We start from the raw sequence: 55,813 nt of genomic DNA, 5'->3' as shown, positions 1-55,813 counted from the left end.
CCATGCAGGCCGCCAAAGCCGCCATTGCTCATGATCACTACATGAGTACCTGGGCGAGCCTGGCCCTTGACCCGGTCGATGATCGCGTCAAGGCTGTCGGCCACCACGCTGGGCACCTTGCATTGCGCGGCAGTGCCGGCCAGGTCCCAACCCAGGTTGGCGGGCGCGTACCAGATCACCTGGTCGGCGTCATTGACGCTTTCCGGCAGGCCATCTCGATGGGCGCCCAGCTTCATGGAGTTGGAGCGCGGCTCGATGATGGCGATGACCGGCGCTTCACCCACTCGCTTGCGCAGGCCGTCGAGCGTGGTAGCAATGGCAGTCGGATGGTGGGCGAAATCATCGTAGATGGTCACGCCCTGGACTTCAGCCACCTTTTCCATGCGCCGCTTGACGCTCTTGAACGCACTCAGGCCTTCGATACCCATTGCTGGCACCACGCCAACATGACGGGCGGCGGCCAGCGTGGCGAGGGCGTTGGCGACGTTGTGCTGACCGGTCAGGGCCCAGTCCACCACGCCCTGCACCTCACCCTCGAACAGCACCTCGAAACGCGAACCGTCGGCACTGAGCAGGCGAGCCTGCCACTGGCCACCTTCACCGGTGGTCTGCACCGGGGTCCAGCAGCCCATGCCGATCACACGCTCCAGCGCCAGCTCGGTGGTCGGGTGAATGACCAGGCCTTCGCTCGGGATGGTCCGTACCAAGTGGTGGAACTGCCGCTCGATGGACGCCAGGTCAGGGAAGATGTCCGCGTGATCGAACTCAAGGTTGTTGAGGATCGCGGTGCGCGGGTGGTAATGCACAAACTTCGAACGCTTGTCGAAGAAGGCGCTGTCGTATTCGTCGGCCTCGACCACGAAGAACGGTGTGCCGCCCAGGCGCGCCGACACCGAGAAGTTCTGCGGTACGCCGCCGATCAGGAAGCCCGGGCTCATGCCGGCATGCTCCAGCACCCAGGCCAGCATGCTGCTGGTGGTGGTCTTGCCGTGGGTGCCCGCCACGGCCAGCACCCAGCGGCCCTGCAGCACATGGTCAGCCAGCCACTGCGGGCCGGATACATAAGGCAGGCCCTTGTTCAGCACATATTCCACCGCCGGGTTGCCCCGCGACATGGCGTTGCCGATCACGACCAGATCAGGTGCAGGGTCCAGCTGAACCGGGTCGTAGCCCTGGGTCAGCTCGATGCCCTGGGCTTCGAGCTGGGTGCTCATGGGCGGATAGACGTTGGCGTCGGAGCCGGTGACGCGGTGGCCGAGCTCTTTGGCCAGCACGGCCAGCGAACCCATGAAAGTGCCGCAAATACCGAGAATATGAATATGCATGGTCGACCTCGCAAAACTTCGAGGCAGGGTAGCCCAGAGCGAGAAAAATCGCACACGCTGTTTCGGTTAGTACACGCGGCTAATGCCGTGTTTTCTTAATTTTCGATATAAGGTATTGCGACTGATGCCCAAGTGCTCGGCGACCCGGGTCAGGTGCCAGTGTTTTGCTTCCAGCACTTCCATCAGCGCCTGGCGTTCTGCGCTCTGCAATACATCGCCCCTCACTGAGACCTCAGGCTCGACACCGCCCCTGTGGGAGCGGGCATGCCCGCGAAGAGGCCCGACCTGGGAATGCAAGGCGAGGCCGTTGCCCTCGTTCGCGGGCATGCCCGCTCCCACAGAGGGCGCGTATGTCCTGAAGATGGAGGGAAGGTCCAGGAACCGGATGATGGTGTCTTCGCACAGCGCCACCAAGGTCCGTAGCACGTTACGCATCTGCCGGACGTTCCCCGGCCAGGCGAAGCCAAGCAGTGCCTGACGCGCCTCGGGCGCCAATCGGACCACCTGCCCCTGTGCCTCTTGATGCAGCAGGAAATCCAGCAACCGTTCCTTGTCACTACGCTCGCGCACCGCTGGCAGCGCCACCTCCAGGCCATTGAGCCGGTAGTACAGATCCTCACGGAAACTGCCCTGCTCCACCCGCTCCAGCAAATCCCGGTGGGTGGCACTGACGATGCGCACATCCACCGCCTGCGGCTCACCGCCAATCGGCACCACCTGGCGCTCTTCCAGCACCCGCAACAGGCGGGTCTGCAACGCCAGTGGCATATCGCCAATCTCGTCCAGCAACAAAGTACCGCCGTCGGCCTGCAACAGCTTGCCACGCATGCCCTCCTTGCGCGCCCCGGTGAAGCTGCCACCGCGGTAGCCGAACAGCTCACTTTCGATCAGGCTCTCAGGGATCGACGCACAGTTGACCGCCACGAACGGCTTGCCACGGCGCTGGCTGGCCTGGTGCACGGCTTGGGCAAAGGCTTCTTTACCGCAACCGGTCTCGCCGCGCAGCAGCAGCGGCACATCGCGCTCGAACACACGCACGGCACGTTGAAAATCGTGTTGCAGGGCCGGGTCCAGCAAGCAGATACCCGGCGCTGCGGCAGGCCTGGCCTGGGGCTGGCTGGCCGGCACCGTCCATCGCGGCGCCTGCGCCTGGCCGCGCAGGCTGGCGAACACCTGGCGTCCATCACGGGTGCGCAACGGCCAGACCGTACTGCCGCCTGGCGTAGCGCGGCTGAACAGCTCGTCGTGGCTGCAGGCGAAGAACATCTCCAGCGGTTTGCCCAACACGCCCCCGCGAATGGTGCCGAGCAGGTTCAGCGCACTCTGGTTGGCGGCGCAGATCCGGCCATCGCCATCGAACGCCAACAACCCTTCACTGAACTGGCCGACCGACTCCGCCTGCACGTGGATGCGCAGCAACCACTGCTGCTCGAAATGACGCAGGAAATAGCAGCTCTCGATCATCTTCGCCGAAAGGTTCACCAGCGCCATGGTGTGGAACTGGCTCTGGCGCGACACGTCCGGCCGCGCCGAGGACACATCGAGCACCGCCAGCAGTTCACCATGGGGGTCGAACACCGGGCTCGCCGAGCAGGTCAGCCCGGTATGGCGGCCGCGAAAGTGCTCATTCTGGTGAATGGTCAGGGCCTGGCGCTCGACCAGGCAGGTGCCGATGCCATTGGTACCCTCGCGTGCCTCGCTCCAGTCCGCGCCCAGCCACAGCCCGGCACGCTCGAAGTTGCGCCGCTCGCTGGGTGCGGTGACACAGTTGAGGATCACCCCACGGGCGTCGGTCAGCAGCACCGCATGGCCGGCTCCAGACAGCTGCTGGTGCAGGCTGTTCATTTCGCTGTCGGCGATTTTCAGCACCTGGCGCAGGCGCTCGCGGCTCTCCAGCAGGCGGCCGTGCTCAAGCACCACCGGTGCCTCGATCACTGACGGGTCGAGGTGGTAATCGTCGAGGCAGCGCAGCCAGGAGCGGGCAATGGAAGGATCGCTGCCCGCTTCTCCACGGGCAACGGTATGCACTTGCTGGGCATGTCGGCTGAATGAGTTGCTCTGCATTTGTTGTTGTTCTCCGCAGATAGAGATTCAGGCCAGCATCCTCCACCTGCGCAGGCTTTGCAACGTACCTGCCGGCACCGTGTCGCAAACGGTACAAAGTGTCACCCCGGCCGTGCCAAGCCTGGCACAGCGCACCTTGCTGCGGCGCCAAAGCATGACCCAAGTCATTGATTCCACGAGGGTGCACCACGCTGGCCCAACCTTTGCTCTACGCTTTCCAACTCCTCAACAAACATAACAGCCAGGAGACACACCATGCGTTACGCACATCCCGGTACCGAGGGCGCGAAGGTTTCCTTCAAGAACCGCTACGGCAACTTCATCGGTGGCGAATTCGTGGCCCCCGTCAAAGGCCAGTACTTCGACAACACTTCCCCGGTGAACGGCCAGCTGATCGCCGAATTCCCGCGTTCCACTGCCGAAGACATCGAAAAAGCCCTGGATGCCGCCCATGCCGCCGCCGACGCCTGGGGCCGCACTTCGGTACAGGACCGCTCCAACATCCTGCTGAAGATTGCCGACCGTATCGAGCAGAACCTGGAAATCCTGGCCATTACCGAAACCTGGGACAACGGCAAGCCGATCCGCGAAACCCTCAACGCCGATATCCCGCTGGCCGTCGACCACTTCCGCTACTTTGCCGGCTGCATCCGCGCCCAGGAAGGCGGCGCTGCCGAAATCAACGAAAACACCGTGGCCTACCACATCCACGAGCCACTGGGTGTGGTCGGGCAGATCATCCCGTGGAACTTCCCGATCCTGATGGCCGCCTGGAAGCTTGCCCCAGCCCTGGCCGCCGGCAACTGCGTGGTGCTCAAGCCGGCCGAACAGACGCCGCTGGGCATCACCGTGCTGGTCGAGCTGATTGCCGACCTGCTGCCCAAAGGCGTGCTCAACGTGGTGCAAGGCTATGGCCGCGAGGCCGGTGAAGCACTGGCCACCAGCAAGCGCATCGCCAAGATCGCCTTCACCGGCTCCACCCCGGTCGGCTCGCACATCATGAAATGCGCGGCCGAGAACATCATCCCGTCCACCGTCGAGCTGGGTGGCAAGTCGCCGAACGTGTACTTCGAAGACATCATGCAGGCCGAGCCGAGCTTCATCGACAAGGCCGCCGAAGGCATGGTGCTGGCGTTCTTCAACCAAGGCGAGGTGTGCACCTGCCCATCGCGCGCGCTGGTGCAGGAGTCGATCTACCCGCAGTTCATGGAAGTGGTGATGAAGAAGGTGCTGCAAATCAAGCGCGGCGACCCGCTCGACACCGACACCATGGTCGGCGCCCAGGCCTCGCAGCAGCAGTTCGAGAAGATCCTCTCGTACCTCGACATCGCCCAGCAGGAAGGCGCCGAGCTGCTGACCGGCGGCAAAGTGGAAAAACTCGAAGGCTCGCTGGCCACCGGTTACTACATCCAGCCGACCCTGCTCAAAGGCAACAACCGCATGCGCGTGTTCCAGGAAGAAATCTTCGGCCCAGTGGTCAGCGTCACCACCTTCAAGGACGAAGCCGAAGCCCTGGCGATTGCCAACGACACCGAGTTCGGCCTCGGTGCCGGCGTGTGGACCCGCGACATCAACCGCGCCTACCGCATGGGCCGTGGTATCAAGGCCGGCCGCGTGTGGACCAACTGCTACCACCTGTACCCGGCGCATGCCGCATTCGGTGGCTACAAGAAGTCCGGCGTCGGCCGTGAAACCCACAAGATGATGCTCGACCACTACCAGCAGACCAAAAACCTGCTGGTGAGCTACGACATCAACCCGTTGGGCTTCTTCTAAACCGCGTCGCGCCCTTCGCGGGCACGCCCGCTCCCACAGGAATCGCGCAAGATTCCAGGCCTGTGCAGTACCTGTGGGAGCGGGCTTGCCCGCGAAGAGGCCAGACTTGCTACCACAATCTTCAGAGCCAAAACCGCTCTGGCTCGCTTCCTGCAGTACCTATCACCATCGGCCCGGACCCCTTCCGGCCATCAAGAAAAAGAACAGGTGAATCTATGCCAAGCGATCATTCCGCCGGCGTGCCGGCAGGGTCTTCCGTCGACTTCGAAAAGGTCGGTTCGGACTATTTCCAGCAACGTGAACTGAAGAAAGGCGCCGCCGGCTGGGTACTGCTGGTAGGCCTGGGCGTTGCTTACGTGATTTCCGGCGACTACGCCGGCTGGAACTTCGGCCTCGCCCAAGGTGGCTGGGGCGGCATGTTCCTCGCCACCTTGCTGATGGCCACCATGTACCTGTGCATGTGCTTCTCGCTGGCCGAGCTCTCCTCGATGATCCCCACCGCTGGCGGCGGCTACGGTTTTGCCCGCAGCGCCTTCGGCCCGTGGGGCGGCTTTTTGACCGGCACGGCGATCCTCATCGAGTACGCCATCGCCCCCGCCGCCATCGCCACGTTCATCGGCGCCTACTGCCAGTCATTGTTCGGCATCGGCGGCTGGATGATTTACCTGGCGTTCTATGTAGTGTTTATCGGCATTCACATCTTCGGCGTGGGTGAAGCGCTGAAACTGATGTTCATCATCACCGCGGTCGCAGCCATTGCCCTGGCGGTATTCCTGGTGGCCATGGTGCCCCATTTTGATGCAGCCAACCTGTTCGACATCGCCAAAACGGACGCCGCGGGCGCCAGCAGCTTCCTGCCATTCGGCTATGTCGGCGTGTGGGCCGCGATCCCCTATGCCATCTGGTTCTTCCTCGCCGTGGAGGGCGTGCCACTGGCCGCTGAAGAAACCAAGAACCCCAAGCGCGACCTGCCCCGCGGCCTGATCGGCGCAATGCTGGTACTGCTGGCGTTCGCCCTGCTGATCCTGGTGGTCGGCCCTGGCGGCGCAGGGTCCGAAGCCCTGAAGGCCTCCGGCAACCCGTTGGTCGAGGCGCTGGCCAAGGCTTACGGCGGTTCTACCTGGATGGGCAGTTTCGTCAACCTGGTGGGCCTGGCCGGCCTGATCGCCAGTTTCTTCTCGATCATCTACGCCTATTCGCGGCAGATCTTCGCCCTTTCGCGGGCGGGCTACCTGCCCCGCAAACTGTCGGAAACCAACAAGAGCAAGGCCCCGGTCATGGCGCTGGTGATCCCCGGCCTCATCGGCTTCGCCCTGTCGCTGACTGGCCAGGGTGACCTGCTGATCCTGGTGGCGGTATTCGGTGCCACACTGTCGTATGTGCTGATGATGGCCGCGCACATTACCCTGCGTATCCGTCGGCCGAAAATGGAGCGACCTTACCGCACCCCAGGCGGCATCTTCACCTCGGGCCTGGCCCTGGTGCTGGCGTGTATCGCCGTGGTCGCGGGCTTCCTGGTCGACCCACGGGTGGTGATTGGCGCTGCCGTGATCTATGCGGTATTCATCGCCTATTTTGCGTTGTACAGCCGCCACCACCTGGTTGCGGGCACACCGGAAGAGGAATTCGCCGCGATCCAGAAGGCCGAAGAGGCGCTGCACTGATCAAAGCCACCTGCCGCGGGCCAGCCCGCGGCTCTGGAGATTCTGTATGGCAAGTTTCGTACACACGGTAGGCCACCTGGTCTATCGCTTCGACAGCCTCAAGGACGTGATGGCCAAGGCCAGCCCGGCCCGTTCCGGGGATTTTTTGGCCGGTGTCGCCGCCAGCAACGACGGCGAACGGGTGGCCGCACAGATGGCCCTGGCCAACATCCCGCTGACGCATTTTCTGAATGAAGCGTTGATCCCCTACGAACAGGACGAGATCACCCGGCTGATCGTCGACACCCACGACGCCCAGGCCTTCGCTCCGGTCAGCCACCTGACCGTTGGCGGCCTGCGCGACTGGCTGCTCAGCGAAGAAGCTGACGAGCAGAGCCTGCGCGCCCTCGCTCCTGGGCTGACCCCGGAAATGGCCGCCGCCGTGTCGAAGATCATGCGTGTGCAGGACCTGGTGCTGGTGGCGCAGAAGATCCGCGTGGTGACCCGGTTCCGCGGCACCATGGGCTTGCGCGGGCGCCTGTCGACCCGCCTGCAACCCAACCACCCGACCGACGAGCCGGCCGGTATCGCCGCCAGCATCCTCGACGGCCTGCTCTACGGCAACGGCGACGCCATGATCGGCATCAACCCGGCCACCGACAGCATCGCCTCGATCTGCGCCCTGCTGGAAATGCTCGACGCCATCATCCAGCGCTATGACATTCCCACCCAGGCCTGCGTGCTGACCCACGTCACCACCTCGATCGAAGCGATCAACCGCGGCGTGCCGCTGGACCTGGTGTTCCAGTCGATCGCTGGCACCGAGGCGGCCAACGCCGGCTTCGGCATCAACCTTAACGTGCTGCAGGAAGGCTACGAGGCCGGCCTGTCGCTCAGGCGCGGCACCCTCGGGCAGAACCTGATGTACTTCGAAACCGGCCAGGGCAGCGCGCTGTCGGCCAATGCCCACCACGGCGTCGACCAGCAAACCTGCGAGACCCGCGCCTACGCCGTGGCTCGCCACTTCAAGCCGTTCCTGGTCAACACCGTGGTCGGCTTCATCGGCCCCGAATACCTGTACAACGGCAAGCAGATCATCCGCGCCGGCCTCGAAGACCACTTCTGCGGCAAGCTGCTCGGCGTGCCGATGGGCTGCGACATCTGCTACACCAACCACGCCGAAGCCGACCAGGACGACATGGACACCCTGCTGACCTTGCTGGGCGTGGCCGGGATCAACTTCATCATGGGCATCCCAGGCTCCGACGACATCATGCTCAACTACCAGACCACGTCGTTCCACGATGCGCTGTATGCGCGCCAGACCCTGGGCCTGAAGCCCGGGCCGGAATTCGAAGCCTGGTTGCAACGCACCGGCATCTTCACCCAGGCCGATGGTCGCGTGCGCTTTGGCGACAACCTGCCGCCGGCATTCCGCCAGGCGTTGGCCCAGTTGGCCTAGAGGTGACCATGGCAGACCGATCCCCAATCCCTGAAAATCCTTGGCTGGCCCTGCGCAACCTGACCCCGGCACGCATCGCCCTGGGCCGTTGCGGCACCAGCCTGCCTACCGCTGCGCAACTGGACTTCCAGTTCGCCCACGCCCAGGCCCGTGACGCCGTGCACCTGGCCTTCGACCACGCCACCCTGAGTGAACAGCTCAAGGACCATGGCCGCGACAGCCTGGTGCTGCACAGCGCTGCCAGTGATCGCCACCAGTACCTGCAACGTCCCGACCTGGGACGGCGGCTGAACGACGATTCGGCCGAGCGCTTGCGCCAGCATGCCCAGGCCAACCCCGAAGGCGTCGACCTGGCCATCGTGGTCGCCGACGGCCTCTCGGCCCTGGCCGTGCACCGCCATACCCTGCCATTCCTGGCCCGCTTCGAGGAGCAGGCCGCAGCCGATGGCTGGACCAGCGCCCCGGTGGTGCTGGTCGAGCAAGGCCGGGTTGCCGTGGCGGACGAAGTGGGCCAATTGCTCGGTGCACGCATGACCGTGATGCTGATCGGTGAGCGCCCAGGGCTGAGCTCGCCAGACAGCCTGGGCCTGTATTTCACCTACGCCCCAAAGGTCGGCCTGACCGATGCCTACCGCAACTGCATCTCCAACATCCGCCTGGAGGGTCTGAGTTACGGCATGGCAGCCCACCGCCTGCTATACCTGATGCGCGAAGCCTGCCGGCGGCAGCTTTCCGGTGTGAATCTGAAGGACGAAGCCGAGGTCCATAGCATCGACAGTGAAAACACCCCCAACCAGCGCGGCAATTTCCTGCTCGGTGAAGGTTAAAGAACCTGTAACGGAAGGCGGATTGCACTGACGGCCAGCATTGGGGCAGCATGCCCATGAAAGCTGCAGGCATTCCGCCGTTTCCCCAAATGGACTCTGAGGGCCGCACATGCGCATCATCAAGGCAACCCTGGAACACCTCGACCTGCTCACCCCGCTGTTCGTCAGATACCGCGAGTTCTACGGGCAGCTGCCTTTCCCCGACAGCTCGCGTGCCTTTCTCGAGAAACGCCTCAAACGCGACGAATCGGTGATCTACCTGGCCTTGGCGGATGACGATGACGGTAAATTGCTCGGTTTTTGTCAACTGTACCCGAGCTTTTCATCGCTTTCGCTGAAACGCGTATGGATCCTCAACGACATCTTTGTCGCCGAAGACTCGCGGCGCATGCTGGTGGCCGACCATCTGATGCGCGAGGCCAAGAAAATGGCCAAGCAGACCCAGGCCGTGCGCATGCGGGTATCGACCAGTGCCAACAACGAGGTGGCGCGCAAGACCTATGAGTCGATCGGCTTTCGCAAGGACACCGAGTTCGAGAACTACATCCTGCCGATCAGCCAGGACTGACCTGTACCGTCCTCTTCGCGGGCACGCCCGCTCCCACAGGTACTGCACAGCCCTTGAGCCTTGTGTGGTACCTGTGGGAGCGGGCGTGCCCGCGAAGAGGCCGGCACAGGCGCACACAGTAACCCCCCGCTACAAACTCTACGGGCAGGTTTCCTACTTGGCCGTATAATGCTTCGACCTGTCATGTGTGAAAATTTACCCACTCACAGGTTAGTCATGCCGACGCCGAGGGCATTGTCGGTCATCGCATGCCCGTATAGGCGGGCAAGAACACAGGTGCTGTACATGGAATTCAACCCGCTGGACTTAATCCTGCATCTCGATGCCTACCTCGATCTGCTGGTCACCAACTACGGCCCCTGGATCTATGCGATCCTGTTTGCTGTGATCTTCTGCGAAACCGGCCTGGTGGTGATGCCGTTCCTGCCGGGCGACTCGTTGCTGTTCATCGCTGGCGCCGTGGCCGCCGGTGGCGGGATGGACCCGGTCCTGCTGGCAGGCCTGCTGATGGCCGCCGCCATCCTCGGCGACAGCACCAACTACATCATCGGCCGCACCACAGGCGAAAAACTGTTCAGCAACCCCAATTCGAAGATCTTCCGCCGCGACTACCTGCAGCGGACCCACGACTTCTATGAACGCCATGGCGGCAAGACCGTAACCATGGCACGCTTCCTGCCGATCCTGCGCACCTTCGCGCCGTTCGTGGCCGGTATCGCGCACATGCACTACCCGCGTTTCCTGGGCTTCAGCGTGGCCGGTTCGTTGCTGTGGGTCGGTGGCCTGGTGACCCTGGGCTACTTCTTCGGCAATGTGCCGTTCATCAAGCAGCACCTGTCGCTGATGGTGGTCGCCATCATCCTGCTATCCCTGGTACCGATGATCCTCGGCCTGCTGCACAGCCGCCTGGGCCGCACCGCCAAGGCCCACTGACAGCAGACATGTGGTCCTTCAGCGCCTGGCGGCGCAAGCGCACACTCGCGCACTACCCGATCGACCCACAGCAATGGCAGGTGATCCGTGATCGCCTGCCGATGCTCGATGGCATCACCGATGCCGAAGACCAGTGGCTGCGCGAAGCCTGCATCCTGTTCCTGCTCGACAAGCACCTGACCACCCTCCCCGGGGTCGAGCTGGACGACGAGCAGCGCCTGTTTCTCGCCGCCCAGGCGCAGCTGCCACTGCTGCACCTGGGCGAGTTGAACTGGTACCAGGGCTTCCACGAGATCATTCTCTACCCCGATGACTTCAAGAGCCCGCAGCGCCACCGCGATGCCACTGGCGTGGAGCACGCGTGGGATGCCGAACACAGCGGCGAAGCCTGGCAGCAGGGGCCGATCATCCTGGCCTGGGCCGGGGTGCTGGCCAGTGGCGGCTGGGAGGCATACAACCTGGTGATACACGAGCTGGCACACAAACTCGACATGCTCAATGGCGATGCCAACGGCCTGCCGCCGCTGCACCCGGGCATGCGCGTGGAAGACTGGGCAGCGGCCATGCAGCAGGCCTACGACGACCTCAACCGCCAGCTCGACGCCGACCCCGATGCTGAAACCGCCATCGACCCCTACGCGGCGGAAAACCCGGCGGAATTCTTCGCCGTCACCAGCGAGTATTTCTTCAGCGCTCCCGACCTGCTGCAGCAGGCTTATCCACAGGTGTACCAGCAGCTGTCGCTGTTCTACCGGCAGAACCCGCTCGAGCGCCTGCTGAAGCTGCAGGCCGGGCATCCGGATTACCGCGAAAGCCACGCCTGATGCGGCCGCACATCCGTGCACACGTGGCATGGCCTGGCGGAATGTGCCTATAATCGCCGCCACTTTTTTGATCAAACACGGGGGCACTGCCCAATGAGCTACAGCAAGATTCCGGCTGGCAAAGACCTGCCGAACGACATCTACGTCGCCATCGAGATCCCGGCCAACCACGCGCCGATCAAGTATGAAATCGACAAGGACAGCGACACCCTGTTCGTCGATCGCTTCATGGCCACCCCGATGTTCTACCCGGCCAACTACGGTTTCATCCCGAACACCCTGGCCGACGACGGTGATCCGCTGGACGTGCTGGTCGTGACCCCATACCCGGTTGCTCCTGGCTCGGTTATCCGTGCCCGTCCGGTCGGCGTGCTGAACATGACCGACGACGGCGGCGGCGACGCCAAGGTTATCGCCGTGCCTCATGACAAGCTGAGCCAGCTGTACGTCGACGTGAAGGAATACACCGACCTGCCAGCCCTGCTGATCCAGCAGATCGAGCACTTCTTCGCGAACTACAAGGATCTGGAGAAGGGCAAGTGGGTCAAGATCGAAGGCTGGGAAGGCGCCGACGCCGCCCGCGCCGCGATCACCAAATCGGTCGCTGCCTACAAAGGCTGATACCGTTTTGCATAAAAAACCCCGCCTCAGCGGGGTTTTTTATGGGTTACGCGGAAGGCAGGTAAAAAATCCTACGCAGCCCTACACCTTCGCCCTACATCCAAGCATTTTTCACACCGTTCATATCAACATCACGTTCATTTCGCTACTGGCAACCGGCCGCTACACTCGGCCTCATGAACAGATCCGGTGACCGACTCAAGGCACTCCTCCGGGAATGTGGCCTGACCCCCTCAGACTTCGCTGCCCAGCGCCGCGTGACGTCGCAGCACATCAACAACTGGTTCACCCGCGGCATCCCGATTGCCCGCCTCGACGAAATGGCCGAGTTGTTCTGTGTGCAGCGCCGCTGGCTGCAAACGGGCGAAGGCCCGAAGCACCCGCATTCGCTTCTGCGCATGTATGCGCCACAGGCAATGCCGATAGACGCATTCGGTGCGTCATCGGACCAACTTGTGCCGCTGGTGCAAGTACCCTTCCACGAGCTGCGCAACGGCCAGCTCATCGCGATCGACGGCCATCACCTGGCAATGCCGGCACCTGCGCTGGAGGCTTTGGCCGTACCCGTGGAGCAAGCCATCTGCATGACCATGCCGGCTGCCAATATGGCGCCGTGGATTCCACGCGATGCCATCCTGGCGATCGACCTAAGCTACACCCGGGTGGTTGATGGCGAGATCTATGCCCTGCTGCACAACGGCAGGCTCAGGGTGAACAGCCTGAGCCTCGGCCACCAAGGCACCCTGTGCCTGCACAGCCACAACCGGCGTGAGGTGGTGGAGCGCTACACACCGTTACAGCGCAAGGCGCAGAAGCTGGAAGTACTAGGCTGGGTGTTCCATTGGTCGCATTACCGCCAGCGACGCCCCGGCTGACACACGCTGTGCCATTTTTTGCTGGGCATACCGCGCCAGCCCTTGTATGCTACGCGGCACATTCAGCCCCGGCCGGCGCAAGCCGCGTTCCAGAGGGCTCGGCGACGCTCCACACGACCGTTTGCCATCTCTTTCAGGCCCTTGCTGGCCACACAGTTAAGGCGGTTGCGACTTACCATAAATTAGTCGGAACCGTCCCCGAGAAGCCGGCCACAAGCCGGCTTTTTAATGCTTCAAAGTCCCGCAAATCAACCCTCCGCGCTACCACCCCATTCCCAGCCCATACTCTAGCCCATACCTTTTCGATAGCTGGTGCAGCCAGCTTTTGAGCATCGTTTTGTAGCAAATGGCAATGTGATGCTACGATCTGCGCCAGCACGCTTAACCGGTCATGACTCTCCAGTACTCAGGCAATGCCTAGGGTGCACGATTGAAATGAAGGATTATCCGGATACATAGGACATCGTATGCAGCCCAGCAAAACAACAGTCATTGGCCTCTTTAATTCTGATTTTCAGTATCAAATTCCGATCTTCCAGCGCGGGTATGTGTGGACGCTCGAAAAGCAAGTTGGCCCACTCTGGACTGATATTCATGACCAGGCTGAGGCGGTATTGGCTCGAAAGGCGGCCTCAGCTGCCAACCCGTCAAATAGCGTGAAGGCCGCCCCCAAGCATTTCTTGGGCTCTATCGTGATGACCCCGGTACCGAGCACATTCGGGCGGGTAGGTGCGTTTGAGGTTATCGATGGCCAGCAACGATCCACTACGTTGCAATTGCTGCTGCTAGCACTGCGTCAGGCTTCGTCTAAGTTGGCAGATAGCCCGATCCCTAAGATGCTGGAGTATCTTGTAAGGAATCGAGGCTCATACTCGCGAGACGAAGACTATTACAAAGTATGGCCAACGCAAGCTGGTCAGGATGAAATACGACGGTTATATGACGCAGAACAAACCATCGAAGATCTCTGCGCTCGTTACCCTGCGAAAGACGGACGTAGAAAAATTGACCGCCCGTTAATGGTCCAGACGTTCCTCTACCTTTATCACGCTTGCTTGAGTTTCATGCGTGGGGTTGACTTGGATGATGAGATTGCGGGCGGCAATGGAAGCACGCATGGCAGCGCTCTCATCGGAAGCATTCGGCGTAGTAACGAAGTACCTATGGTACTCGGTACGCTTCCACTAGACCCTGCGAGAGCTGAAGCTCTATACATGGCATTGCAGGATCAGGTTCAGATCATGACTTTGACTCTGGAAGCCGACGACGATCCTCAGGTGATCTTCGAGACGCTGAACGCACGCGGGGAGCCGCTTCTAGCATCAGATTTAATCCGAAACTTCGTGTTCCTCGAAGCCGCCCGGCAAGGACAACCCGTTCAAGAGTTGTATGCGAAATATTGGAGTCCTTTCGACATCGCTGGCGACGGTAAAACGAATGGAGCGAATGCATACTGGAGGGAGAAGGAGCGGTTAGGCCGCCTTGCCTCGCCCCGACTAGATCTATTCTTCTACAACTATACTATTCTCCGGAGCGAGGAGAGTGTTCTCACAAGCCACGTGTTCCAGTCTTTCAAGGGATGGTGGCAAAAAGGGCACTCACGAAGCCTTGCCGATGAACTCGGTCGGATTGTCCGTGCGAGTAAGCACTTCGAAGAGCTCGTCTCGCCATCGGGAACCGGGTATCTGGCAGAGTTCGCTCGTTTAATCAAATCCCTGGATGTAGGTACTGTCGGCCCGGTCTACCTCGCCCTTCGGGAGCGACTCGAGCCAGATAGCCCTCAACTGAAGCAAGCCTTGGGCGACCTAGCGTCATACCTGACCAGGCGCGCGATATGTGGACTTAGCAGCAAAAGCTATGGCCATTTTTTTCTGCGCGTAGTTCAGGCGATAACGGCTGGCACCCTTGAACCCCAAGACGCTCTTCGACAGACTCTTCTCGCAACAACGAATTTGAGTGAAATCTGGCCGGATGATGAGAGATTCAGTGAATCCTGGCGCTCTTGCCAAGCATACCTGACCCTTCGGCCTGCAAAGACTTGCGGCATCTTACGGGCTTTGGAATACGCAGCTCGAGGAACTCAGCAAGCGAGCAATCATGTGCCTGAGCAGGCCGACCTGACAGTTGAGCATGTCATGCCTCAGAGCTGGAGAAACGTATCCAGTTACCAGGTTGAGGACTCGATGCAACACATTCGGGAGGCAGCGCTGCACAGCTTTGGCAATCTGACTCTGTTGACACAGCCACTTAACAGCATCGTCAGTAACGGGCCGTTTGTAGAGGTGGATGGTGGTACTCCAAAGCTACTGGGAAAACGTTCACAGTTAGGGCAGAGTGCCCTCTTAATCAATACATATTTCCAGCAGCCTGCATGTGTAGTATGGGATGAGGCGGCTATAGCTAGGCGTTCTCGAGCTATGCTGAAGGCCGCTGAGCTTGTGTGGTCACGGCCAGTCGAGGTAGAGGCCACACCTGATAAAGTCGCTTCGGCATTGGCAGGGTATTGAGGTGCACCGTTCGCTTGAGCTCCGGGCTCAACTCAGGCAATTGGCCATAAACTATTCGATTTTTAGCCAGCCACTGATCTCTTCATAGAAGGCTTTTGCCTCCTGTGTCAGTGATTGAAGAGAATAGTCAGGACGGTTTTTTTGTCCTCGTTCAGCCTCGAGCCTTGCGGCGGTGACTGTGTACTCCTTTATGCAGTACGCCGCCCACCAGTGAGCGCTCCGTGGATTCTCTATATGCACCGCAAGGTTTGTATAGCGCTGCCTGTAACCCAGCGCCAGCGCCCTCCTTAGAGCCTCAGAGACTTCTGAAATTCTGACATCCGGAATGCAGAAAGCCCCGTGAATGTGAAGGGGATGATTCTCCGTACTCCCTGTATGGTTGAACTCCAGATTGAAAGCTAGCTCTGACTTGATGCCTAGTTTTGCCAGAGCTCGCTTGATAATCTCGGCGAGATAGTTAGCTGGCCCTCGCGGCGCTGCCAGCGCTGCCTCAGCAGCGTCATGATCTAGCCGGATGGTGATCGTTTTCGCGCCGGGCTTCGTACACAGCAGATGAAGACGGAAGTACTGCTTCATTTCTGGACTAACAAACTTGGCCCAACCTGGAAGCTCACCAGCTCCCTGATAGCTTCTCATCAGGTTCTGAATGAAGTCATCTGATTTCCTGACTGCTTCTAGTTGTTGATGATCATGTTCTGGGTTGAGGTCACTAATAGCTACTACGAGCTCTATGTGCCTTAGGTGGAAGTCAGCCACAAGCCCCGCCCTGCCTGGAGTAGATAGCGATTTTCCGGTCTTTTGTGAGTGGCCGACATTTGCATTTACTCCAGCACCGAGGGGATAAGCCTCGATGGTTGGGCTGTGATTATCATTGCTCATGGCAACCTTCAGATGCCCAGGCTAGGGGCTAATTTTCATTTTTGAGGTACCCTGGATGACGTCAGGGTGTTCCATACTTACACTGATTTCTAAGACTTTGACACTTGCCCGGTCATCATCCGGGCAAGATTAGGTCAGGGCCTTCACTGATGACATCGTCATCATGCTGCTGGATGTGCGCCAGGCGTCTGCTGTCAAGCCAGCGCAATGTCTCCAACTCATCCTCAATGCCTTGAAGATCCCCTTCTAGTTCGGCCTCCTCTAGCCGCTGCTGTGCGCGCATCTCAGCGACGTCTGCATCATCCATGATGTGTATTTTCAACTCCGGGAGCTCTTCAATGTCGAGAGCTTGGTTCAGCTTTTCAAGGGGGAGGGCTCGTCGTGTCACGTCCTGCGTCAGCTTGAGTGCAGTGGATGCTGCTGCAAGCGAGCGGAAGACAATCGGGTTGGTTGGGTCGAGCACTTCAAGAGCATTCGCAAGCTTGGTCCGGATTTGCTGGTTCAGCGCCAGCTCATCAGCCACCAGCGAGGCTGCTGTTTGCTGTACCGCGTCCAAGGAGAATGCTGTGGTGAGCAGTTCTTCCCTGGCTTTCTCGATCAGCGCCTGAGTTCCGGCGCCAGCAACGGCATTGTGTTTTTTGAGGAGACGTTGCGTTGTGCTGACACTGATACACAGGCGCTGTGCAATCCCTGAGACGGTCCAACCCGCCTCTCTTAGTATCACCGCTTGGGCTGCTTGATCCGGCGTCGATTGTTTACCAGCCATTTTCATTCCCCTTTTACGGTGACTGAGGGCTTGCTGGCGCAAGCTCTTTTGACAGATGCAATGGATATACCGAATTGAGCAGCCGTTTCCTGAATGGTTGCCGAGTTCGCTGCCCGCCATGCGCTAACAGCCAGATCATCGACTTTTTTAGGTGCGCCCAGCTTCTGCCCCAAAGCCCTGGCTCGCTCGATGCCGGCCATTTGTCGGGCCTTGATGTTGGAGCGCTCTAACTCCGCAACGGCAGCAAGCATGGTCAGCATGGCTTTTCCGATTGGGCTGGAAAGGTCAAATCCCTCTCGCATCGAAACGACGGCCACGCCTTTAGACTTGAGAGCCTCCACCGTTTCGAGCACGTCGATGGTGTCCCGGCCAAGACGGTCGATAGCAGAGACGATAAGGGTGTCGCCTTTTCTCGCGAACTTGAAAAGCTCCGCAAAGCCGGGACGCTGTAGGGCCTTGATAGCGCCGCTGGTAGCTTCATCTGCGAACCAATGCTCGACATTGTGAAGTTGTGAAATCGAGTGACGCTGAGCATCTGTGCTTTGATCTTCGGTACTGACCCGAACGTAAGCGAGAATGGTCATAGTTGCGGCGCCCTTGCTGGCTCATAATCATGGCTCAAAATATAAGGCATGGCTCAGATTAATTCAACATATCTGAGCCATACCGAAGGCCATATTTTTCGTGCCCGAGCGCGGCCGATTCGGCTGGCTCAGAAAGTACACCTTCCGAGCCGGATACAGGGGCCTTTTATCTTGCTCCCCTGACGGTATCTCTCAGTCGAGCGATTGAGTTCAACGTCCTGAAAACCTGCCGGCCGAAAGCCGAAAGATCCCCCCCTTGGACCGACATTACCTGAACGCCCCTTTTTTGGAGCGCTTCAAGAGCCTGAAGAAATGCACGGACAGAGCTGCCTAAGCATTCATTTGCGTACACGATCACGGTGTCGCCCTTTCGGGCGAGCTTGAATAATTCGCTGAACCCAGGCAGCTCAAGGATAGATGTCGATTCGCCGAGTTCTACATCTTTGAACCAGCGCTCAACACGGTGTGCCGCCGCGATTTCGTTACGCTGAGCGTCCCCACTTGGGTGAGTAGCAGTAGCACGGACATAGGCAAAAATCGTCATACGGCGCCCCCAACTGAAACTGAAAGGCGGGTAAGCGTTCCAGCAAGACGATCCGCTACCCACCTTTCGACCTCCAATGAATCCCACCCGACAGCTCTAGAGCCAATCGGCACGGCTTTAGGGAAGAGGCCTCGACTCATCAGGCTGTAAATATGCGCGCGCTTGAACCCAGTTCGCATTTCGACCTCAGGACGACGAAGGATGCGGCGCTGGGCGTGGCTATCAATCAGGTTTCTTTCCATTACTTTGCTCCATGGCGCTTAGTGGCGCTGTGTGGGTGACAGGGAGCAAAGTAATGTGCCGAAGACGGGATGTGCCCTATTAGGGTGAGGCAAAACCCTAACAGGGGATATCAGGGCTGTTTTGCCGAGACAGCGAGCTTGAGGTGCTTGACTATCGTGTCTTCGCCCGGAACCCAAAGCCCCAGCCTTGAAGCGCCCGTCTCGATGATTCCGGCGGCCTTGTATGGCTCGGTTAGGTCGATAGAGTTCATCTGAGCAAGCACAGCGATTAATGCCAGGAGACTTCGCCTTTCTCGAACGTCTAAAGCCTCGTTTCTAGAGGGTCCTGTGATCGTATCCGCCAGCGCCTGTATATCCGTCGTTTTGAAACGAATCTTGCGACGACTATCTGCAACCACAGCGTCCCACACACATCTAGACTCCTCGTAATCATCGGGATCAGTGGAAAAGACCGGCCCCACAAGGCTTAGCTGAACCGCACCTGTTCCGAGCGCCCCCCTCAAATCAGAAGCATTAAGGATCTTTTGATAACCCGCTCCAAACACCTCCTGCGGTTTTTCTTCGAGTGATGCGACTTGGGTATTCCCTCGGATGCCGCCAGCTTGGTAGTAGGCGCTACATTTGCCCTCCTCACACAGACTGAAGAGGTCCTCTTCCGAAATGGGCTCCCCAGTGATGTTGCACAGATTCCCCAGCGCCTGATCTATTGAAAGCCACTGAAGCAACTGATGGTCACGTCTCACTCTTCATTCTCCAACATGCTACGCCTGTCTACCAAATTCACCTTGGATGACATTATCAGAGGGAGAGCTAAGCGCGTATCTCGCCCAGTCGGCCATCAGATCACGCCTCTTCTCAAGAAAATTTGTGCGCGAGTAAGCCCCTTCCGTCTGGTCCCGCTCATCGTGCGCTAGGGCCATCTCGCAAATTTCACGAGGGTAGCTCGTGCGCTCGGCGGCCCAATCCCGGAACGTTGAACGAAACCCATGGCGAGTGATGTCATCATGATTGAGCCCATGCAGAAGATTGCGAACTGCATTGGCATGCATCACCCCACTTTTACCACGGCCTGGGAAGAGGTACGGGCTGTCTTCGACGCGTGGAATCTTGCTCAACAACTCGACCACCGGAGCGGCAAGGGGGATAACGAACTCCTTTCGCATTTTCATGCGCTCAGCTGAAAGCGACCACGTGCGCGCCCCTAAATCGAATTCATCCCATCGAGCGAACCCCACCATTCGGGCACGTGCTCCGGTCAGGATCAAAAGCTGGGCAGCAAACGAGGGCAAGGTGTCAACCATTTGAAGTTCAGCCATCAGAGCCGGTAGAGCCTGCCACTGCATGGCTGCGAAATGTGTGCGCTTCCTTGCCACTTTCTTGGCGTCTCTGGATAGCAGATTGTCCAAGTGCCCACGCCAGCGAGCCGGATTCTCACCTTCGCGCAATCCTCGGGCCTTGGCGGCATCTAAAAGCTGCTCGATCTGCCCTCTGACCTCATCAGCCGTGCGCGGTTTGGAGCTCCAGATGGGTTTGAGCACTCCAAGGACCTGCTCAACGGCAATCTGACTTGCCGGCAAGCTTCCAATGCTGGGGAATGCATAACGCTCCATCTTGGAGAGCCAGCCCTTACGCCACTTCTCCGACCAACCTCCACCATGAGCCTTGATGTAATCAGCAACCAGCTTTTCAAAGGTGACTGACTTGGCTGCGTTGGCGAGCCGAGCGTCCCGCTCAGCCTCTCGCTCCAGTTCCCGCTCATGCAAAGGGTCCATTCCGTGTGCGATCTGCTTCCGCGCATCAGCTGCCTTTACGCGAGCGCTTTGCAAGCTGACGTCAGGGAATGAACCTAAGCCCATGTCCCGGAGTTTGCCGCCTGAGCGATACCGAAAAATCCATCCGCCACCACCCGCAGTAGTGATCCTGAAATACAGACCTTGACCATCGTTGGTCATACCTGGCTTTCGCTCTTTGAGCAGCTTGTTAACACCCACAACCGTCAGCTTCGTCACACCACCTCCGCCCAGCCCATACATTAGCCCATACAATTAGCCGCAGCTCTTGATGGTAACCATTGGCAATCAGTGGACGGATACTAGGCTCAAAACCCTGTAATTACTAGCCAAAAACACAAGTAGCTAGACCTCATCAGAATTTTACAGAACATTAAAAAGCCGGCCACAAGCCGGCTTTTTAATGCCCTTTTTTTGTATGCCGACAGTTGTGCAGCGCCTATCAGATCGAGCGCCGCCCGCGCGGCGCATCGCGGGCAAGCCCGCTCCCACAAGTGCTCACCTCACTCGAATACCGTGGTGTTCCTGTAGGGCTTGCCCCGCGTAGAGGCCGGGACAGGTCAACCTTTCACACACACCACCTGCCGCAGCGTGTGCACCACTTCCACCAACTCGCTCTGTGCCTTCATCACCGCATCGATGTCGTTGTACGCCATCGGAATTTCGTCGATCACGTCCTTGTCCTTGCGGCACTCCACATGGGCCGTGGCCCGCCGCTGGTCTTCCACGGTGAATTGGCTTTTGGCCTTGGTCCGGCTCATCACCCTGCCCGCTCCATGGCTGCAGGAGCAGAACGATTCCTCGTTGCCCAGCCCCCGCACGATGAAGCTCCTGGCGCCCATGGAGCCAGGAATGATGCCCAACTGCCCTTTCTGCGCCGACACCGCGCCCTTGCGCGTGACCAGCACCTCGCGGCCGAAATGCTGCTCGCGCTGCACATAGTTGTGGTGGCAGTTGACCGCCTCCAGGCTTGCCTCGAACGGCTTGCCCAGCACCTTGCGGGTGGCCGCGATCACCGCCAGCATCATCAGTTCACGGTTGCGCCGGGCAAAGTCCTGCGCCCATTCCACCGCCTCGACATAGTCGGCGAAATGGCGGCTGCCCTCCTCGAAGTAGGCCAGGTCCTTGTCCGGCAGGTTGGCCAGGTGCTGGCGCATGTCGGCCTGGGCCAGTTCGATGAACAGGTTGCCGATGGCATTGCCGACACCGCGCGAGCCGCTGTGCAGCATGAACCAGACCCGGTCGGCCTCGTCCAGGCACACCTCGATGAAGTGGTTACCGCCGCCCAGGGTGCCAAGGTGGTGGCGGTTGTTGGTCTTTTCCAGGCGCGGATACTTGTCGGTGATGGCCTTGAAACGCCCGGCGAGCTGGCCCCAGGCTTTGTCTGCCAGGCCCGGCACGTTGTCCCAGGCACCTTGGTCGCGTTTGCCGAAGGTCTTGCCGTGGGGCACCGCCTGCTCGATGGCGCCGCGTAGGCGGTGCAGGTTGTCCGGCAGGTCACGCGCCTGCAGCGAGGTACGCGCCGCGATCATGCCGCAGCCAATGTCGACGCCCACCGCGGCGGGGATGATCGCGCCGACCGTGGGGATCACGCTGCCAATGGTCGAGCCCTTGCCCAGGTGCACATCCGGCATCACCGCCAGGTGCTTGAAGATGAACGGCATCTTCGCTGTATTGAGCAGTTGCCGACGGGCGTCGTCTTCGACCGGCACGCCGTCGGTCCACAGTTTGACCGGCTTGCCACCGGCGACCTGGAGAATGTCCATGGGGCTGTTCCTGTTGAGCCATGCCTGCATGATACCGCCGAAGGTCTTGGAACAGCGGCTTGCCAGCAAGGTGGCACAGTGCTGTATGCTTGGCCGGTCTTCAGGGCGGGGTGAAAGTCCCCACCGGCGGTAAATCGAAAGATGAGCCCGCGAGCGCCCCGGCCATGCCGGGGGTCAGCAGATCTGGTGCGACTCCAGAGCCGACGGTCATAGTCCGGATGAAAGAAGGCGTCAGGCAGGGGCCATTCGGGCGCCCCTGCGCGCGCATTTTGTTCGCCCCGAGACGTTCATCGATCAATCACGAGGAGCGTTTCATGTCCCCTTTGCTGCAAAAACAATTTCCCAATGTCTCCGCCGCCATCGCCGCCTTCCAGGCCGGGCGCCCTGTGCTGCTGCTCGACGATGACGACCGCGAGGACGAAGCCGATATCGTCGCCGCTGCCGAGAACCTGTCGCTGCAGACCATGGCCATGATGATCCGCGATTGCAGCGGCATCGTCTGCCTGTGCCTGGACGAAGCCACTGTCGACGCCCTGCAGCTGGCGCCGATGGTGCAGAACAACCAGGCCCGTCACGGCACCGGCTTCACCGTCACCATCGAGGCAGCCGAAGGCGTGAGCACCGGCGTTTCCGCCCAGGACCGCATCACCACCATCGAAGCGGCGCTGCGTTCGACCGCCGAGCAACGCCATATCGTCAGCCCGGGCCATGTATTCCCGCTGCGCGCGCGCGATGGGGGTGTGCTGACCCGTCGCGGGCATACCGAAGGCTCGGTGGACCTGGCGCGCCTGGCCGGTCTGCGCCCGGCGGCGGTGCTGTGCGAACTGATGAATCCCGATGGCAGCATGGCGCAGGGTGAGCAGGTGGCGGTGTATGCGCGGCAGTACAACCTGCCGGTGCTGACCATCGAGGAACTGGCGCGGTGCCGTGAGGCCATGGTGCAACTCGAGGCCGAGCCAGCCTGATCCCTGTGGGAGCGGCCTTGTGTCGCGAAAGGGCCGCACAGCGGCCCCAGAATTTCAGCGTAAATGCAGAAATTGCGGGGCTGCTTCGCAGCCCTTTCGCGACACAAGGCCGCTCCCACAAATTTGCGCGTTAACTGATCAGCTAGTCGGATGTTTGCTCCCCCCGCCCCGCTCTGCTAACGTCGCGCCGTTCTGACCCGCCACCGAGACTGTCGCCATGGCCCGCAAAAAAGCCTCCATCGATTTCGAACAATCCCTCGCCGACCTGCAAGCCCTGGTCGAGCGCCTGGAGAACGGCGAACTGTCGCTGGAAGACTCGCTGGCCGCGTTCGAGCAAGGCATCGCCCTGACCCGCGACTGCCAGGGCGCCCTGGCCCAGGCCGAACAGAAAGTGCAGATCCTGCTGGAACGTGACGGCGAACTGGCCGCGCAGCCGTTCGATGCGGAGCCAGAGGCATGATCACTGCTTACCAGGCCAGCTGCCAGGCCCGTGTCGACGCCGCCCTCGAACCGCTGTTCGTCGCCCCGACCAGGGAGCTGGAGCGGCTTTACGCCGCCATGCGCTACAGCGTGATGAACGGCGGCAAGCGCGTGCGCCCGCTGCTCGCCTATGCCGCCTGCGAAGCCCTTGGCGCGCCAGCCGAGCAAGCCAACGGGGCGGCCTGTGCGGTGGAACTGATCCACGCCTATTCGCTGGTGCATGACGACCTGCCGGCCATGGACGACGACGACTTGCGCCGTGGCCAGCCGACTACCCACAAGGCCTTCGACGAAGCCTGCGCGATTCTTGCCGGTGACGGTTTGCAGAGCCTGGCGTTCAGCGCCCTGCTCGACCCAACCCTGAGCCCGCAAGCCGACAGCACCCGCCTGGCCATGGTCCAGGCCCTGGCCAAGGCCGCAGGCCCTGCGGGCATGGTCGGCGGCCAGGCCATCGACCTCGGCTCGGTCGGCCTGAAGCTGGACCAGCAGGCCCTGGAATTCATGCACCGGCACAAGACCGGCGCCCTGATCGAAGCCAGTGTGCGCCTCGGCGCCCTGGCCAGTGCCCGCGCCGAGCAGGCACAACTGGATGCCCTGCAGACTTATGCACAGGCCATCGGCCTGGCCTTCCAGGTGCAAGACGATATCCTCGACGTGGAAAGCGACACCGCCACCCTGGGCAAGCGCCAGGGGGCTGACATCGCCCGTGACAAACCGACCTACCCGGCCCTGCTGGGGCTGGAAGCCGCCAAGGCCTACGCAATCGAACTGCGCGACCAGGCGCTGGTCGCACTGCAAGGGTTTGGCGAAAATGCCGAGCCGCTGCGGGCGTTGGCACGCTATATCGTCGAGCGCCGTCACTGATTGAGTGGGGCCGCTTTGCGGCCCTTCGCGGGCAGGCCCGCTCCCACACGGACTTCACTGGCCGTGAATACAGTGGTAATCCTGGGGGAGCGGGCTTGCCCGCGAAGGGCTGCAAAGCAGCCCCAGCAGCACCCGCATGAATGGGCAGCTTTTCCCACAATGGGGTAAACTGCCGCCTCTTCACACACCTATAACGACTCGCCTGATGCCCACGACGTTTCAAGAGATCCCCCGCGAACGCCCGGTCACGCCGTTGCTCGACCGCGCTGACACGCCTGCCGGCCTGCGCCGGCTGGCTGAAGCCGACCTGGAGACCCTGGCCGACGAATTGCGCCAGGAGTTGCTCTACACCGTTGGTCAGACCGGTGGGCATTTCGGCGCCGGCCTGGGCGTCATCGAGCTGACGATCGCCCTGCACTACGTCTTCGACACCCCGGACGACCGGCTGGTGTGGGACGTTGGCCACCAGGCCTACCCGCACAAGATCCTTACCGGGCGCCGCAAGCGCATGCTCAGCCTGCGCCAGAAGGACGGCATCGCCGCCTTCCCGCGCCGCAGCGAGAGCGAGTACGACACCTTCGGCGTCGGCCACTCCAGCACCTCGATCAGTGCCGCGCTGGGCATGGCCATCGCCGCCCGCCTGCAGAACAGCGCACGCAAGTCGATCGCCGTGATCGGCGACGGCGCCCTCACTGCCGGCATGGCCTTCGAAGCGTTGAACCACGCTCAGGAAGTCAACGCCGACATGCTGGTGATCCTCAACGACAACGACATGTCGATTTCGCGCAATGTCGGCGGCCTGTCCAACTACCTGGCCAAGATCCTCTCCAGCCGCACCTACGCGAGCATGCGCGAGGGCAGCAAGAAGGTGCTGTCGCGCCTGCCCGGTGCCTGGGAAATCGCCCGTCGCACCGAGGAATACGCCAAGGGCATGCTGGTGCCGGGCACGCTGTTCGAAGAGCTGGGCTGGAACTACATCGGCCCGATCGACGGCCATGACCTGCCGACCATGATCGCCACCCTGCGCAACATGCGTGACCTCAAAGGCCCGCAGTTCCTCCACGTGGTGACCAAGAAAGGCAAGGGCTTCGCCCCCGCCGAGGTCGATCCGATCGGCTACCACGCCATCACCAAGCTCGAACCCGCCGACAAGCCGGCTGCGCCGAAAAAGGTCAGCGGGCCGAAGTACTCTGCGGTGTTCGGCCAGTGGCTGTGCGACATGGCCGCCGCCGACAACCGCCTGGTGGGCATCACCCCAGCGATGAAGGAAGGCTCCGACCTGGTCGATTTCAGCGAACGCTTCCCCGAGCGCTACTTCGACGTGGCGATCGCCGAACAGCACGCGGTGACCCTGGCCGCAGGCATGGCCTGCGAAGGCAGCAAGCCAGTGGTGGCGATCTACTCCACCTTCCTGCAGCGCGGCTACGACCAACTGATCCACGACGTAGCGGTGCAGAACCTCGATGTGCTGTTCGCCATCGACCGTGCCGGCCTGGTCGGCGAAGACGGCCCGACCCACGCCGGCGCCTACGACCTGTCGTACCTGCGCTGCATCCCTGGCATGCTGGTGATGACCCCGAGCGACGAGAACGAGCTGCGCAAGATGCTCAGCACCGGCCACCTGTACAACGGCCCTGCCGCTGTGCGCTACCCGCGTGGCACCGGCCCGAATGCACCGATCAGTGGTGACCTCGAACCGTTGGAGATCGGCAAGGGCGTGGTTCGCCGGCAAGGTGAAAAGGTTGCCCTGCTGGTCTTCGGCGTGCAGTTGGCCGAAGCCCAGCAGGTTGCCGAGCAGATCAACGCCACCGTGGTCGACATGCGCTTCGTCAAACCGCTGGACGAGGCCCTGGTGCTGGAACTGGCTGCCAGCCATGAGCTGCTGGCAACCATCGAAGAAAACAGCATCATGGGGGGCGCCGGGGCTGCCGTGGGCGAGTTCCTGGCCCGTGAGGGCGTGGTCAAGCCGCTGCTGCATCTGGGGCTGCCGGACATCTATGTCGAGCATGCCAAGCCGGCGCAGATGCTGGCCGAGTGTGGGCTGGATGCTGCTGGCATCGAGGCTTCCGTCAAGGCTCGAATGGCCAAGCTCGGCCTTTAGGACCTATTCGCGGGCACGCCCGCTCCCACAGAGAGCTCACCGCCCTCAAGGCCGGTGATGCCCATGTGGGAGCGGGCATGCCCGCGAATGCTTTGGAACTGCCAATGAAAAATGCCGCCTGTGCTGCGCTACTCTGCGCCCCCACGATCCTGCTGGCCGCCGAGCGCGACGACGCCCTCAAACTCCCCGACACCCTGATCAGCGCCAACCGCCAGGTCGAATCGCGCACCGCCACCAGCGCCGCCAACACCGTCTTCACCCGCGCCGACATCGACCGCCTGCAACCCAGCAGCGTGACCGACCTGCTCACCCGCGTGCCCGGCTTGCAAGTCGCGCCCACCGGAGGCCGCGGCAGCCTGCCTGGCATCTTCATCCGCGGCACCAAGGCCGCCCAGAGCCTGGTGCTGGTCGATGGCGTGCGTATCGCCAATGCCACCTCCGGCGACAGCGGCCTGCAATTTCTCGATGTCGACCAGATCGAACGCGTCGAAGTGCTGCGCGGTTCGCGCTCGGCGGTGTATGGCAGCGATGCCATCGGCGGGGTGATCCAGATCTTCACCCGCCGCAGCAGCGGCCCTGGCCTGCAACCCCGCCTGCGCCTGGCGGCAGGCAGCAACCAGACGTTCCAGCGCAGCCTGGGGCTGTCCGGCGGTGACGATGCTACCCGTTTCAACCTCGGCGCCAGCCTCGATGAAACCGCTGGCATCGACTCGACCGGCCCGTCGTTTGCCAGCGACGGCGACCACGACGCCTACCGCGACAAGTCGCTCACCCTGAGCCTGAGCCATACTTTCGACGAGCGCTTCGAAGCCGGCCTGAACCTGCTCGACAGCCGCGGCCGCAGCGAATACGACAACCCGTTCGGCCGCTTCGACCCGGTCACTTTCGAAAGCTTCGGGCAAAAGCCCTACACCGACTTCAGCGTCAGCAGTCTGGGCAGCTATCTTGACGCTCAGCTCAACGATGCCTGGCATTTGCGCCTGGAGCTCGCCCACAGCGAAAACCGTGACGACAAGCGCGACAAGCTGAGCGACGATCGTTTCGTGTTCAACACTTACCGTGACCAGATCACCTGGCAGAACGACCTGAAGCTGGCCGAGCAACACAACCTGCTGCTGGGCGGTGACTGGTACGAAGACCGCGTGCACGGCAGCACCGACTTCAGCGAAGACAGCCGCTGGAACCGTGCGGCCTTCATCCAGCACCGCTACAGCGGTGAAGACTTCTCCACCGAGCTGGGTGTACGGCACGACGAGAACCAGCAGTTCGGCGGCCAGACCACCTGGAGTGGCAGCCTCACCATACCGCTGAATGCCCGCAATGACGTGCTGCTGTCCTATAGCGAAGGCTTCCGCGCCCCGACGTTCAACGACTTGTACTACCCGCAGTACAGCAACCCGAACCTCAAGCCCGAGCGTTCGAAGAGCTATGAAGTGCAGTGGCGCAGCCAGCTGACCCATGACAGCCGGCTGGAGACCTCGCTGTACCGCACCGACCTGCGCGACGCGATCATCTTCGGCCAGGACTCGATTCCGCAAAACGTCGCCTCGGCGCGTATCAACGGCCTGGAGATGGCACTGGACCAGCAATGGGGCGAATGGCGCAGCCAGCTTGGCCTGGCGCTGATCGACCCACGTGACCGCGACAGTGGCCATACCCTCGCCCGCCGCGCCCGCCGCACCTTGAGCCTGGACCTGGATCGCCAGTTCGAACGTTTAAACGTAGGCGCCAGCTGGCAGGCCGTGAGCGCCAGCTACGACGACGAAGCCAACCGCAATCGACTCGGCGGCTACGGCTTGCTGGGCCTGCGTGCAGGCTGGCTGGCAAGCGAGGAACTGAAGCTGGAAGTGAAGCTGGATAACCTGCTGGACAAGGACTACAGCCGGGCGCTGTACAGCTTCGATGGGGCCAGCTACGGCTACCGCGAAGAAGGCCGCACTGCGCTGTTCAGCATCACCTGGACGCCGGCACTCTAGCCGCCAGCAGCGCGCACAAGCGGGCGGTGGCTTCGATCATCTGCCCGCTGGGCCGCTCCAGGCCTTTGTCCGGCACCACCAGCAAGCCCTCGCCGGCCACCGCGCTCAGCCGCGGCCAGGCCTTCCAGCTCGCCAGCTGCGCCTTGTCACCCGCCAGGATCACCTGCGGGTCACGCATCAGCACCGACTCGACATTCACCTGCGGTGCCGGCTGGCTCAGATCGGCAAAGACATTGCGCGCCCCACACACCGCCAAGGCATCGCTGACCACCTGCCGCCCGCCCAGGGTGTACAGCGGCCGATCCCACACCTGGTAGAACACCCGCAACGGCTGCTCGCGCCGGTATTGCTGGCGCAGCTGCCGCAGGCGCTCGCGCAACGCCTGCACGTAGGGCCTGCCTTGCTCGCCCCGCCCGACACGCACGGCAATTGCCTCGATCTGCTCGATCAGCTGATTCAGGTCGTGGGGTTCGGCGCTGTAGGTGGCAATGCCCAAGCGCTTGAGCTGGTCGCGCTGGGCGGGTGCCACGCTACTGGGCCAGAGCAGCAGCAGGTCAGGCTTGAGACTGAGCAGGGTTTCCATGTCCAGCTGGCCCTGGCGCCCGACCGAAGGCAGCCGTTGCAGCGCCTGCGGTCGCTCGCCGCCGTCAAGCACACCCACCAGCAGGTCATCGGCGTGCAGTTCGAGCATGATTTCGCTCATCGACGGCGCGAGGCTGACCACGCGCAAAGGCTCGCCGGCCCTTGCGCCAAGGGCCAGCAATGCCAGCAGGCAGAGCAGGATGCGCATCAGCCCAGCTGACGCGGAATGCGGTAGAGGTAGAGCAGCACCACGGTGGACAGCGCGAGGAGGATCTGCGGCACCGCCTCCAGCCCGACCAGCACCGACAGCGCAGCGACCCAGGCCGGGAAGCAGGCAAACAGCATGGCCATGCGCCGCACCCGCGCCAGGATGATCCAGGCGGCGGGCTCTTCAGCCGTGCCCAGCACCTTCGAGGTGGCGATCAGTGCCCGCTTGTAGGCGCCGAAACGCGGCAGGCTGAGGAACATGGTCGCGGCACCGGCGATGAACAGCGGCATCGCCAGCACCGGGATCAGTGCTTCGCCGCCGCCAAAGGCCCAGGCCATGACCGGCAGCGGCACCAGGCCAACCGCCAGGTACTGCCACCAGGCCAGCGCCAGGCGCCGCTTGACCTCGCCACGAGTCACGCCTGGGGCGCCTCGCCCTGGTGTTCATTACCCAGCATGTGGCCAAGCTTGCCGGCCTTGGTCGCCAGGTAGTAGCGGTTGTGCGGGTTGTGCCCGGTGTGCAGAGGCACGCGCTCGGCGACCTTGATACCCATGTCGGTCAGCGCTTTGACCTTGCGCGGGTTGTTGGTCATCAGGCGCAGCGATTTCACACCCAGGTGCTCGAGCATCGGCAGGCACATGGCGTAGTCGCGCTGGTCCGCGGCAAAGCCCAGGCGCTCGTTGGCCTCGACGGTGTCGGCACCACCATCCTGCAGCTCATAGGCACGGATCTTGTTCAGAAGGCCGATGCCGCGGCCTTCCTGACGCAGGTACAGCAGCACGCCACGGCCTTCACGGGCGATCGCCTGCAGCGCGGCTTCCAGCTGCGAACCGCAGTCGCAGCGCTGGCTGAACAGGGCATCGCCGGTCAGGCACTCGGAGTGCAGGCGCCCCAGCACCGGCTCGCCGTCGGCGATATCACCCAGGCTGAGCACGACGTGCTCACGGCCAGTGGCTTCGTCGAGGAAGCCATGCATGGTGAAGATCGCAAAGGGAGTCGGGAGTTTCGAGGCGGCAACAAAGACGACGGGCACGTTGTGCTCCTGGATTAAGTAGGAAATTTCTCGTGAGCCGATTGTATCAGCAGGTCGCTGCGTGTGCGCTCGTTGAATACCGTGGCTTAAGATCGAAAAGTTCGATGCTTAGTCGGGGGCTGGCACTCGCCTGGGCCTTACACGACCCCTGTGGGAGCGGGCGTGCCCGCGAACACCGGCAGCGCCGGTGCCATCCACCGCGTCGCCTGCTTCGCGGGCATGCCCGCTCCCACAGGAGGCCGCGCAGGCCATGAAACAGTGGTCTTACTGTGGCTTGCTGTCCGCCGTGAAGGGATACGGCTGCTTCCAGTGCTCGAAGATCGGCTTCAGCTCGCCGCTGTGCACCAGCTCGGCCATGCGTTTGTCGAACAGGTCGCACAGGGCTTTGGCGTGCTCGTTTCTGGAGAACGCCAGGTACAGCGGCAATTCGGCCACATGGGTGCTGCGAAAACGCTCCGGCTGCGAGGCCTGCCCGAGCACATAGTCGACTTCGGTCTGCGCATCGATGTAGAAATCCACCCGCTCATGCTCAAGCATCGGCAGGATGCCTTCGCGGCGCTGGATTTCGCGGAAGTTGTGCGCATTGGGCAGGTAACTGCCGTAGTCATAGCCGCGCACCCAGGCCAGGCGGTACTGGCCGACGGTGGCTAAGGTCGGCACCGGCTTGCTGGCCAGGCCCAGGGCGTAGATGTGGTCCATATCGAAATGCCAGCGCGGATACAGGTTGTCGTCGTTCTCTTCCTTGTACGACCCGACCCAGGCATCGGCCTCGCCACGCTTGACCAGGCCGACCGCGCGGCTGTACGGCGCACTCTGGGCCACCACCTTGACCCCGGCAGGCTCGAACACCTTGCGCAGCACATCCCAGGCCACACCGCTGCCATCGGCATTGGTGTAGTCGATCCACTCTTCGCTGACCAGGTGAATCTGCTTCGGTAACGCATCGGCCGCCACCGCCCAAGGGGCAAGGCTCAGCATCATTGCCAGCAGCACAGTCCTTATGGCCATCGAAACGCTCCCTGCTTCAGCCTACCGCCCACACCAGAATCTGCATGCCCAGCCAGGCAAATACACCGGCCAGGATATCGTCGAGCATGATCCCGACACCCCCGTGCACATGGCGATCGATCCAGCGAATCGGCCATGGCTTGAGGATGTCGAAGAAGCGGAACATCAGGAACCCCGCGAGAAGCCACTGCCACCCTTCCGGCACCAGCCACAGGGTGATCCACATGCCGACCATTTCGTCCCAGACAATGCCTTCATGGTCGTGCACACGCAAGTCGTTGGCGACCTTGCCGCACAGCCAGAAGCCGAACAGCATGGTCACGCCCAGCAACAGCCAGTAGCCCCAGTCAGGCAGCATCTGCCACAGCGGGATGAACGGGATCGCTACCATCGAGCCCCAGGTGCCGGGGGCCTTGGGCAGGGTGCCGGAGCCGAAGCCGAAAGCGATGAAGTGCCACGGGTTGCGCCAGACCGATGGCGGAACGAACTCCGCAGGCACCTGGTTGGGGTGGTCGGTCACGGTGTCTCCCTAAAGTGTTGATAGCCCCGTTGAACCGGGGTGATGTCCTGGCCCTGCGGGTCGCGCAGGGTCACGCCCTGGCCTTCGAGCACGCGGCCGATGACATGCAACTCGGCGAAACCGAGGTCGGTCAGCGGCGCGAGCGCCGCAGGTGGCAGGGTGAAGGCCAGTACGTAGTCGTCGCCGCCGGTCAGCGCTGCCCGCCGGGCCGCATCATGGCCAAGGAAGGCTTCCAATGCAGGAGACACTGGCACCTGCATCAGGTTCACCTCGAGTGCGACCCCGGACGCCTTGGCAATATGCCCGCAGTCGGCGAGCAGGCCATCGGAAATATCCAACGCCGCCGTGGCCCGGCCGCGCAGCAGCTGGCCCAGGTGGAGCTGAGGCATCGGCGACCAGTAGTGCTGGAGCAGCGGCTCGGCCAGCTCCGCCGGTGCCTCGCGCTCACCCAGGACCAGCGGCAACGCCCCTGCCGCCTTGCCCAGCGAACCACCTACACACAGCAGATCGCCCGGCCGCGCGCCGCTGCGGCGCAACGCCTGGCCGGCCGGCACGCGGCCGAACACGGTGACGGTGATGCTCAGCGGGCCGCGGGTGGTATCCCCACCGATCAAGCTCATGCGGCAACGCTGGGCCATGCGGCTGAGGCCGTCGGCATAAGCCGCCAGCCAGTCGGGGCCGACATCAGGCAGGGTCAGGGCAAGGGTAAAGCCGATCGCCGTCGCGCCCATGGCTGCCAGGTCACTGGCCGCCACAGCCAACGAGCGCTGGCCAAGCAGCAGCGGATCGCAGACAGCAGGGAAATGCACCCCGGCGACCAGGGTGTCGGTCGACACCGCCAGTTGTTCACCGGGTGGAAGGTCCAGCAGGGCACAGTCGTCGCCGATACCCAGGGCCACGCCCTCACCGCCCTGCGCACAAGGCGCGGCGGCGAAGTAATGGTTGATCAGCTCGAACTCACCCATGGGCCGGCAGCGCCAGGATCAGCGCTTGTTCGCCTTTACTTCTGCTTCACGCAGGGCCGGGGCGAGCTTGTCCAGCACACCGTTGACGAACTTGTGGCCATCAGTGGCGCCGAAGACCTTGGCCAGTTCCACGCCTTCGTTGATCACCACGCGGTACGGAACGTCGACGCGCTTGATCAGTTCCCAGGTGGACAGGCGCAACACTGCCAACTCGACCGGGTCGAGTTCTTCCAGGGCGATGGCCATGCAAGGCACCAGCGCCTTGTCGATTTCGCCCTTGATCGCCGGGACCCCGTGGAGGATCTCGCGGAAATAGGCACCGTCGACATCGGTAAAATCGTTATCGACCCGGAACTGCGCTTCGATCTCGTTCAGCGAATGCTGGGCCATGTGCCACTGATACAGGGCCTGGGTCGCGAGCTTGCGGGCTTCGCGGCGCTTGGCGCTTTTCGAGGGCTTGCCGGCATCCGCAGGTTTTGGATCGCGCGGGTTGAAACGATCGCTTTCGTCGCTAATCACTTGGCCTCCAACTGCGCCAGCAGGCTGACCATTTCCAGAGCGGACAGGGCAGCTTCACCGCCTTTGTTGCCAGCCTTGGTGCCGGAGCGTTCGATGGCTTGTTCGATGGAGTCGACGGTCAGAACGCCGAAGGCCACCGGTACGCCGAACTCCATGGACACCTGGGCCAGGCCCTTGGTGCATTCGCCCGCCACGTATTCGAAGTGCGGGGTACCGCCACGGATCACGGCGCCCAGGGCGATGATCGCGTCGTATTCGCCTTGCTGGGCGACTTTCTGTGCCACCAGCGGGATTTCGAAGGCGCCCGGGGCACGGATGATGGTGATGTCGCTTTCGCTGACACCGTGGCGTACCAGGGTATCAACGGCGCCGCTTACCAGGCTTTCGACAACGAAGCTGTTGAAGCGGCCAACCACCAAAGCATAGCGACCTTTGGGGGCGATGAAGGTACCTTCGATGGTCTTCAGGGTCATTCCGATATTCTCATCTTCAAGAGCGAGGCCGCTTACAAGCGGCCTCGACAGGGGTCTGGACTCGAGCTTAAGGGCGTCAATGCCGCCTCAAGTCACTCGGAGGGCACGTATTCTACAACTTCCAGATCGAATCCGGATATCGCATTGAACTTCATCGGCGAACTCATCAGGCGCATCTTGCGCACGCCAAGGTCGCGCAGGATCTGCGAACCGGCACCGACGGTGCTGTAGGTGGTCGGCGCCTTGGTCGGTGCTTCACCCGCACTTTCGCGGATGTGCGCCAGCAGCACGTCACCGTCCAGCGGGTGGCCCAGCAGCAGCACCACGCCGCTGCCCGCCTCGGCCACCGCGGCCATGGCCGCGCGCAGGCTCCAGCGGCCAGGCTGCTTGACCAGCAGCAGGTCGCGCAGTGGGTCCATGTTGTGCACGCGCACCAAGGTCGGCTCTTCGGCGCAGATATTGCCCAGGGTCAGGGCCATGTGCACGTCGCCTTCCACCGAGTCACGGTAGGTGACCAGGTTGAACTCGCCCAGCTCGCTCTCGATCGGCTGCTCGGAGACGCGCTGCACGGTGCGTTCGTGGATCATGCGGTAGTGGATCAGGTCGGCGATGGTGCCGATCTTCAGGCCGTGCTCGGCGGCGAACACTTCCAGTTCGGCGCGACGCGACATGGTGCCATCGTCGTTCATCACTTCGCAGATCACGCCGCTCGGCTCGAAGCCGGCCATGCGCGCCAGGTCGCAAGCCGCTTCGGTATGGCCGGCGCGGGCCAGGGTGCCACCTGGCTGGGCCATCAGCGGGAAGATGTGGCCTGGGCTGACGATGTCTTCGGCCTTGGCGTCCTTGGCAGCGGCCGCCTGCACGGTGCGCGCACGGTCAGCGGCGGAGATGCCGGTGGTGACGCCCTCGGCGGCTTCGATCGACACGGTGAACTTGGTGCCGAAGCCCGAACCGTTGCGCGGCGCCATCAGTGGCAGCTTCAGGGTTTCGCAGCGCTCGCGGGTCATCGGCATGCAGATCAGGCCCCGGGCGTGCTTGGCCATGAAGTTGATGTGCTCAGGCAGGCAGCACTCGGCCGCCATGATGATGTCGCCTTCGTTCTCGCGGTCTTCGTCATCCATGAGGATGACCATTTTGCCCTGGCGGATGTCTTCGACCAGTTCTTCGATGCTGTTGAGCGCCACTCGGCACCCCCTTCTCAATCAGGATTTCAAGAAGCCGTTGGCGGCCAGGAAGCTTTCGGTGATGCCACTGCCCTTGCTCGGTTCGGCAGCCTTGTCGCCCAGCAGCAGACGCTCCAGGTAACGGGCCAGCAGGTCGACCTCAAGGTTTACCCGACGCCCTGCGCGGTAGTCGGCCATGATGGTTTCGGACAGGGTGTGCGGGACAATGGTCAGCTCGAATTCGGCGCCATTGACCTCGTTGACCGTCAGGCTGGTGCCGTCGACGGTGATCGAACCCTTGTGGGCGATGTACTTGGCCAGCTCCTTGGGCGCACGCACGCGGAACTGGATGGCGCGGGCGTTATCGCTGCGCGAGATGATTTCGCCGACGCCGTCGACGTGGCCGCTGACCAGGTGGCCGCCCAGGCGGGTGGTCGGGGTCAGGGCTTTTTCCAGGTTGACCTTGCTGCCGCTCTTGAGGTCGATGAACGCGGTGCGCTTGAGGGTCTCGACACTGACGTCGGCCCAGAACCCGTTGCCCGGCAGCTCGACGGCGGTCAGGCACACGCCGTTGACGGCAATGCTGTCGCCGAGCTTGACGTCACCCAGGTCGAGCTTGCCGGTTTCGACGTAGACGCGCACGTCACCGCCCTTGGGGGTCAGGCTGCGGATGGTGCCGATGGATTCGATGATGCCGGTGAACATGGGGACTTCCTCAGAAACGGGTCGCGCGGGGCAAGCCCGGCATTATACGCCGGGCGCCGGCAGAGGGATGGCCGTGACCCGCCAGTCATCGCCCACTGCGCGCATTTCGGTGATTTTCAGCCGTGGTGCCTGGCTCATCTTCTGCAGCGGCCAGTCCAGCAACGGCCGGGCCTGGGAACCGAGGAATGTGCCGGCGACGAACAGCTGGTATTCGTCAATCAGGCCCAGCTGGGCAAAGGCGCCGACCAGGCTGGCACCGGCCTCCAGGAGGACCTCATTGACGCCGCGGGCGGCCAGCGCCTGCAGCAGCGCCGGCAAGTCTACCTGGCCATTGTCGCCCGGCAGGCTGAGCAGTTCATGGCCGGCAGCGGCATAGCGCACGTCATCTGCGACGGCAGTGACCACCAGCGCCGGGCCGGCCTGGAAGAACGGCGCGTCCAGCGGCAAACGCAGGCGACCGTCGACCAAAACGCGCAACGGCGTGCGGCTCAGTGCCAGGGCGGTGGTTTCGGCGTCCAGCCCCAGTTCGTTGCCCCGCACGGTCATCCGCGCGTTATCGGCCAGCACGCTGGCCGCACTGGTCAGCACCACACTGGAACGGGCGCGCAGGCGCTGCACTGCCGAGCGGGCAGCCGGCCCGGTGATCCACTGGCTTTCGCCGCTGGCCATGGCGGTGCGGCCATCCAGGCTCATGGCCAGCTTGGCGCGGACGAATGGCAGGCCGTGTTCCATGCGTTTGAGGAAGCCAGGGTTGAGGGCGCGGGCTTCGGTTTCGAGCACGCCGCTGGCCACGACGATGCCGGCTTCTGCCAGGCGCCGCAGGCCTTGCCCTGCGACTTGCGGATTGGGGTCCTGCATGGCCGCGACCACCCGGGCTACGCCAGCCTTGACCAGCGCCTCTGCGCACGGCGGCGTGCGGCCATGGTGGCTGCACGGCTCCAGGGTCACGTAGGCGCAGGCACCACGGGCCAGTTCGCCGGCCTGACGCAGGGCATGCACTTCGGCATGCGGCTCGCCGGCACGCACGTGCCAGCCTTCACCGACCACCTCGCCATCGCGGACGATCACGCAACCCACTCGCGGGTTGGGGTGGGTGGTGTACACACCCTTGCGCGCCAGCTCCAGCGCGCGGGCCATGTAATGGGCGTCGAGGATCGCGGTCTGGCTGGGCATGCTCACTCTTTGGCCGGCTCGCGGGCCAGGCGGTCGATTTCTTCGCGGAATTCGTCGAGGTCCTGGAAGCGCCGGTACACCGAGGCAAAGCGGATATAAGCCACTTCGTCGAGCTTGCGCAGCTCGGCCATGACCATTTCGCCTACCACCAGGGACTTGACCTCGCGCTCGCCAGTGGCGCGCAGGCGGCTCTTGATATGCGCCAGCGCCGCTTCCAGGCGCTCGATGCTGACCGGGCGCTTCTCCAGCGCTCGCTGCATGCCGGCACGCAGCTTCTCTTCATCGAAAGGCTGGCGCGTGCCGTCTTGCTTGATCAGCCGGGGCAGCACCAGCTCGGCGGTTTCGAAGGTGGTGAAGCGCTCGCCGCAGGCGACGCATTCACGCCGGCGGCGCACCTGTTCGCCCTCGGCGACCAGACGCGAGTCGATGACCTTGGTGTCGTTGGCACCGCAAAAGGGACAGTGCATGGTGGCAGGCAACAAAAAAAGGGAGGGCCATGGTAGCGCATTGCACTGGCAAGACAAGCCAAAGGGGTTAACATCCATACAATTCTGCCCGTGAAGGACCCACCCATGCATCTTCGTGCGCTCGTCGTGCTGTGCTGCGCTTCCCTGCTCGCCGCCTGCGGCAGTGACCGCCCCAAGCCTGAAGCAGCCCCCGCACCAGCAGTGGCCAAGGTGGCGAAAAACGCCGAACCGCTTGGGCCGCTGCCGGCCTATCAGCGTGAATTGAGCGGCACCTTGCTGGAAATCCCCGCCGGCGCCGACGTCGAGCTGGCGCTGCTGGTCATCGACGACCGCGACCGCCCGCAACAGCTTTTGGCCAGCAGCAACCTGACCGGCACCGGCCAGGCCCTGCCGTATCACTTGCGTTTCAACCCCGAGGCCTTCCCGGCCGGCGCCCGCGTCGAGCTGCGCGGCCGCGCCAGCAGCTCCGGCCAGTTGATCATGCATCTGGCCCCCGTGCGGATCCTCCAGGCCCAGACCCAGGCCACCGGCCCGCTGCGCTTCGAGAAGATGCCGTAAGTGGCGCCGCTTGCCCTGCAACAGGCCCTCAGCGGCCTGATCGGTGAAGCGCGGCTGGTCGTCAGCCATCTGCCAGAGTGCGAGCTGAAGCTGTGGCTGATCGATGATCAGAACATGGACCGCGCCTTCAGCAGCGAAGAAACCCGGCGCATCCTCGAAGAACCACCGTACTGGAGCTTCTGCTGGGCCAGCGGCCTGGCCATGGCCCGCTACCTGGCGGCGCACCCCGAGTGGGTCGCCGGCAAGCGCGTGCTGGACTTCGGAGCCGGCTCCGGCATAGCCGGGATCGCGGCAGCCCGGGCCGGGGCGCTGGAAGTGGTCGCCTGTGACCTTGACTTGCTGGCCTTGGAAGCCTGCCGTGCCAACGCCATGCTCAACCATGTCGAGCTGGGCTACAGCAGCGATTTTTTCGCCGAAGCCGACCGCTTCGACCTGATCCTGGTCGCCGACGTGCTCTACGACCGCGCCAACCTGCCGCTGCTCGATGCCTTCCTTGGCCGAGGCCGCCAGGCACTGGTGGCCGACTCACGTGTCCGTGATTTCAGCCACCCGCTGTACCAGCAGCTTGGCGTGCTGGACGCCTTGACCCTGCCAGACCTGGCCGAACCGCACGAATTCCGCCGGGTCAGCCTGTACCATGCCAGCCGCGAGCCTTTATAGTGGTGCCATTCACGGATTTGCGAGAGTCGCGATGAGCCAGGACACCCCATATATCTTCGATGCCACCGATGCCACCTTCCAGCAACTGGTGATCGAGAACTCCTTCCACAAGCCGGTGCTGGTGGACTTCTGGGCCGAGTGGTGCGCGCCGTGCAAGGCGCTGATGCCGCTGCTGGCAAAGATCGCCGAGGGTTACCAGGGCGAACTGCTGCTGGCCAAGATCAACTGCGACGTCGAGCAGCAGGTAGTCGCCCAATTCGGCATCCGCAGCCTGCCGACCGTGGTGCTGTTCAAGGATGGCCAGCCGGTTGACGGCTTTGCCGGTGCGCAGCCGGAGTCGGCGATCCGCGCCATGCTCGAGCCGCATGTGCAGATGCCCGCCGCACCGACTGCTTCGCCGTTGGAGCAGGCCAAGGCGCTGTTTGCCGAAAGCCGTTTTGCCGAGGCCGAGGCTGCGCTGCAAGCACTGTTGGGCGAAGACAACAGCAATGCCGAGGCATTGATCCTGTATGCCCGCTGCCTGGCCGAACGTGGCGAACTGGGCGAGGCCCAAGTGGTGCTGGATGCGGTCAAGACCGACGAGCACAAGGCGGCACTGGCCGGTGCCAAGGCCCAGCTGACCTTCCTGCGCCAGGCCGCCAGCCTGCCGGAAGTTGCCGACCTGAAGAGCCGCCTGGCGCAGAACCCGCAGGATGACGAGGCGGCTTACCAGCTGAGCGTTCAGCAGTTGTCGCGCCAGCAGTACGAGGCGGCGCTGGACGGGTTGCTGAAGCTGTTCCAGCGCAATCGTGGATATGAGAACGGGTTGCCGCAGAAGGCGATGCTGCAGGTGTTCGAACTGCTGGGCAGTGATCATCCGCTGGTGAGCGTATACCGCCGTCGATTGTCTTCGGCGATGTTCTGAATTTGAAATTGCCGGGGCCGCTTTGCGGCCCTTTCGCGACACAAGGCCGCTCCTACAAGGGCACGCGGTCTCGTGTAGGAGCGGCCTTGTGTCGCGAAAGGGCTGCAGAGCAGCCCCAGAAAGAACCTCACCCCACCCAGTGATACACCGGCGCATCCACGCCACTTTCCACCTTCACCTCACTGCTGTGCCGCAAGCGCACCAGCAACCGCTTGCCCGCCGCCGTACTGCCGGCCAGCCCTTCCAGCCGGTCGAGCAACTCCGGCCCGCTCATCTGCCCTGCCAGGCGCAGCACCTCACGAGCGGCATGCCACTGCCCATCATCCTGGCGCGGTGCTGCTGCCACGGCTACCGCCTCAGCCACTGGCACCTCGATCTGCCGCCCCAATTGCGCCCACTCCTGCGGCTCCAGCTCGATGGTCAGGTCCACCGGCCAGTCACCAATCTGTCCACGAATTCTCACGATGCGTTCCTTGAGCTCAAGTCAATGCAGCCATGCTACCGCAACATGAAACCTGCGCCACGCAGGCTGGCGGCGCCAAGAAAAGTTGTTATAACATAACCCAATCTTCCAGCCCGCTCCCGGAGTCGTTCATGCGTCGTCTGCTGCTCGCCCTGCCCTTCGCCCTGCTGCACCTGGCCGTGGCCCACGCCCACGACGAACATGACCACGATCACGCCCACGGTACCCTCGGCGCCCACGAGCATGGTGTGGCCAGGCTCAACGCCGTGCTCGACGGCAACACCCTGGAGCTGGAGCTGGACAGCCCGGCGATGAACCTGGTCGGCTTCGAGCACATGGCCAGCAGCGATGCCGACAAGGCCAAGGTTGCCGCGGTGCGCCAGCAGCTCGAACAACCCCTGAAGCTGTTTGCCCTGGCCTCGTCCGCCGGCTGCAAGGAAGACCAGCAAGAACTGGAAAGCCCGCTGTTCGGCGACGCGGCCAAGGCTGACGACGACGGTGATGAACACGAGAAGGGCCACGTGCACAGCGACATCAATGCCCACTATCAGCTGACCTGCGCCACCCCGGAAAAGCTCACCCAGATCGACCTCGCCCCGCTGTACAAAGCCTTCCCGGCCACGCAGAAGATCAATGTGCAACTGATTGGCCCGAACGGCCAGAAAGGCGTCGAAACTTCGCCCGCAAAGGCTGTGGTTGCATTCTGAAATGAGCCAGGCGTTGATTGAACTGCAAGGTCTGGTGTTCGCCTGGCCCGGCCAGGCGCCGCTGCTGGATATCCCGGCATTCCGCCTGGAGGCCGGCGAAGCGCTGTTTCTCAAGGGCCCCAGCGGCAGTGGCAAGACCACCCTGCTGGGCCTGCTCGGCGGGGTCAACCAGCCGGGACAGGGGCGTATCCAGCTGCTCGGCCAGGACCTCGCCCTGCTCGGCCAGGGGGCACGTGACCGCTTCCGGGTCGACCACACTGGCTACATCTTCCAGCAGTTCAACCTGCTGCCGTTCCTCTCGGTGCGCGAGAATGTCGAGCTACCCTGCCGCTTCTCGCGCAGCCGCGCCGAACGGGCCATCCAGCGCCACGGCAGCGTCGACCAGGCCGCCAGCGAGCTGCTTGCGCACCTGGGCCTGGGGGACCCGACGCTGCTCGCACGGCGTGCCGACAGCCTGTCGATCGGCCAGCAGCAGCGCGTTGCGGCTGCTCGCGCACTGATCGGCCAGCCGGAACTGGTGATCGCCGACGAGCCGACCTCGGCACTGGATGCCGACACCCGTGAGGCCTTCATCCGCCTGCTGTTCGACGAATGCCGCGCGGCCGGTTCCAGCCTGCTGTTCGTCAGCCATGACCAGAGCCTGGCACCGCTGTTCGACCGTCACCTGTCCCTGGCCGAACTCAACCACGCCGCCAAGCCCCGGGAGGCCTGATGTACCTGCTCCGCCTAGCCCTGGCCAGCCTGGCCAACCGCCGTTTCACCGCCTTCCTCACCGCCTTCGCCATCGCCCTGTCGGTATGCCTGCTGCTGGCGGTCGAACGGGTGCGCACCGAAGCGCGCGCCAGCTTCGCCAGCACCATCAGCGGCACCGACCTGATCGTCGGTGCCCGCTCGGGGTCGGTGAACCTGCTGCTGTACTCGGTGTTCCGCATCGGCAACGCCACCAACAACATCCGCTGGGACAGCTACCAGCACTACGCCCAGGACCCACGGGTCAAGTGGGCGATCCCGATTTCGCTGGGCGATTCGCACCGTGGCTACCGGGTCATGGGGACCACCACCGATTACTTCAGCCACTACCAGTACGGCCGCAAGCAGCATCTGCAGCTGAGCCAGGGCCGTGAATTCGCCAGCGACCCGTTCGAAGTGGTACTCGGCGCCGAAGTGGCCGACGCGCTGCACTACAAGCTTGGCGACAAGCTGGTACTGGCGCACGGTGTCGCCGCGATCAGCCTGGTCAAGCATGACGACAAGCCGTTCACCGTGGTCGGCGTGCTCAAGCGCACCGGCACGCCGGTCGACCGCACCCTGCACATCAGCCTCGGCGGCATGGAGGCCATCCACATCGACTGGCACAACGGCGTGCCGGCTCGTGGTGCCGGGCGCATCAGTGCCGAACAGGCGCGGACCATGGACCTGCAGCCAGCGGCCATCACCGCGTTCATGCTCGGCCTGAACAACAAGATCGCCACCTTCAGCCTGCAGCGCGAGATCAACGAGTATCGCAACGAGCCGCTGCTGGCGATCCTGCCTGGGGTGGCCTTGCAGGAGCTGTGGAGCCTGATGGGCACTGCCGAGCAGGCGTTGTTCGTGGTCTCGTTGTTCGTGGTGCTGACCGGCCTGATCGGCATGCTCACGGCGATTCTCACCAGCCTCAACGAACGCCGCCGGGAAATGGCGATCCTGCGTTCAGTCGGCGCGCGGCCATGGCATATCGCCGGGCTGCTGGTGCTGGAAGCGTTAGCCCTGGCCGTCACCGGCATCGCAGCGGGGCTGGGTTTGCTGTACGCGGGCATCGCCCTGGCCCAGGGCTACGTTCAGGCCAACTACGGGCTGTATCTGCCTCTGGCCTTGCCCAGCGCACATGAATGGACATTGCTGGCCATCATCCTTGGCGCTGCGCTGCTGATGGGCAGCGTACCGGCCTGGCGTGCCTATCGGCAGTCGCTGGCCGATGGCCTGTCCATTCACCTCTGAGTCCGTGCAATGATCCAGCACCTCACTGCCATTTTCGCGGGTAAACCCGCTCCCACAAGGTTCTGCGCAGGCCTCAACTCTTGCAGAGGGGCCGCGAACAGGCGAGCACTGCAGATAGGGTTGATCCTGCTGCTGACAGTGTCGATGCCCTTGTGGGCCGCCGAACCCAAAGAGCTGGATTGGCCTGCGCTGATCCCCGAAGGCGCGCCGGTCATCCCGCCACAACTGGCACCGCTGCACGACATGTCGCAGTTGAGCGATGCGCTGTCGGCCGAGTCGGCCCCAGCTGCACGCCAGCAGGCACCTGATGCCCCAGTGGTGAAAAGCCTCGACGGCCAGCAGGTCAAGATCCCGGGCTACATCGTGCCGCTGGAGGTGAGCGAAGAGGGGCGCACCACAGAGTTTTTGCTGGTGCCCTACTACGGCGCCTGCATCCATGTGCCACCGCCGCCGTCGAATCAGATCGTGCATGTTTTCAGCGAAATGGGTGTGCGCGTGGAGGACCTCTATCAGCCCTACTGGATCGAGGGAAAGATGCAGGTTAGAGCCTCCAGCAGCGAATTGGCCGACGCCGGATACCAGATGGAAGCGGAGAAAATATACGCTTATGTTCTCAAGTGAGAACTGTGTCGGATTCATGACGACGCTTCTTTGAGCTGGGTCAAACATTCCGTTTAGCCAGCTCCGTACCATTGGACTACTCGATTACTCACGTCCTTTGGGAGCTTCCATGAACAAGTCCTTGCTCGGCGCCTCGCTTGTGGCCCTTGCGCTCACCGCCCCTGTTGCCCACGCCCACCAGGCGGGTGATGTCATCGTCCGCGCCGGTGCCATCACCACTGCGCCGAACGAAAACAGCGGCGACCTGAAATTCGACGGCAACAAGGTATCGGGCACCAAGGCGACCCTGGACAGCGACACCCAGCTGGGCCTGACCTTCGCCTACATGCTCACCGACCACATCGGCCTGGAGCTGCTGGCCGCGACCCCGTTCAAGCACAGCGTAGGCGTCAAGGGCCTGGGCGGCGGGCTGGACGGCAAGCTGGCCGACATCAAGCAACTGCCACCGACCCTGTCCGTGCAGTACTACCCGATGGAGCCCAACTCCAAGTTCCAGCCCTACGCTGGCGTCGGCATCAACTACACCCTGTTCTTCGATGAAGACCTGACCAGCGAGCGCAAGCAACAGGGCTTCAGCAACCTCAAGCTGCAGGATTCGGTGGGTATCGCCGGCCAGTTGGGCATGGACTACATGATCACCGACAACCTGCTGGTGAACGCCTCGGTCTGGTATGTCGACATCGACACCAAGGCCAGCGTCAACGGCCCGACCGCCTTGGGCTACAGCAAGACCAAGGTCGACGTCGATGTCGACCCATGGGTGTACATGGTCGGCCTTGGCTACAAGTTCTGACCTGCACACGGCAGGGCGGCTTCGGTCGCCCTTTCTCGTTGCCCCCAAGACCAGTACCCCAGTGCCAACCCACTGATCACCATCCCCAGCCCGCATACTGCGGTCCAGCCCCAGCGCGCATACACCCAGCTCGCCAGCACTGCGCCCAGGCCGCTACCAATCGAGTAGCAACACATGTAGGCGCCGATCAAGCGGCTGGCCATCGCCCCACGCCCCGCCAGCAGCAGGCTCTGGTTGGTGACATGCACCGCCTGCACGGCGAAATCCAGCATCAGCACACCCAGCACGAACAAAGTCAGCGATTGGCCGACGAAGGCCGTCGGCAGCCATGACAGCGTCAACAACGCCAGCGCCAGGCCGGTGGTGCGCTCGCCCAACCCTCGATCAGCCAGACGCCCGGCCCGCGACGCCGCCAAGGTGCCGGCGATACCTGCCAGGCCGAACAGGCCGATCTCGGTATGGCTGAGCGCAAGCGCGGGTGCACTCAGGGGCAGCACCATGGCACTCCACAGCACGCTGAACGCAGCGAAGATCAGCAGGCCGAGCAACCCACGCCGGCGCAGCAGACTGTCGTGGCGATACAAGGCGTACAAAGAGCCAATCAGTTGCAGGTAGCCAGGTCGTTGCGCGGGTAACCGACTCGCTGGCAGCCAGCGCCAGAGCACCACGGCCATCAGCATGAGCAGTGCCGCCGCCACGAAGTACACACTGCGCCATCCGGCCAGGTCGGCGAGTGCTCCGGAGACCAGACGCGCCAGCAGGATGCCCAGCACGATCCCGCTGGTGACCGTGCCCACCGCCTGGCCCTGACTGGCTGGGGTGGCGAGGGTGGCGGCGTGGGCGACCATCACCTGCACCATGACCGCCATCAGCCCGACCAGGGCCAAGGCTGCCAGCAGAACCAGCCAGTCCTGCGCCAGGCCAACACCGACCAGGGCCAAAGCGGCAACCAGCAACTGCACCAGCAGCAGGCGCTTGCGCTCGATCAGATCGCCCAGCGGTACGATCAGGATCAGCCCAAGGGCATAACCCGCCTGGGTCGCACCGACTACCCAACCGATCTGTCGCTGCGCCACCCCCAGGTCACTGGCGATCGACTCGAGCAGAGGCTGGGCGAAATAGACCGTGGCTACTGCCATGGCGCAGGTGGCGGCAAGCAACAGGGTTATCCAGCGATTCATCGGGCTGACTCCTACGCACCTGGTTTCAAATTGAAACCACATGATGGATATTTAGCAAATGTGGTTTTAATCTGCAACCAGGTGAATCATGCAGGTGCTGCCAATGCTCGATGAAGTGAATGCTCAATGCCCTGTGGCCCGGGCGCTGGAAGTGCTGGGTGACCGCTGGGCGCTGATGATCCTGCGTGATGCCTTCGATGGCCTGCGCCGTTTCAGCGAGTTCCAGAAGAACCTGGGGCTGGCGAAGAACATCCTGGCGTCACGGCTGAAATGGCTGGTGGAGAGTGGGCTGCTGGCTTTGCAGCCGGCGTCGGATGGCAGCGCCTACAAGGAATATGTGCTGACCGAGAAAGGGCGCTCGGTGTTTCCGATCGTGGTGGGGTTGCGCCAGTGGGGGGAGCGGTTTCTGTTCGAGGCGGGGGAAGTGCGGTCGGAGCTGGTGGACAGTGCCAAGGGGCGGCCAGTCGGGATTCTGCAGGTGCGGGCCGAAGATGGCAGACTGCTCGCGGCGGAGGATTGCCTACGCAAGGTTGTGCGGCATACGTGAGCTGGGGCTGCTTCGCAGCCCTTTCGCGACACAAGGCCGCTCCTACCACAGACCGAGATCCCTTGTAGGAGCGGCCTTGTGTCGCGAAAGGGCCGCAAAGCGGCCCCAGCTATCTCAAGCCTTGCCGAGTAGCTTGGCCAAGGCCTCGACCATCGGGGTCGGCTGCGGGAATGCAAAACGCGCCAGCAAGCGTTGGTTGTCCGCCCGCGAATGGCGAATATCACCGGAGCGCGCCTGGCCGTAACTGATCGCTGGCAGGCTGCCCACCACCTGCTCCAGCGCCTTGAGCATCTGGTTCAGCGAAGTGGCCTGGTTGAGGCCAACGTTCACCGCGCCCTCTTCCACCTGCGGCTGCTCCAGCGCCTGCACCATCACCTGCACCAGGTCGCCGACGTAGAGGAAGTCCCGGGTCTGCTCGCCATCACCGAACACGGTGATGGGCAAGCCTTGGGCCGCCCGCTCGCTGAAGATGCTGATCACCCCCGAATACGGCGAGGAAGGGTCCTGGCGCGGGCCGAAGATGTTGAAGAAGCGGAATATCACCGGCTCCAGGCCATGCTGACGGCGGTAGAAATCCAGGTACTGCTCGCTGGCCAGCTTGTCCACGGCATAGGGCGTCAGCGGCGCCTTGGGCGTGTCCTCGGCAATCGACTCGCCTTCACCATTGTTGCCATAAACCGCTGCGCTCGATGCAAAAAGCACGCGGCGCACGCCATGCACGCGCATGGCCTCGGCCACATTGAGGGTGCCAATGAAGTTGCTCTGGTGGGTCTTCACCGGATCTTCGACCGAGGCCTGCACCGACGCCACCGCGGCCAGGTGGACCACGGCAGCGCAACCGGCGGCGGCACGCTGAACCAGCGCGGCGTCGGCCACATCGCCTTCGATCAGTTCGAGGCGCGGGTTATCCAGTTGCAGGTTATCGCGCTTGCCGGTGGAAAGGTCGTCGAGAATACGTACGGCGTAGCCCTTGGCCAGCAACGCATCGCACAGGTGGGAGCCAATGAAGCCGGCGCCGCCGGTGATCAGGATGGGGGCATCAGCCATGGCGGTAGAATCGATCCAATAGTGGCGGCAAGCCAGCGCGCCAGGCACGCGGCTTGATGCCGAAGGTGTGAAGAATTTTCTTGCAGGCCAGTACCGCGTGCTGCGGCTCCTCGCTGGCATCCGGCCGTGCGGCATGGGCCTGCGCGGTCGGGGCCTGCACGGCCAGCTGACGGTACTGCCCGGCCTCGCTGAGGATTGCCTGGCCCAGTGCCAGCGGCGTGGTCGCCTCGTTACCGGCGTAGTGGTAGGTGCCCCACAGCGGCGCGCTGCAATCGAGCTGCTTGAGCACCGACAGGATCACCCGCGCGGCGTCGTCGACCGGAGTCGGGTTGCCGCGGCGGTCATCGGCCAGCAGCAGTTCCTGGGATTGCTCGGCGCGGGTCAGGAAGCGGCCCAAGGCACCGTCAATGCTTTCGTCCAGCAACCAGCCGAAGCGCAGCAGCACATGCTGCGGGCACGCCGCACGCACGCTCTGCTCGATACGCCACAAGGCCTGGCCCCGCTGGCCCAAGGGGACCGGTTCGTCCTTTTCGCTGTAGGCCGTGGCCCGCGAACCGTCGAACACCCGGTAGCTGGAAGGCTGTACCAGGGTGATCTGGTGGTGCTGGCACAACTCCGCCAGCCGCTCTACCGCCCGCTCCTGCTGGGCCAGGCGCTGGTCGCTGACCGACTCGGCCTGGAACCAGTCGAAGTAATAGGCCAGGTTGACCAGGGCATCGGGGCGATGATCGTCAAGCAGCTGAGTGAGGCTGGCCGGGGCCCAGCCGTTCTCCGGCGGGCGCGGTGCCAGAAATGCGATGTCCTCCTCGGCCCCGAGACGAATCAGCGCTTGCCCGAGGGCATTGCCACCACCCAACAGCATCAGGCGCATACGCATAGAGTCAGCAGATCCGAACAGGTTGATAGAAGGAAAGGAGCCATTTTGCGGTTTCCGGGCGGGGAAGTCCAACCCTAGGGTGCGCCGCTACTAATGCGCCTCGGAGCCACCACCTCGCAGGAATATTCCTACACCTTCGAGTAGCCAAGTCCTGCATCCAACATCAAAAAAAGTTGCCTAAATAGCTCCCGTATCTTTGAAAGTTTCACAGAATCCCTACAGGCAAGGACAAAACAATGGCTGCGGGCTATAGCGAAGAATTACACGATGTTGCTCACTTCAACTTCGAGCCAGATCAAGCTCGTAGACTGGATGAAGCGTGCCTTCGTGTGGCCGCTGAGGGGGGGCCTGATGCTTCAGGCACTGCAGCGTTATCCAGACACTATGCTGAGCGGCTGAAACAGGAGATCACAGCTCGACAGCAGAGACTTCTTGATGCATTCACATCCGGCCAGGTTTGCGCAATTGAGTTCTGCAACATGCTGCCATTGTCCAGTGACCCACTCCCTGATGTAATGCCGCCACATGAGAACCTCAACACTGCGCCCGCTATTATTTATCTGGCGTCCAGACATCAGATTCTGCTGAGTCTCGTCGGATACCAATCCTTCGCATTTGATATCGATAACGAGGGGAGACAAACGCGTCTTGTGGGTAACTTCAAAGGTGGTGGAAAGGTCCCGCTTGTTGAGGAAAAACAAGACCGAACGGCCGAATTGAGCTCCCATGCAGGCGTCAGCCTTGGCCCCCATACAGAACCCCCTTACAACTGTTCGGTCAAGGCTGAAGACGAACACTCACCAGCACCGAGCGCACTTATCCTGACCGCAAGATGGAACCCTCAGCGCGAGCCGACACGGTTAACACCCATGCGCGGAGCCATCAGAAGACTGAACGGTATCGAGGCACTTGCGCTCACATCACGCTCGTTTCGCTTCAGCCGAAGCGAATGCTTCATCAAGGACGACAGCCCGCCTCCTCGTGCAAGTTCCATATTGCAGTTCGACAGAATGGAAGGGTTTGCCTTGCGCTACAGCACTTACCGCTACTCGTTGGACTCAGAGGCTTCAATCCCTGCGCAGCACGCACTTAAGGCATTAGCGGGATTAGTCAGCGAAATAGAAGCCAAAGTATTTGTGCTGGACTCAAGCTCAGCGCTTTTGATCAACAACAGCCAGGCCCTGCATTCTCGGGACACCATTCTTGATAACAGGAGGCTTCTGGTTCGGCTGTTTGCATATGCACCTCACGCGGAGCCTCTGGTACTTCAATCAGACCCACTCGTCGTTCGCGGATAAGACGGAATAACAAATATGGAAATCGAAACTTCAACTTTGTTGATCCTTGCCGCCACTGCATTGCTGGCAGGCTTCTTCGACGCCATCGCAGGCGGCGGTGGTTTACTCACGCTTCCGGCGTTATTCATTGCTGGAGTCGATCCGCTGGCGGCAATGGCTACCAACAAGTTCCAGGCCTCCTCGGCCAGTTCTTCAGCAGTCTGGGCGTTCGCCCGCAAGCGAATGATCCAATGGCGAACAGACTGGCCAATGGCTTTGCTGTCATTCGCAGGTGGTGTTGCAGGCGCCTTGTCGATCAGCTTGCTCGACAGAGCGGTCCTGGAAGCAATTGTGCCGCTCTTGCTGATAGCGGTCGCTGCTTATTTTGCACTCAGCCCCAAGCTTGAGGACCAGGACCGTAAGCGGCGGCTGTCGTATTTGTGCTTCGCGCTCGTGGTAGCGCCAGGCATTGGTTTCTATGACGGTATTTTTGGCCCGGGTACCGGTTCATTCTTCATGGTCGCCTTCACGTTGCTGCTGGGGCAGCACCTCATGCAGGCAATCTGCAGCAGCAAACTGCTCAATGCATCCTGCAACCTTGGAGCGTTGTCAGTATTTGCCTTCGGTGGGGCCATCATTTGGCCTTTGGCGCTGGCCATGGCAGCCTGCGCCATCCTCGGTGCTCAACTCGGCGCTCGTTGCGCCCTCTACTTCGGGCCGCAACTGATCAAACCACTGTTGATCACGGTGTGTTGCCTGATGGCGACGAAGTTGCTGCTGGGTGACGGTCATCCGGTAGGTGAATGGCTGCGCGCTTACACAGCGCTGCACTAAATATTTCACTCAATCTCGAACAAGCTGTTACGCAACGGCCCAACACTCAACCGCTCACGCACATCGTCATCGATCCGTGGATCATCCGGCTGGTACAACCTCACCTGCCGATAGGCATTGATGCGGTTGATCTCCTCCCCCAGGTACTCCCACACCACGCGGGTGCAGGCCGGGTTGCGCCGATCGCCGCTGGAGACCCCGGCCTTCAGGCCGTTCAGGCGCGTGATGCGGCTCTTGAAGCTGGGGATCAGGATGGTCTGGCTCATCTCGTTGAAGGTCAATGATTCGTAGTCGACCAGGAACATCCGGTCCTGCAACTGGAACGCCGCGCCCAGGTAGCGGCAACGCACCTCGGCATGTGGGTCGGTGGCACTGGAGCGCTCCTGGCGTTCCTGGCGCTCGAACAAATAGCGGCCACGCTCCTCCCACAGGTGCACCAACGAAACCAGGATGGTGCCCGGGACGGACATGCAGTTGGAGTATTCCAGGTAGTAGCCGCAATAACGCGACAGATTACCCGCGTGATCGTGCAGCGGGCGGAACAGTTCGCTGATCGGGTCACCGCTCTGCTCGGCCGGTGTCGATGCACGGGCACCGATAAGGCGGCTGAACTGCTCAGGCGGCAAGTTCAGCTCGTAATCTTCAACGCCGAAGAAATCACCGATGCGCTTGAGGTTGTAAGCCGTCGGACGGCTCTGCCCGCTCAGGTACTTGTTGAATTGCGCGCGGTTTATCGACAGCTGGCGGCAAACTTCGGAGATAGAGCGGTAATGGCTGCACGCCAGTTTGAGGTTGGTAGCGAAATGATCGCTCATGCTTAGGGGCTCGGGTGACGCGATTGACGCCAGTGTAGCATCAAGTCGCACCAAATTAGAGCAAGCCGCGAAATTGTAACCACCTTTGTCATGGCCAACCATGCGCGCCAACGAACAGCGATACGCCTGCCGTCCGCTGTTCATTCCATGCGAAGAATAAGAATCGAGGTCATTTTCCAATGCTCGAAGCACTCAACGATTTCCTTTCGGGGAAACTCCTCATCGTGCTGATCGTCGGTCTCGGCGGTTACTTCACCATCCGTTCGCGGTTCGTCCAGTTCCGCCACTTCGGCCACATGTTTGCTGTATTCAAGGAATCGCTGCGTGGCCAGGCAGGCCAGCTGAGCTCCTTCCAGGCCCTGATGCTGAGCCTCGCCGGCCGCGTTGGCGCCGGTAACATCGCCGGTGTCGGTATCGCGGTGACTCTGGGTGGCCCAGGCGCGGTGTTCTGGATGTGGGTCACTGCCTTGGTCGGCATGGCCAGCAGTTTCTTCGAATGCACCCTGGCCCAGGTCTACAAGCGCGCTGACGGCGACGGCCTGTACCGTGGCGGCCCGGCCTACTACATCCAGCACGGCCTGAAGCTCAAGAGCATGGCCATCTTGTTCTCGATCCTGCTGCTGGTCACCTATGGCTTCGCCTTCATCGGCCTGCAGTCGTATACCGTGACCCACTCGCTGCAGAATGCCTTTGCCTTTGACCCCAAGCACACCGGCATCGTCCTTGCCGTGCTGCTGGCCATCACCTTCATCGGTGGCATCAAGCGCATTGCCGCAGTGTCCGACCTGCTGGTACCGGTCAAGACCCTGGCCTACATCGGCGTGACCCTGTACGTGATCGGCACCCAGATCGAACACGTGCCCGCCATGCTGGAAACCATCTTCAAGAGCGCATTCGGCCTTGACCCGGCGTTCGGTGGCCTGCTCGGCAGCGCCATCGTCATGGGCGTCAAGCGTGGCGTGTTCGCCAACGAAGCGGGCCTGGGCAGTGCACCAAACGTGGCTGCCGTGGCCGCTGTGAAACACCCGGGCGCCCAGGGCGTGGTCCAGGCGTTCAGCGTGTTCCTCGACACCTTCGTCATCTGCACCTGCACCGCGCTGCTGATCCTGCTGTCGGGCTTCTACACCCCGGGCTTCGAAGGTGACGGCATCGTCCTGACCCAGAACTCGCTGGCCGCCGTGGTCGGCGACTGGGGCCGCCTGTTCGTCAGCGTGGCACTGTCGCTGTTCGTGTTCACCTGCATCCTCTACAACTACTACCTGGGTGAAAACAGCCTGCAGTTCCTCAGCCGCAACCGCGTAGTGCTGCTGGTATTCCGCGCTCTGGTACTGGCGCTGGTGGTATGGGGTTCGATGCAGGACCTGTCGACCGTGTTCGCCTTCGCCGACATCACCATGACCTGCCTGGCCTTCGTCAACCTGGTGGCCCTGGCGCTGCTGTTCAAAGTCGGCCTGCGGGTAATGCGCGACTACGACGAACAGCGCAAGGCCGGCATCCAGCAGCCGGTGTTCGATTCGTCGAAATTCGCCGACCTGGATTTGGACCGTAACGCCTGGCCTGCCAATCCGCAGGCGGAAACCGCCACTGACGCGGCCGCTGGCCAAGTTCAGACGCAGCGCTGATATCCTCCCCTGCCTGGCCGCCCCGTCCGTGGGCGGCTGCTTCACCTCCGCTCACCGCTACGGATGCTTTCCATGCGTGCTGTCAAGAATCTTCTCGTGCTCTACACCGGTGGCACCATCGGCATGCTCGAAACCGCCGAAGGCCTTGCGCCGGCTGGCGGCTTCGACGCGCGGATGCGCGAACACCTGGCCCAGTTGACCGACGCGCCCCAGGTGCAATGGACACTGCAGGAAATGAACCCGCTGCTCGATAGCGCCAACATGCAGCAGCACAACTGGCTGGCGATGCGCGATGCCATCGTCTCGGCGGTGGACGCCGGCCATGACGGTGTGCTGCTGCTGCACGGTACCGACAGCCTGGCCTATAGCGCCGCAGCGCTGTCGTTCCTGTTGCTGGGCCTGCCGGTGCCGGTACTGCTGACCGGCTCGATGTTGCCGGCTGGCGCGCCGGGCAGCGATGCCTGGGGCAACCTGTGCGGGGCCTTGCGCCTGCTCGAACAGGGCCTGGAGGCTGGCGTGCAGCTGTACTTCCATGGCCAGCTGCTGCATGGCTGCCGGGCTTCGAAGCTGCGCAGCGAGGCCTTCGACGCCTTCGCTGCACTGCCGCGCCACCGTGGAGGCGAGCGTGCCGCCGAATTGCCTGCCGCCCTGAACTATCGCCAGCAGCGTCAGCCAGTCAACCTGGCGGTGATGCCGGTGTACCCGGGCCTGCAAGCCGGGCATCTGAAGGGCTTGCTCGACAGCGGCGTGCAAGGGTTACTGCTGGAATGCTATGGCAGTGGCACCGGCCCGTCGGATGATCAGGCGCTGCTGGAAGTGCTGCGTGCAGCGCGCCAGCGTGGTGTGCTGCTGGCAGCCATCAGCCAGTGCCCCGAAGGTTCGGTCGTGTTCGATACCTATGCGGCAGGCAACCGCCTGCGCGCGGCTGGACTGGTCAGCGCTGGCGGCATGACCCGCGAAGCGGCGCTGGGCAAGATGTTTGCGCTACTGGGTGCGGGGCTGGATGTAGACGCGGTGGAGCAATGGTTCGCGCTGGACCTTTGCGGCGAGCGGGCCTGAAAGCGGAAAATGGCGGAAGGCAGCGGGAGTCGAACCTGCCCGGGAACGGCTGCCGTCCCCAACCGGGTTTGAAGCCCGGCCGCGCCACCGGGCGCGATTGCCTTCCTTGAACTCAGTGCCTGGCCTGCTGCTGGGCCAGGGCACTGTCGGCGCGGATGTAGCGCTGGTCAGCCACCCGACGGGTCAGCCCGATACGGTCGAAGTATTCGAGAATCTGCACACTGCGCTTGCGACCGATGCCCAACATATCGCGAAACGCAGCAACCTGCACTACTGGCGTGTCGTTAGCCTGCCGCAGCAGCAGCTCTGCCATGCGCCTTAGCGTTACCTCAGGATAGAACAGGTCGCGCACCACCTGATGTACCAGGCCCAGCCGGGCCAGCTTGCGCAGCAACAGGCGCACATCCGCCTCCGCGCAATGTTCTTCGGTGGCCAGCGTCCGGACCCAAGGTGGGTCATATTCCCCTGCGAGCAACTTCGGCTGCAGCCGCTCCCATAGCGCGCTGTCGACGGCGCTCAACTGCACCTTGTGATCAGGCAAATGCAGCCACGGACCGCTGCTGGCGATCATTTCGTCATTGAGCAGCTCATCGAGCAAGCTGACAAACGCCGGGCGCTCAAGCGGCAAGGCAGCGAAGCGGCGCAGGCGGTCGCGGTCCGGGCCGAGCTGGTCAGGCTCCTGCTCATGGAAGCGCGCCAGTTGCTCCAGCACCTGCTGCCTCAGCGCTTGCCATTGGCCTTGGGCAAACAGCAGCGGGCCTTGGCGCGTGGCTACCACCAACACATCATTGGGCAACAGCCAGGTATCGCGCTGGCGATTGAACTGGCGCTCCAGGCGCTGCGGGTCGAGCCCCCCAAGCGCACTGGCGAGCAAGGCCGGCAGTGCCTCCTCCAGGCCATCGGCATCACGCAGCACCTGCAGTTGGCGCAGGCGTTGTTCACTGCGGCGCTGCCGACTGGGCGCGAACGGGTCGAGCACCTTGCCGCCGCCCAGGGTGCGCTGGGCACGCTGGTCGCGCAGCACCAGGCGGTCTCCATGTACCGCCTGCAACGGTGCGTTGAGCAGCAGCTGGGCAAACATGCGCTGGCCAGCGGCCAAGGTTTCACCTTCGAGCAAGGCCACCCGTGCCGTCACATCCTGAGTACCAAGGTGCACATGTACCGCACTGAAATGCTCGAACAGGCGGGTTTCACCGGGAAGCAGGCAAAGTTCGATATCGACTCGCAAGCTGGGCGCATGCAGCCATTCCGGCACCAGCCAGTCGCCTCGGTGCACATGCTCTACCGCGAGGCGCTCGGCGCTAATGTTCAACGCCACCCGCTGGCCGGCCTCGGCTACCAACGCCACCTGGTTCTGCGCGTGCAAGCCACGCACCCGTACCGGCTTGCCGGCCTTGCCCAGCAGCAACGTGTCGCCGGCACTGACACGCCCGGCCAGTGCCGTGCCGGTCACCACCACCCCGGCGCCGGTCACGGCGAAGGCGCGATCGACGGCCAGGCGAAAGCCCCCGCGTGCGCTGCGCTGACGCACCCGCACCTCGGCCTCTAGCAAGGCCCGACGCAACACCTCGATACCCTGCCCGGTGATGCTCGACACGGGGAACTGCCGTGCCTTGGCATAAGGCCCCGCTGCCAGCAACTCCCTGATCTGCGCCTGCACCTCTGCCAAACGAGCGGGTTCGACCCGGTCACATTTGCTGATCACCACCAGCGCCTGGGGAATCCCCAGCAGCTCGATGATCGCCAGGTGCTCACGGGTCTGTGGCATCACCCCATCGTCGGCGGCCACCACCAGCAGCACCAGGTCGATGCCATGGGCGCCGGCCAGCATGTTGTGGATGAACCGCTCATGGCCCGGCACATCGATGAAGCCGGTCAAGGCAGCCCCCTCGGCCAGCGCCGCGTAGCGGTAGCCGAGGTCGATGGTCATGCCACGCGCGCGCTCTTCCTGGCGTTGGTCCCCGGCCTGGCCGGTAAGGGCCTGAAGCAGCGCAGTCTTGCCGTGGTCGATGTGGCCGGCGGTGCCGACGATCATTGCACGGGCCCAAGTTGCAGGGCCGGCAACTGCGCCAGCCATTGGGCTTCATCGTCGAGCTGGCGCAGGTCGAGCCACAGGGCGTCGCCAGCGATGCGCCCAAGCACCGGTACCGGCAGGTCGCGCAAGGCACGCTCCAGCACATGCAGGCTGCGCCCGCGCAGCTTCTTCGACACCAGCGGGCGCAGGCACAGCGCCGCACTGGGCAGCCGCGCCACTGGCTGGCTACCGCTGCCGATCATGCCCAGCGCCGGCTCGACGCCGACTTGCCATTGCTCACCAAGGTGCGCCTTGAGCTCGGGAGCCAGGCGTTCGGCCTGGGCCTGGATCTCGGCCTGGCCGCGGGTCAGCAGGCGCAGGCTCGGCAAGCGTTCGGCCAGGCGGTCGGGGTTGCGGTATAGCGCCAGCACCGCCTCGAGTGCGGCGAGGGTGATCTTGTCGACCCGCAGTGCGCGCTTGAGCGGGTTCTTCTTGATCCTGGCGATCAGGGCTTTGCTACCGACGATGATCCCGGCCTGGGGGCCGCCCAGCAGCTTGTCGCCACTGAACGTGACGATATCGGCGCCATCGGCCAAGGCCTGGCGCACCGTCGGTTCGGCGGGCAGGCCCCAGCGCGTGAGGTCAAGCAGGCTGCCGCT

Annotated in this window: 57 protein-coding genes, 1 tRNA gene and 1 riboswitch (2 of these 59 only partly in view); of the genes, 28 read left to right on the top strand and 30 right to left on the bottom strand. The window is 62.8% G+C overall.

The features are described 5' to 3' along the window. Together mpl and CQW31_RS13015 are read right to left on the bottom strand one after the other, a co-directional pair. Nucleotides 1–1,325, bottom strand: partial view of a UDP-N-acetylmuramate:L-alanyl-gamma-D-glutamyl-meso-diaminopimelate ligase gene (mpl, locus tag CQW31_RS13020; protein WP_099814645.1) — the 5' portion only. It extends 25 nt beyond the left edge of the window; only the first 1,325 of its 1,350 coding nucleotides appear in the window; the start codon lies at nt 1,323–1,325; the stop codon falls past the left edge of the window. A gap of 66 nt (nt 1,326–1,391) precedes the next feature. Beyond that, entirely contained in the window at nt 1,392–3,389 is a 1,998-nt protein-coding gene (locus CQW31_RS13015; protein WP_099814644.1) for a sigma-54-dependent Fis family transcriptional regulator, read from the bottom strand. 255 nt (nt 3,390–3,644) lie between these two features. On the opposite strand from CQW31_RS13015, the gene CQW31_RS13010 reads away from it, so the two are divergent. From CQW31_RS13010 to CQW31_RS12965, 10 genes are all read left to right on the top strand, one after another. Continuing rightward, the gene (locus CQW31_RS13010) at nt 3,645–5,165 is read left to right on the top strand and encodes an aldehyde dehydrogenase family protein (protein WP_054886179.1); all 1,521 of its coding nucleotides are present in this window, start codon (nt 3,645–3,647) and stop codon (nt 5,163–5,165) included. A gap of 215 nt (nt 5,166–5,380) precedes the next feature. Then, entirely contained in the window at nt 5,381–6,829 is a 1,449-nt protein-coding gene (eat, locus tag CQW31_RS13005) for an ethanolamine permease (RefSeq protein ID WP_054886180.1), read from the top strand. Between the two features lie 46 nt (nt 6,830–6,875). Further along, nucleotides 6,876–8,270, top strand: coding sequence for an ethanolamine ammonia-lyase subunit EutB (locus tag CQW31_RS13000; RefSeq protein WP_054886181.1), 1,395 nt, complete (start codon nt 6,876–6,878; stop codon nt 8,268–8,270). 8 nt (nt 8,271–8,278) lie between these two features. Further along, nucleotides 8,279–9,097: an ethanolamine ammonia-lyase subunit EutC gene (eutC, locus tag CQW31_RS12995; protein WP_054886182.1), complete on the top strand. Its 819-nt coding sequence runs from the start codon at nt 8,279–8,281 to the stop codon at nt 9,095–9,097. A gap of 109 nt (nt 9,098–9,206) precedes the next feature. Beyond that, a complete protein-coding gene (locus CQW31_RS12990) occupies nt 9,207–9,665 on the top strand; it encodes a GNAT family N-acetyltransferase (protein ID WP_054886183.1) in 459 nt (152 codons plus the stop codon). A 285-nt stretch (nt 9,666–9,950) separates the two neighbouring features. Then, a complete protein-coding gene (locus CQW31_RS12985) occupies nt 9,951–10,598 on the top strand; it encodes a DedA family protein (RefSeq protein ID WP_099814643.1) in 648 nt (215 codons plus the stop codon). Between the two features lie 8 nt (nt 10,599–10,606). Beyond that, the gene (locus CQW31_RS12980; RefSeq protein ID WP_099814642.1) at nt 10,607–11,422 is read left to right on the top strand and encodes a zinc-dependent peptidase; all 816 of its coding nucleotides are present in this window, start codon (nt 10,607–10,609) and stop codon (nt 11,420–11,422) included. A 93-nt stretch (nt 11,423–11,515) separates the two neighbouring features. After that, complete coding sequence (gene ppa, locus CQW31_RS12975) at nt 11,516–12,043, top strand: inorganic diphosphatase (RefSeq protein ID WP_003255365.1); 528 nt, start codon at nt 11,516–11,518, stop codon at nt 12,041–12,043. A gap of 176 nt (nt 12,044–12,219) precedes the next feature. After that, nucleotides 12,220–12,918 carry a helix-turn-helix transcriptional regulator gene (locus tag CQW31_RS12970; RefSeq protein ID WP_099814641.1) on the top strand — a complete coding sequence of 233 codons (699 nt, stop codon included), beginning with the start codon at nt 12,220–12,222 and terminating at the stop codon, nt 12,916–12,918. A 467-nt stretch (nt 12,919–13,385) separates the two neighbouring features. Then, nucleotides 13,386–15,425: a DUF262 domain-containing protein gene (locus CQW31_RS12965; protein ID WP_099814640.1), complete on the top strand. Its 2,040-nt coding sequence runs from the start codon at nt 13,386–13,388 to the stop codon at nt 15,423–15,425. 51 nt (nt 15,426–15,476) lie between these two features. Here CQW31_RS12965 and CQW31_RS12960 read toward each other — a convergent pair whose 3' ends face one another. The 8 genes from CQW31_RS12960 to CQW31_RS12925 form a co-directional block, all read right to left on the bottom strand. Beyond that, nucleotides 15,477–16,304, bottom strand: coding sequence for a hypothetical protein (locus CQW31_RS12960; RefSeq protein WP_143524217.1), 828 nt, complete (start codon nt 16,302–16,304; stop codon nt 15,477–15,479). 115 nt (nt 16,305–16,419) lie between these two features. Further along, nucleotides 16,420–17,070: a helix-turn-helix domain-containing protein gene (locus tag CQW31_RS12955; RefSeq protein WP_099814638.1), complete on the bottom strand. Its 651-nt coding sequence runs from the start codon at nt 17,068–17,070 to the stop codon at nt 16,420–16,422. A gap of 2 nt (nt 17,071–17,072) precedes the next feature. After that, nucleotides 17,073–17,654 (bottom strand): recombinase family protein, encoded by a 582-nt coding sequence (locus CQW31_RS12950; protein WP_099814637.1) that lies wholly within the window; start codon nt 17,652–17,654, stop codon nt 17,073–17,075. Nucleotides 17,655–17,820: 166 nt separating this feature from the next. After that, a complete protein-coding gene (locus CQW31_RS32145) occupies nt 17,821–18,198 on the bottom strand; it encodes a recombinase family protein (RefSeq protein WP_099814636.1) in 378 nt (125 codons plus the stop codon). Beyond that, nucleotides 18,195–18,440 (bottom strand): AlpA family transcriptional regulator, encoded by a 246-nt coding sequence (locus CQW31_RS12940; protein WP_099814635.1) that lies wholly within the window; start codon nt 18,438–18,440, stop codon nt 18,195–18,197. The genes CQW31_RS32145 and CQW31_RS12940 overlap by 4 nt, the downstream gene beginning before the upstream one ends. A gap of 110 nt (nt 18,441–18,550) precedes the next feature. After that, nucleotides 18,551–19,183, bottom strand: a complete 633-nt coding sequence (locus tag CQW31_RS12935; protein ID WP_099814634.1) for a hypothetical protein — start codon at nt 19,181–19,183, stop codon at nt 18,551–18,553. 18 nt (nt 19,184–19,201) lie between these two features. Continuing rightward, nucleotides 19,202–20,449, bottom strand: a complete 1,248-nt coding sequence (locus CQW31_RS12930) for a site-specific integrase (RefSeq protein ID WP_256587397.1) — start codon at nt 20,447–20,449, stop codon at nt 19,202–19,204. 341 nt (nt 20,450–20,790) lie between these two features. Continuing rightward, entirely contained in the window at nt 20,791–21,996 is a 1,206-nt protein-coding gene (locus tag CQW31_RS12925) for an RtcB family protein (RefSeq protein WP_099814632.1), read from the bottom strand. Between the two features lie 92 nt (nt 21,997–22,088). Then, nucleotides 22,089–22,230, top strand: a riboswitch (FMN riboswitch). Between the two features lie 80 nt (nt 22,231–22,310). On the opposite strand from CQW31_RS12925, the gene ribB reads away from it, so the two are divergent. From ribB to CQW31_RS12895, 5 genes are all read left to right on the top strand, one after another. After that, on the top strand, nt 22,311–22,961 hold the full coding sequence (gene ribB, locus CQW31_RS12920) for a 3,4-dihydroxy-2-butanone-4-phosphate synthase (protein ID WP_099814631.1): 651 nt from the start codon (nt 22,311–22,313) through the stop codon (nt 22,959–22,961). A 217-nt stretch (nt 22,962–23,178) separates the two neighbouring features. Then, complete coding sequence (locus CQW31_RS12915) at nt 23,179–23,421, top strand: exodeoxyribonuclease VII small subunit (protein WP_008092375.1); 243 nt, start codon at nt 23,179–23,181, stop codon at nt 23,419–23,421. Next, nucleotides 23,418–24,305 (top strand): (2E,6E)-farnesyl diphosphate synthase, encoded by an 888-nt coding sequence (ispA, locus tag CQW31_RS12910; protein WP_054886560.1) that lies wholly within the window; start codon nt 23,418–23,420, stop codon nt 24,303–24,305. Before CQW31_RS12915 ends, ispA begins: the two co-directional genes overlap by 4 nt. 205 nt (nt 24,306–24,510) lie before the next feature. Further along, nucleotides 24,511–26,406, top strand: coding sequence for a 1-deoxy-D-xylulose-5-phosphate synthase (gene dxs, locus CQW31_RS12900; RefSeq protein WP_099814629.1), 1,896 nt, complete (start codon nt 24,511–24,513; stop codon nt 26,404–26,406). Between the two features lie 104 nt (nt 26,407–26,510). Then, complete coding sequence (locus CQW31_RS12895) at nt 26,511–28,382, top strand: TonB-dependent receptor domain-containing protein (protein WP_099814628.1); 1,872 nt, start codon at nt 26,511–26,513, stop codon at nt 28,380–28,382. On the opposite strand, the gene CQW31_RS12890 is transcribed toward CQW31_RS12895, so the two are convergent. From CQW31_RS12890 to nrdR, 12 genes are all read right to left on the bottom strand, one after another. Beyond that, complete coding sequence (locus CQW31_RS12890; protein WP_099814627.1) at nt 28,360–29,172, bottom strand: cobalamin-binding protein; 813 nt, start codon at nt 29,170–29,172, stop codon at nt 28,360–28,362. The two genes, CQW31_RS12895 and CQW31_RS12890, sit on opposite strands and share 23 nt — an antisense overlap. Beyond that, nucleotides 29,172–29,591 carry a hypothetical protein gene (locus CQW31_RS12885; RefSeq protein WP_054886556.1) on the bottom strand — a complete coding sequence of 140 codons (420 nt, stop codon included), beginning with the start codon at nt 29,589–29,591 and terminating at the stop codon, nt 29,172–29,174. The genes CQW31_RS12890 and CQW31_RS12885 overlap by 1 nt, the downstream gene beginning before the upstream one ends. After that, nucleotides 29,588–30,205, bottom strand: a complete 618-nt coding sequence (gene ribA / locus CQW31_RS12880; protein ID WP_054886555.1) for a GTP cyclohydrolase II — start codon at nt 30,203–30,205, stop codon at nt 29,588–29,590. Before ribA ends, CQW31_RS12885 begins: the two co-directional genes overlap by 4 nt. A gap of 264 nt (nt 30,206–30,469) precedes the next feature. Then, nucleotides 30,470–31,213: an ABC transporter substrate-binding protein gene (locus tag CQW31_RS12875; RefSeq protein ID WP_054886554.1), complete on the bottom strand. Its 744-nt coding sequence runs from the start codon at nt 31,211–31,213 to the stop codon at nt 30,470–30,472. A 16-nt stretch (nt 31,214–31,229) separates the two neighbouring features. Further along, nucleotides 31,230–31,733, bottom strand: coding sequence for a phosphatidylglycerophosphatase A (locus tag CQW31_RS12870; protein ID WP_054886553.1), 504 nt, complete (start codon nt 31,731–31,733; stop codon nt 31,230–31,232). After that, nucleotides 31,730–32,698 (bottom strand): thiamine-phosphate kinase, encoded by a 969-nt coding sequence (gene thiL / locus CQW31_RS12865; RefSeq protein ID WP_099814626.1) that lies wholly within the window; start codon nt 32,696–32,698, stop codon nt 31,730–31,732. Before thiL ends, CQW31_RS12870 begins: the two co-directional genes overlap by 4 nt. Nucleotides 32,699–32,716: 18 nt before the next feature. After that, nucleotides 32,717–33,217, bottom strand: a complete 501-nt coding sequence (gene nusB / locus CQW31_RS12860; RefSeq protein WP_054886551.1) for a transcription antitermination factor NusB — start codon at nt 33,215–33,217, stop codon at nt 32,717–32,719. Then, entirely contained in the window at nt 33,214–33,690 is a 477-nt protein-coding gene (gene ribE / locus CQW31_RS12855) for a 6,7-dimethyl-8-ribityllumazine synthase (RefSeq protein WP_027917814.1), read from the bottom strand. Before ribE ends, nusB begins: the two co-directional genes overlap by 4 nt. Nucleotides 33,691–33,782: 92 nt before the next feature. Continuing rightward, entirely contained in the window at nt 33,783–34,874 is a 1,092-nt protein-coding gene (gene ribBA, locus CQW31_RS12850) for a bifunctional 3,4-dihydroxy-2-butanone-4-phosphate synthase/GTP cyclohydrolase II (RefSeq protein WP_099814625.1), read from the bottom strand. An 18-nt stretch (nt 34,875–34,892) separates the two neighbouring features. Then, the gene (locus CQW31_RS12845) at nt 34,893–35,558 is read right to left on the bottom strand and encodes a riboflavin synthase (protein WP_016497780.1); all 666 of its coding nucleotides are present in this window, start codon (nt 35,556–35,558) and stop codon (nt 34,893–34,895) included. Nucleotides 35,559–35,600: 42 nt separating this feature from the next. After that, a complete protein-coding gene (gene ribD, locus CQW31_RS12840) occupies nt 35,601–36,731 on the bottom strand; it encodes a bifunctional diaminohydroxyphosphoribosylaminopyrimidine deaminase/5-amino-6-(5-phosphoribosylamino)uracil reductase RibD (protein WP_099814624.1) in 1,131 nt (376 codons plus the stop codon). 2 nt (nt 36,732–36,733) lie between these two features. Beyond that, nucleotides 36,734–37,198 carry a transcriptional regulator NrdR gene (nrdR, locus tag CQW31_RS12835; RefSeq protein ID WP_054886565.1) on the bottom strand — a complete coding sequence of 155 codons (465 nt, stop codon included), beginning with the start codon at nt 37,196–37,198 and terminating at the stop codon, nt 36,734–36,736. A gap of 105 nt (nt 37,199–37,303) precedes the next feature. Here nrdR and CQW31_RS12830 point away from each other — a divergent pair, with 105 nt between their 5' ends. The 3 genes from CQW31_RS12830 to trxA are packed head-to-tail and all read left to right on the top strand — an operon-like array spanning nt 37,304 to nt 39,320. Further along, a complete protein-coding gene (locus tag CQW31_RS12830) occupies nt 37,304–37,756 on the top strand; it encodes a YbaY family lipoprotein (RefSeq protein ID WP_054886548.1) in 453 nt (150 codons plus the stop codon). Then, complete coding sequence (locus CQW31_RS12825; RefSeq protein WP_099814623.1) at nt 37,757–38,416, top strand: methyltransferase; 660 nt, start codon at nt 37,757–37,759, stop codon at nt 38,414–38,416. Between the two features lie 31 nt (nt 38,417–38,447). Then, a complete protein-coding gene (gene trxA, locus CQW31_RS12820; RefSeq protein WP_099814622.1) occupies nt 38,448–39,320 on the top strand; it encodes a thioredoxin in 873 nt (290 codons plus the stop codon). 127 nt (nt 39,321–39,447) lie between these two features. On the opposite strand, the gene CQW31_RS12815 is transcribed toward trxA, so the two are convergent. Further along, on the bottom strand, nt 39,448–39,783 hold the full coding sequence (locus CQW31_RS12815; protein ID WP_099814621.1) for a hypothetical protein: 336 nt from the start codon (nt 39,781–39,783) through the stop codon (nt 39,448–39,450). A gap of 131 nt (nt 39,784–39,914) precedes the next feature. Here CQW31_RS12815 and CQW31_RS12810 point away from each other — a divergent pair, with 131 nt between their 5' ends. The 5 genes from CQW31_RS12810 (at nt 39,915) to CQW31_RS12790 (ending at nt 43,881) form a co-directional block, all read left to right on the top strand. Beyond that, on the top strand, nt 39,915–40,490 hold the full coding sequence (locus CQW31_RS12810) for a DUF2796 domain-containing protein (RefSeq protein WP_099814620.1): 576 nt from the start codon (nt 39,915–39,917) through the stop codon (nt 40,488–40,490). Nucleotide 40,491: 1 nt separating this feature from the next. Then, nucleotides 40,492–41,202, top strand: coding sequence for an ABC transporter ATP-binding protein (locus CQW31_RS12805; RefSeq protein ID WP_099814619.1), 711 nt, complete (start codon nt 40,492–40,494; stop codon nt 41,200–41,202). After that, nucleotides 41,202–42,467 (top strand): ABC transporter permease, encoded by a 1,266-nt coding sequence (locus CQW31_RS12800; protein ID WP_099814618.1) that lies wholly within the window; start codon nt 41,202–41,204, stop codon nt 42,465–42,467. Before CQW31_RS12805 ends, CQW31_RS12800 begins: the two co-directional genes overlap by 1 nt. A gap of 144 nt (nt 42,468–42,611) precedes the next feature. Then, nucleotides 42,612–43,088 carry a DUF3299 domain-containing protein gene (locus CQW31_RS12795; RefSeq protein ID WP_371858379.1) on the top strand — a complete coding sequence of 159 codons (477 nt, stop codon included), beginning with the start codon at nt 42,612–42,614 and terminating at the stop codon, nt 43,086–43,088. 109 nt (nt 43,089–43,197) lie between these two features. Then, nucleotides 43,198–43,881, top strand: a complete 684-nt coding sequence (locus tag CQW31_RS12790; RefSeq protein ID WP_099814617.1) for an OmpW family protein — start codon at nt 43,198–43,200, stop codon at nt 43,879–43,881. Here the strand turns inward: CQW31_RS12790 and CQW31_RS12785 are convergent. Beyond that, nucleotides 43,869–45,104 carry an MFS transporter gene (locus CQW31_RS12785; protein ID WP_371858378.1) on the bottom strand — a complete coding sequence of 412 codons (1,236 nt, stop codon included), beginning with the start codon at nt 45,102–45,104 and terminating at the stop codon, nt 43,869–43,871. The genes CQW31_RS12790 and CQW31_RS12785 overlap by 13 nt on opposite strands. A 61-nt stretch (nt 45,105–45,165) precedes the next feature. Between CQW31_RS12785 and CQW31_RS12780 the strand changes: the two genes are divergently transcribed. After that, complete coding sequence (locus tag CQW31_RS12780; RefSeq protein ID WP_099814688.1) at nt 45,166–45,609, top strand: helix-turn-helix domain-containing protein; 444 nt, start codon at nt 45,166–45,168, stop codon at nt 45,607–45,609. Between the two features lie 114 nt (nt 45,610–45,723). On the opposite strand, the gene CQW31_RS12775 is transcribed toward CQW31_RS12780, so the two are convergent. Both CQW31_RS12775 and CQW31_RS12770 read right to left on the bottom strand, forming a co-directional pair. Then, nucleotides 45,724–46,656, bottom strand: a complete 933-nt coding sequence (locus CQW31_RS12775) for an NAD-dependent epimerase/dehydratase family protein (protein WP_099814615.1) — start codon at nt 46,654–46,656, stop codon at nt 45,724–45,726. Continuing rightward, nucleotides 46,649–47,533 carry a sugar nucleotide-binding protein gene (locus CQW31_RS12770; RefSeq protein ID WP_099814614.1) on the bottom strand — a complete coding sequence of 295 codons (885 nt, stop codon included), beginning with the start codon at nt 47,531–47,533 and terminating at the stop codon, nt 46,649–46,651. Before CQW31_RS12770 ends, CQW31_RS12775 begins: the two co-directional genes overlap by 8 nt. Before the next feature lie 236 nt (nt 47,534–47,769). Between CQW31_RS12770 and CQW31_RS12765 the strand changes: the two genes are divergently transcribed. Together CQW31_RS12765 and CQW31_RS12760 are read left to right on the top strand one after the other, a co-directional pair. Then, the gene (locus CQW31_RS12765; RefSeq protein WP_099814613.1) at nt 47,770–48,831 is read left to right on the top strand and encodes a hypothetical protein; all 1,062 of its coding nucleotides are present in this window, start codon (nt 47,770–47,772) and stop codon (nt 48,829–48,831) included. A gap of 15 nt (nt 48,832–48,846) precedes the next feature. Beyond that, nucleotides 48,847–49,644 carry a TSUP family transporter gene (locus CQW31_RS12760; protein ID WP_099814612.1) on the top strand — a complete coding sequence of 266 codons (798 nt, stop codon included), beginning with the start codon at nt 48,847–48,849 and terminating at the stop codon, nt 49,642–49,644. A gap of 5 nt (nt 49,645–49,649) precedes the next feature. Here CQW31_RS12760 and CQW31_RS12755 read toward each other — a convergent pair whose 3' ends face one another. Further along, nucleotides 49,650–50,459: a helix-turn-helix transcriptional regulator gene (locus CQW31_RS12755; protein WP_054886535.1), complete on the bottom strand. Its 810-nt coding sequence runs from the start codon at nt 50,457–50,459 to the stop codon at nt 49,650–49,652. A 179-nt stretch (nt 50,460–50,638) separates the two neighbouring features. On the opposite strand from CQW31_RS12755, the gene CQW31_RS12750 reads away from it, so the two are divergent. Both CQW31_RS12750 and CQW31_RS12745 read left to right on the top strand, forming a co-directional pair. After that, entirely contained in the window at nt 50,639–52,081 is a 1,443-nt protein-coding gene (locus tag CQW31_RS12750; RefSeq protein WP_054886534.1) for a sodium:alanine symporter family protein, read from the top strand. Nucleotides 52,082–52,153: 72 nt separating this feature from the next. Beyond that, nucleotides 52,154–53,140 carry an asparaginase gene (locus CQW31_RS12745; RefSeq protein WP_099814611.1) on the top strand — a complete coding sequence of 329 codons (987 nt, stop codon included), beginning with the start codon at nt 52,154–52,156 and terminating at the stop codon, nt 53,138–53,140. Nucleotides 53,141–53,150: 10 nt separating this feature from the next. Here CQW31_RS12745 and CQW31_RS12740 read toward each other — a convergent pair. The 3 genes from CQW31_RS12740 to selA all read right to left on the bottom strand — a co-directional run. Further along, nucleotides 53,151–53,246 (bottom strand) — tRNA-Sec (locus CQW31_RS12740). Between the two features lie 6 nt (nt 53,247–53,252). After that, nucleotides 53,253–55,175 (bottom strand): selenocysteine-specific translation elongation factor, encoded by a 1,923-nt coding sequence (gene selB / locus CQW31_RS12735; protein ID WP_099814610.1) that lies wholly within the window; start codon nt 55,173–55,175, stop codon nt 53,253–53,255. Further along, nucleotides 55,172–55,813, bottom strand: the end of a protein-coding gene (gene selA, locus CQW31_RS12730; RefSeq protein WP_054886531.1) for an L-seryl-tRNA(Sec) selenium transferase. 786 nt of this gene lie beyond the right edge of the window; 642 of the gene's 1,428 nt are visible here — the last part of the coding sequence; its start codon lies beyond the right edge, outside the window — the gene reads right to left on this strand; the stop codon is at nt 55,172–55,174. The genes selB and selA overlap by 4 nt, the downstream gene beginning before the upstream one ends.

The sequence above is a fragment of the Pseudomonas sp. 382 genome, from assembly GCF_002759075.1.
In the GTDB taxonomy this organism is placed as follows: domain Bacteria; phylum Pseudomonadota; class Gammaproteobacteria; order Pseudomonadales; family Pseudomonadaceae; genus Aquipseudomonas; species Aquipseudomonas vlassakiae.
The sequence above is the reverse complement of the archived record's forward strand: the minus strand, read 5'-3'. Positions and strand labels throughout refer to the sequence as shown.

Bases quoted from the DNA above. Each gene is read 5' to 3' on its own strand.
- CQW31_RS13015 (WP_099814644.1), bottom strand. From the start codon at position 3,389: ATGCAGAGCAACTCATTCAGCCGACATGCCCAGCAAGTGCATACCGTT.
- CQW31_RS13010 (WP_054886179.1), top strand. From the start codon at position 3,645: ATGCGTTACGCACATCCCGGTACCGAGGGCGCGAAGGTTTCCTTCAAG.
- eat (WP_054886180.1), top strand. From the start codon at position 5,381: ATGCCAAGCGATCATTCCGCCGGCGTGCCGGCAGGGTCTTCCGTCGAC.
- CQW31_RS13000 (WP_054886181.1), top strand. From the start codon at position 6,876: ATGGCAAGTTTCGTACACACGGTAGGCCACCTGGTCTATCGCTTCGAC.
- eutC (WP_054886182.1), top strand. From the start codon at position 8,279: ATGGCAGACCGATCCCCAATCCCTGAAAATCCTTGGCTGGCCCTGCGC.
- CQW31_RS12990 (WP_054886183.1), top strand. From the start codon at position 9,207: ATGCGCATCATCAAGGCAACCCTGGAACACCTCGACCTGCTCACCCCG.
- CQW31_RS12985 (WP_099814643.1), top strand. From the start codon at position 9,951: ATGGAATTCAACCCGCTGGACTTAATCCTGCATCTCGATGCCTACCTC.
- CQW31_RS12980 (WP_099814642.1), top strand. From the start codon at position 10,607: ATGTGGTCCTTCAGCGCCTGGCGGCGCAAGCGCACACTCGCGCACTAC.
- ppa (WP_003255365.1), top strand. From the start codon at position 11,516: ATGAGCTACAGCAAGATTCCGGCTGGCAAAGACCTGCCGAACGACATC.
- CQW31_RS12970 (WP_099814641.1), top strand. From the start codon at position 12,220: ATGAACAGATCCGGTGACCGACTCAAGGCACTCCTCCGGGAATGTGGC.
- CQW31_RS12965 (WP_099814640.1), top strand. From the start codon at position 13,386: ATGCAGCCCAGCAAAACAACAGTCATTGGCCTCTTTAATTCTGATTTT.
- CQW31_RS12960 (WP_143524217.1), bottom strand. From the start codon at position 16,304: ATGAGCAATGATAATCACAGCCCAACCATCGAGGCTTATCCCCTCGGT.
- CQW31_RS12955 (WP_099814638.1), bottom strand. From the start codon at position 17,070: ATGGCTGGTAAACAATCGACGCCGGATCAAGCAGCCCAAGCGGTGATA.
- CQW31_RS12950 (WP_099814637.1), bottom strand. From the start codon at position 17,654: ATGACCATTCTCGCTTACGTTCGGGTCAGTACCGAAGATCAAAGCACA.
- CQW31_RS32145 (WP_099814636.1), bottom strand. From the start codon at position 18,198: ATGACGATTTTTGCCTATGTCCGTGCTACTGCTACTCACCCAAGTGGG.
- CQW31_RS12940 (WP_099814635.1), bottom strand. From the start codon at position 18,440: ATGGAAAGAAACCTGATTGATAGCCACGCCCAGCGCCGCATCCTTCGT.
- CQW31_RS12925 (WP_099814632.1), bottom strand. From the start codon at position 21,996: ATGGACATTCTCCAGGTCGCCGGTGGCAAGCCGGTCAAACTGTGGACC.
- ribB (WP_099814631.1), top strand. From the start codon at position 22,311: ATGTCCCCTTTGCTGCAAAAACAATTTCCCAATGTCTCCGCCGCCATC.
- CQW31_RS12915 (WP_008092375.1), top strand. From the start codon at position 23,179: ATGGCCCGCAAAAAAGCCTCCATCGATTTCGAACAATCCCTCGCCGAC.
- ispA (WP_054886560.1), top strand. From the start codon at position 23,418: ATGATCACTGCTTACCAGGCCAGCTGCCAGGCCCGTGTCGACGCCGCC.
- dxs (WP_099814629.1), top strand. From the start codon at position 24,511: ATGCCCACGACGTTTCAAGAGATCCCCCGCGAACGCCCGGTCACGCCG.
- CQW31_RS12895 (WP_099814628.1), top strand. From the start codon at position 26,511: ATGAAAAATGCCGCCTGTGCTGCGCTACTCTGCGCCCCCACGATCCTG.
- CQW31_RS12890 (WP_099814627.1), bottom strand. From the start codon at position 29,172: ATGCGCATCCTGCTCTGCCTGCTGGCATTGCTGGCCCTTGGCGCAAGG.
- CQW31_RS12875 (WP_054886554.1), bottom strand. From the start codon at position 31,213: ATGGCCATAAGGACTGTGCTGCTGGCAATGATGCTGAGCCTTGCCCCT.
- thiL (WP_099814626.1), bottom strand. From the start codon at position 32,698: ATGGGTGAGTTCGAGCTGATCAACCATTACTTCGCCGCCGCGCCTTGT.
- ribE (WP_027917814.1), bottom strand. From the start codon at position 33,690: ATGACCCTGAAGACCATCGAAGGTACCTTCATCGCCCCCAAAGGTCGC.
- CQW31_RS12845 (WP_016497780.1), bottom strand. From the start codon at position 35,558: ATGTTCACCGGCATCATCGAATCCATCGGCACCATCCGCAGCCTGACC.
- ribD (WP_099814624.1), bottom strand. From the start codon at position 36,731: ATGCCCAGCCAGACCGCGATCCTCGACGCCCATTACATGGCCCGCGCG.
- nrdR (WP_054886565.1), bottom strand. From the start codon at position 37,198: ATGCACTGTCCCTTTTGCGGTGCCAACGACACCAAGGTCATCGACTCG.
- CQW31_RS12830 (WP_054886548.1), top strand. From the start codon at position 37,304: ATGCATCTTCGTGCGCTCGTCGTGCTGTGCTGCGCTTCCCTGCTCGCC.
- trxA (WP_099814622.1), top strand. From the start codon at position 38,448: ATGAGCCAGGACACCCCATATATCTTCGATGCCACCGATGCCACCTTC.
- CQW31_RS12810 (WP_099814620.1), top strand. From the start codon at position 39,915: ATGCGTCGTCTGCTGCTCGCCCTGCCCTTCGCCCTGCTGCACCTGGCC.
- CQW31_RS12805 (WP_099814619.1), top strand. From the start codon at position 40,492: ATGAGCCAGGCGTTGATTGAACTGCAAGGTCTGGTGTTCGCCTGGCCC.
- CQW31_RS12800 (WP_099814618.1), top strand. From the start codon at position 41,202: ATGTACCTGCTCCGCCTAGCCCTGGCCAGCCTGGCCAACCGCCGTTTC.
- CQW31_RS12795 (WP_371858379.1), top strand. From the start codon at position 42,612: ATGCCCTTGTGGGCCGCCGAACCCAAAGAGCTGGATTGGCCTGCGCTG.
- CQW31_RS12790 (WP_099814617.1), top strand. From the start codon at position 43,198: ATGAACAAGTCCTTGCTCGGCGCCTCGCTTGTGGCCCTTGCGCTCACC.
- CQW31_RS12785 (WP_371858378.1), bottom strand. From the start codon at position 45,104: ATGTGGTTTCAATTTGAAACCAGGTGCGTAGGAGTCAGCCCGATGAAT.
- CQW31_RS12780 (WP_099814688.1), top strand. From the start codon at position 45,166: ATGCTCGATGAAGTGAATGCTCAATGCCCTGTGGCCCGGGCGCTGGAA.
- CQW31_RS12775 (WP_099814615.1), bottom strand. From the start codon at position 46,656: ATGGCTGATGCCCCCATCCTGATCACCGGCGGCGCCGGCTTCATTGGC.
- CQW31_RS12770 (WP_099814614.1), bottom strand. From the start codon at position 47,533: ATGCGTATGCGCCTGATGCTGTTGGGTGGTGGCAATGCCCTCGGGCAA.
- CQW31_RS12765 (WP_099814613.1), top strand. From the start codon at position 47,770: ATGGCTGCGGGCTATAGCGAAGAATTACACGATGTTGCTCACTTCAAC.
- CQW31_RS12760 (WP_099814612.1), top strand. From the start codon at position 48,847: ATGGAAATCGAAACTTCAACTTTGTTGATCCTTGCCGCCACTGCATTG.
- CQW31_RS12755 (WP_054886535.1), bottom strand. From the start codon at position 50,459: ATGAGCGATCATTTCGCTACCAACCTCAAACTGGCGTGCAGCCATTAC.
- CQW31_RS12750 (WP_054886534.1), top strand. From the start codon at position 50,639: ATGCTCGAAGCACTCAACGATTTCCTTTCGGGGAAACTCCTCATCGTG.
- CQW31_RS12745 (WP_099814611.1), top strand. From the start codon at position 52,154: ATGCGTGCTGTCAAGAATCTTCTCGTGCTCTACACCGGTGGCACCATC.
- selB (WP_099814610.1), bottom strand. From the start codon at position 55,175: ATGATCGTCGGCACCGCCGGCCACATCGACCACGGCAAGACTGCGCTG.